A 57671-nucleotide genomic window follows, 5' to 3' on the forward strand; every position below is an offset into this window, starting at 1 on the left:
TGCGGTCGCCGACCTGACCCGGGGCGGGCTCCCCGGGGTCTCCTGGCCCGCCGCGGTCGGCCTGGCCGTTGTGGCGGCGCTCCTCCTTGTCGCCGCCGACCGCGGCCTCGGCCGCCTGGACGCGGGCTCGCTGCGGGCCTCCGGAGCCGCGGCCTCCTTCGCGTCGGCGTCGGTGTTCTCCCTGGACACCCGAGACCTCGGGCGGGCGCTGTCGGCCGGACCGCGCCGGCCTCGAGGCCGCGGGCGCAGGCTCGCCCTCGTCCGACGGCCGTGGCAGGCCGTGGCGGCGGCCGACCTCCTGCTGCTGGCCCGCAGTCCGTGGCAGTGCGGCCAGCTCGTCGTCGCCACGGCGGTACCCGTCCTGGCCGCCCGCACCGACGGGCTCGACCGGCTTCCCGCCGCGGCCACCGTCGGCCTGCTACTCGGCTGGCTGGCCGCCGCCGTCACGGTCGGGCACCCCAGCCGCTTCGCGCACGCCGCCCCCGCCATCGACCGCCTCCTGCCGCTGTCGTCGGGGCAGGTCGTCGCCGCGCGCTGCGTGGCGCCCGTCCTCGTGCTGACCGGCGTGTGCGGGCTCAGCGGGCTGCTCGTCGGGCTCGGCAGCCCCGATCCCCTCGCCTGGGCAGCGCTCGCCCTGGGCGCCGTACCGGCGTGGACGGCGGCAGCCCTCCGCGGCGCCTACCGACCCGAGCTGGACTGGTCGGGTCCGGTCGTCGCCACACCCATGGGCGTCCTCCCGGCCGGAATCGTCGCCACGCTCGTGCAGGGCGCCGACATCGGCCTCGTGGGCACGGTCCCGATCGTCGTGGTGCTGCTCACCGGCGTCGACCCGTCACCGGTGGCCATCGCCGTCCAGTTCGCCTGGGCGCTGGCTCTCGCAGCCGCCGCGCTGACCCACCTCGGGCGGCGACGGTCCAGGTGACCTCCGTTTGACACCCTGACATCGGACGGTGTCACATGGGCGGGTGCCGGTCTCCTTCGATGTCACGGCCACCGACGGCCTGAAGGTCCTCGGGACCCTCGGCTTCTTCGTACCGGCCGCGATCCTCATCGCGCTGGTCGTCTTCGCGGTGGTCCGCGACCGCCGGCTCAATGCCCGCGAGGAGGCGGAGGAGGCGCAGCGCGCCGCGATGGAGCGGGAGGAGATCCCTACTCCTCCCCCAGCCGACTGAGCACCGACTCGATCGCCTGCTCGACCGCCGAGGCCATCTCCGTCCGGAAGGCCGCCAGCAGTGCCTGCGCCGCGGCCGGCTGGAGCCGGGAGACGGTGTCCTGGACCCGTTGCAGCTGATCGGGCGGGGCACCGGCGTCGACGAACGCCTGCAGACCGCTCCCGAGGAACATCCGCACGTAGGTCTGGGCGATCTCGCGCACGTGCTCGTTGACCCGCGTCTGGGCGTCGATCAGGTCGTCCGGCGGCACGCCCAACGCCACGACCTGCAGCCCGGCGGTGAGCAGTGCGGGATCCAGGACACGCAACTCCCCTTCGCCGAGGCGCTCGACCAGGCCGAGGCCGACGAGCCGGTCGACCAGGTCGGGGTCCTCCGGGACACCCGCGCGGGCGGCGAGCTCCGCGCCGGTCAGGTCCTCCGGCTCCGGCGGCAGCCAGGGCGCCAGCAGGGCCCGGTGCAGGGCGAGTGTCGCCGAACTGGCCGTCGGCGGCGCCGAAGCGAGCGTGCGCTCGATCATCGCCAGCGAGTACCCCTCGGCGAGCATCTCGCGGACCAGGAGCAGCCGGGCGACGTGCTCCCGGCCGTAGTAGCCGGTCCGGCCCACCATGCGCGGCGCAGGCAGCAGCCCCCGCGCCGAGTAGGCGCGCACATTGCGCACGGTCACCCCGACCCGGGCGGCGAGTTCGTCGACCGTCAGCTCGCGATCGGCGTCCTCGCCGGGTAGCTCAGGCTCGGCCGACGTGGTCACCACCACTCCCTAGGCATCGTGACCCCACGGTAAACCGCTCGTTCTATGTGTCAGTTGGCGATGTCACGGTGATGGGTGTTCCATGTCCGGCATGGCCAGAGGGGGTTCCGTGCTGCTCGCTGCTGACACACGTCCTGCCGGAGGCGCCGCGATCGGCGAGGTGATCCTGGCGTCCGCGATCGGCCTCGGCCTGACCGCGGTGCTGCTGGGCCTCGTCTTCCTGCACCGCACCCGCCGGTCCCAGCTCCTGACGCGGGTCGGCACCCGGCTCGGCAAGGCCACCGGGGTGCCGCCCTGGGTCGCGCTCCCCACGGTGCTGACGACGCTCTCGCTGCTCGTCGCCCTGCTCGGGATGCTCTGGGACATCTCGCTGCACATCGGTGTCGGCCGGGACGAGGGGCCGCTGGCCAATCCCGCGCACTACCTGATCCTCTTCGGCCTCTTCGGGGTCTTCGCCGGCGGGATCTTCGCCTGCGCCATGCCGCTGGACGAGAAGCCCGGCCCGGCCGCGATCCACTTCATCCGCGGCTGGGACGTGCCCGTCGGCGGCGTCCTGCTCACCGGCGCCGGCTTCTACGCACTGCTGGGCTTCCCGCTCGACGACGTCTGGCACCGGCTCTTCGGCCAGGACGTCACCCTCTGGGGCCCGACGCACCTGATGCTCATCACCGGCGCCGGGCTGTCGATCATCGGCCTGCTGATCCTCGAGCAGGAAGGCCACGGCGGGCTGTCCACCGACGACGGAGACCGCAAGGTCGGCAGCATCACGCGCTTCGTCCGGCAGGCGTCGGCCATGGGCGGCCTGCTGCTCGGGCTGTCGGTGTTCCAGGGCGAGTACGACTTCGACGTCCCGCAGTTCCGGCTGGTCCTCGAGCCGTTCATGATCGCTGCGGCCGCGGGCATGGCGCTGGTGGCTGCCCGGCTGTTCATCGGCCGCGGGGGCGCACTCGCCGCGACCGCATTCTTCCTGGTCATCCGCGGTGGCATCGCGCTGATCGTCGGCCCCGGCTTCGGTGAGATCGTGCCGATGTTCCCGCTCTATCTCGGCTCCGCGATCGTCGTGGAAGCGCTCGCGCTGGTGCTGCCGCTGGCACGTCGGCCGCTGGTGTTCGGGGCGGTCGCCGGGGTGGCGATCGGCACGGTCGGGCACGCGACCGAGTGGGGCTGGACGCATCTCACGCAGACCCTGTCGTGGGGCAGCGACATCCTGGTCGAGGGCACGCTCATGGCGATCGCGGGCGGCGTGGCGGGCGGGCTGCTCGGCTCCCTCCTCGCCACGGGGCTGCGCCGGCGGCTGCCGCGCCCCGCCGTCGCGCGCACCGTCCTCCTCGGCGCCCTGGTCGTGCTGACCGCCTGCGTCACCAACGGCCTGCTGGCCACGGTGCCCGACGACGTCGAGGCCACCCTCGGCATCGAGGATGTCCAGGACGACCCGCGGACGGCGAACATCACCGTCCAGCTGGAGCCGGCGGACGCGCTCGACGACCCGTCCTGGGTGCAGATCACCTCCTGGCAGGGGCAGGGCCTGGTGGTCGACGCCCTCGAGCGGACGGGCGAGGGGCAGTACCGCACGACCCGGCCGATCCCGATCCACGACGACTGGAAGGCGCTGCTGCGCATCCACGACGGCCGGATGCTCAGCGCCGTCCCGATCTACCTGCCGGCCGACGAGGCCATCCCGGCGGAGGCGATGACGGCCGACGACGGCGTGACCCGCGCCGCCATCCCCGAGATCGAGATCCTGCAGCGGGAGCTGAAGTCCTCGGGCGGGGGCCTGTGGCTGCTGGCCAACCTCGTCGTCCTGGCCTGCACGCTGGCGCTGATCGCCGCGATCTCCTGGGGCGTGGCGCGCTACTCCCGGCGGGCCGCCGTCCGTGAGCCCTTCCCGGACGCGCCGGCCGACGAGCCGGACACGACCCGAGCGGACAGTGGGCTCGGCGCCCGCTGACCCCGCACGCCCTCATCCCTGGAGTTCCCTCCCGTGACCGTTCGTCCCTCCCGGTTCCCTGCTGCCCTAGGCCTCGCTCTGGCTGTCGCGCTGACGGGCTGCGCCGGTACCGCCGCGCCGGACGAGGTCGGCAGTTCGTCGTCGGCGGCGGCGAGCACGTCCGCAGCGGCGTCGGCGTCCACCGCGGCCGCGACCCCGGCGGGGCAGCGGATCGAGGTGCAGGTGAGCGGCGGTGGGGCCAGCGGGGACACCGGCCGCGTGCCGGTCGCGGTGGGCGAGCACGTCACCCTGGTCATCACCAGCGACGCCGCCGACGAGGTGCACGTGCACGGCTACGACCTGGAGGCCGAGCTGTCTCCCGGGCAGCCGGCCGAGCTCGCGTTCGACGCGACCATCCGCGGGGTCTTCGAGGTGGAGCTGCACGAGGCGGGCACGCTGCTGCTCTCCCTCCAGGTCGGGTAGGTGGAGCTCCTCGCCCACGGGGTCGGGTCCCGCACGGACCTCCCCATCCCGCTCGGGCTGGCGCTCTACGGCGCCGGTGCCGCGATCCTGCTCAGCTTCGTGGTGCTGCTGCTCTTCTGGCGGCAACCCAAGCTGGACCGGCCCTCGTCGGGGCTCCCCGTCCCGGCCGCGATGCAGCGGCTCCTGGACAGCACCGCGGTGCGCCGGGGTCTGCAGGCGGCCGCGCTGGCGGTCACCGTCCTCCTCACCGCCGTGGCCGTCGCCGGACCGGCCGAGACGGCCCGCAATCTCGCGCCGTGGGTGCTGTACGTGACGTTCTGGGTGGGCCTGGTGCCGGCCAGCCTGCTGCTCGGGCCGGTCTGGCGGGTGATCAATCCCCTGCGGTTGGTGCACCGCGGGCTACGCGTCGTGCTCCCGGCCGCACCGGGCGCGGGGCGCCTCCCGGAACTCGGGCTCTGGCCCGCGACGGCGTCCCTGCTGGTCTTCCTGTGGCTCGAGCTCGTCTACCCCGACCGCGCCGAGCCCAGCACGGTCGCGGTCTTCCTCATCGGCTACGCCGTCGTGCACGTGGGGCTGGCCCTGTGGTTCGGCGAGGACTGGTTCGCCGCCGGAGACGGGTTCGAGGTCTACTCCACGGTGATCGCCCGGCTCTCGCCGTGGGGACGGCGGGACGACGGGCGCCTGGTGCTGCGCAACCCGCTGGTCAACGCGACGCTGGCCCCGGTCGACCGCGGACTGGCTGCCGTCGTCGTCGTCCTGCTCGGCTCGACGGCCTTCGACGGACTCTCCCGGACCGTGTTCTGGCAGACCGGGCCCGGGGCGGCGAACGACAGCCTGTCCGGCACCGTGGGCCTGTTGGTGATGATCGGGGTGGTGGCCGGGCTCTACGTGCTCGGCGCCCGGCTGTCGGGGCGGCTGGCCGGTCAACCCGAGGGCATCCAGCCCCGGCGCTATGCGGGCACGGTCATCCCGATCGCGCTCGGCTACACCGTCGCGCACTACTTCAGCCTGTTCCTGCTCGACGGGCAGACCACCTGGATCCTGGCGAGCAACCCGTTCGGCCTGGTCGCCGTCGACCTGTTCGGCACCTACGGCAACGTCGTCGACCTGACGGCGGTCGGCTCCGACGCGATCGCGCTCGTGCAGGTCGGCGCGATCGTCACCGGCCACGTCGTGGGCGTCACCCTCGCGCACGAGCGCGCGCTGCTGTCGGCCCGGCGTGCCCGCGCCTCCGACCAGCTGCCGCTGGTGATCGTCATGGTGCTGTTCACCGTCGGCGGGCTCGGTCTGCTCTTCGGTTTCTGACCGCTCACCTGCGCAGATCTCCCCCCGCACGGGTGACGCGCCCCGCATTCGGCTACAGGTCGGGACGCCGGAGGCCGATGGGGAGGGAGCCCTCACCGGCGCCATCGGGGTCCGCTACCCCGCCCGAGCGGAAGGACCGCTCCCATGATCGCTGTGACCTGCCGCAACGGTGAGCACTTCACGGTCGACCCCCTGCAGATCGAGCGGGTGGAGACCGATCCCGACACCGTCGTCCACCTCGTCGACGGCACCAAGTACGTGGTCGACCAGACCTTCGACGACCTGCTGCGCACCATCTCCGACCACCGGGCGACCGTGCTCGTCGCGCAGAAGCAGCTCGCCGGCGGGACAGCGGAGATCGCCGACCACGCCGCTCGTGCCGCGCTCTTCGTCGAACGACGGGCACGCAGCCGCGACACCGAGTCCTCCCCCGTCCCGGCCACCGCGGGCGACGACGAGGACTGACCGGTGATACCGGCAACGTTCGTCGGCATGGCCCTGGCCCTGGGGTCGCTGATCGCGATGATGCTGCTGGAGGGCTCCAGCCCCCTGGCCGTCGTCCTGCTGCCGCCGCTGGTGCTCGTCTTCGGCGCCACCTTCGGCGCCGCGGTGGCCGGATCGGCCATGGCCGACCTGCGCAAGCTGGGCTCGTGGTTCCGGATGGCCTTCGGCCCCGACGGCGGGTCGACGACCGGCTCGCTCATCGCCCAGCTCGTCGAGCTGGCAACGATGGCCCGCAAGGAGGGCATGCTCCCGCTGGAGAACCGGGCCCGCACCGTCGAGGACCCGTTCCTGCGCCGCGGTCTGCAGCTGGCGATCGACGCCGTCCCCATGGAGCAGGTCCGGCACGTGCTGGAACGCGAGATCGAGGCCACCCGGTCCGATGACCTCGTGGCGGCACGCTTCTTCGCCAAGATGGGCGGCTACGCGCCGACCATCGGCATCATCGGGACCGTCGTGGGCCTGGTGCAGGTGCTCAAGAGCCTCCAGGACCCGACCGTGCTCGGCCCGCTCGTCGCCAGCGCCTTCGTCGCGACCCTGTGGGGCGTGCTGTCGGCCAACTTCATCTGGCTGCCGATCAGCGTGAAGATCCGCCGGAACGCCGATCTCCGCGCGGCCGAGATGGAGCTCGTGCTCGAGGGGGTCTGCGAGATCCTCGCCGGCACCAACCCGCGCGCCCTGCGGCAGAAGCTGCAGGCCATGCTGCCGCCGAGCGAGGCCCAGCTCTCCGCCGCCTGACGGATGGGTGTGCCGGCTACTCCGGCGGCTCTGCCGCGGACAGGACCCGGTCGTAGAGCAGCGCGGCAAGGATGCCGCCGAGCGTCGGCGCCACCAGGTAGAGCCAGAGCGGAGCCAGCTCACCGGCCAGGATGTTCGGACCGAACGCGCGAGCCGGGTTGACCGCGCCGCCCGTCAGTGGTCCGGCCACGAAGATCGCCGCGGACAGGGCGAAGCCGACGGCGATCGGCGCGACGCCCCCCACGGCCCGCTCGTCGGTGGCGACCGAGACGACCACGAGCACAAGCACGAACGTCACCAGGGCCTCCACGACGAACGCCTGCGCCATGGAGACACCGGGCGCGGGGTGGGTGGCGCCGAGCGCCCCCTCGCTCCGCGCCCTCCCGCCGTAGCTGACCCAGGTGGCCAGCGCACCGACCAGCCCACCGGCCAGCTGGGCCCCGACGTAGATCGCCGCCGCGGACCAGGGGAACCGGCGGGTCACGGCCAGGCCGATGGTCACGGCAGGGTTGAGATGGCAGCCCGACACGTGTCCGAAGGCGGCCACCAGCGCGACGAGCGCCAGGCCGAAGGCCAGCACGATGGCGAGCGTGTCGTAGACCGTCTCGCCTCGGACGGCGCCGGCGACGGCCGCGCTGGTGCCGACGTAGACGAGCACCGCGGTGCCGACCAGTTCGGCGACCGCCGCGCGGACCGGACGCCGCCCGACCTGGCTGCCGTACAGCCCCGCGGATGTGGAACCCCTGACCGAGCCGCGTGCATCCATCCCGTACAGCCCCCCGTGACCGCGCCGCGGGGCCCGTGACCCACGTGCGCCCGCCCATACCCAGGGGACGGCCGGCCACTCCGACTCTTCGTCGGACGGATTCAGTCGTCCTCGTCGTCCTTGTTGTTGCCGTTGCCGTTCCCGTTGTTGCCGTTGCCGTTGCCGTTGCCGTTGTTGCCGTTGCCGTTGTTGCCGTTGCCCCCGGTGCCGGCGCCCGTGCCGGTGTCCACCGGGGCCGGGATCACGACGGGCGGGACGGCGTAGGACACGGTGACGACGGTCCCCGGCGCGAGCTCCCCCTCGGGGCCGACGGCCGTGACCAGTCCGGCGGCGACGTCGCCCGTGTCCACCGGCGCGAGCTGGACCTGCAGGCCCCGGCCGACGAGCTCGGCCTGCACCTCCGCGACCGGCCGTCCGATGAAGCCGCCCGCCGCCACCGGGATCGTGGGCGGCGGCGCCGGGGCCGACGTCGTCGTCCCGGGAGCTGTCGTGCCCGACGGCGATCCGGCCTCCGACGGCGTCCTGGATCCCGTCTGCAGGAGGGCGACGACCACCGCCAGCACCACCAGGGCGGCGAGAGCCCCGAGCAGCACCGGCGACGGCCGGCGGAACCGCCGAGCCGGGGACGACGCCGGCGTGCGCCCGAGCGGCACCGGCGGGAGCGGCAGGACCGCGGTGCCGTGCGTGCCGGTCCGGCCGATCGGTGCGGTGCCACCGGTGAGGGTCACGGCGTCCGCCGCCGCCCGGAGGGCGGCGCCGTCGGGATAGCGCGCGGCCGGGTCCTTGGCCATGGCCCGGTGGACCAGTTCGCGCATCGCCGCGGGGACGCCCGACGGCAACGGCTCGGGTTCCTCACGGATCTGCTTGAGCGCGATCTGGACGGAGTTCTCGCCCTCGAAGGCCCGCCGTCCGGCCAGGCACTCGTAGGCCACCGTCCCGAGGGCATACACGTCGCTGGCCGGGGTCGCCTTGCCGCCCTCGGCCTGCTCCGGGGACAGGTAGTGCGCGGTGCCGATCACTTGACCGGTTCCGGTCAGCGGCACGCTGGACGCCGACCAGGCGATCCCGAAGTCGGTGATCTTGACGACGCCGTCGGTGCCCATGAGCACGTTGCCCGGCTTGACGTCGCGGTGGACCACACCGGCGGCGTGTGCGGCGCCCAGGGCGGCGGAGGTCTGCCGCACGATGTCGAGCGTCCGCGCGGCGTCGAGCGCCCCCACGCGCTCCAGCAGGGCGGAGAGCGCTTCGCCCTCGACCAGCTCCATGACGAGGTAGGCGAGCTGCTCGCCGTCCTCCACGAGCTCGCCGTAGTCGAAGACCGAGGCGATGTTGGGATGGTGCAGCGCGGCGGTGTGCTGGGCCTCGGCGCGGAACCGGGCCCGGAACGTGGCGTCGCCGGTGAACTCGCTGCGCAGGACCTTCACCGCGACCGGACGCTCGAGCAGCGTGTCGCGGGCGCGCCAGACGCGGCCCATCCCCCCGCTGGCCAGCACGACGAGCAGCTCGTACCGGTTGCCGAGCAGGCCACCTCGCGCTTCCACCCGGCCCCCCATCAGCAACAGCTGCCCTCGCCCGTGCGGGGCCGACCTGTCCAGGTTGCCAGGTCGGGACGGTCGTAACCCCCGATGGCCGTCCGGCAGCCCCGTTCGGGTGAGTGGCGCTAGACGACGACCGAGAGCGCCAGGACCGACAATAGGCCGACGACGGAGATGATCGTCTCCATCACCGACCAGCTCTTGATCGTCTGGCCGACGGTCATCCCGAAGTACTCCTTGACCAGCCAGAAACCGGCGTCGTTCACGTGGGAGAAGAACAGCGACCCGGAGCCGATGGCCAGGGCGAGCAGCGCGACGGTGTTCGCGTCGAGACCGCCCGCGAGCGGCGCCACGATGCCCGCGGCCGTGATGGTGGCGACGGTGGCCGACCCGGTGGCCAGCCGGATGCCGACGGCGACCAACCAGCCCAGGACCAGCGCGTTGAGGTTGAGGTCCTCCGCGGCGCGGCCCACGAGGTCGCCGACCCCGGCGTCGATCAGCACCTGCTTGAAGCCGCCGCCGGCCGCGACGATCAGCAGGATGCCGGCGATGGCCGGCAGCGAGCCGCCGACGGTCGAGGAGATCTTCTCCCGGCCGAAGCCGACGGCCGTGCCGAGGGTGAACATCGCCAGGATGACGCCGGCCAGCAGCGCGATCACCGGGGTGCCGATCAGGTCGAGCGTGGACCGCAGCCCGCTGTCCTCGTCGAGAGTCAGCTCGCCGATGGCGCGCAGCAGCATCAGCAGGACCGGCAGCAGGATCGTGAAGATCGTCGCGCCGAGGTTCGGGAGCCGACGCGGGGGCGCCTCGACGGAGGTGGCGGTGGCGGTCGCCGAGGCGCGCTGCTCGGTCTCGGTGGGGGTGCCGAGATCGGTGCCGGTGCGCGCCGTCCCGCCGTCCGGGCCGTCGGCCGGGCCGGCTCCCCCCAGGCGTGCGGGGATCGGCAGGTCCAGCCGGCGGCTGATCCAGGAGCCGAACACCGGTCCGGCGAGGACGACGCACGGGATCGCGGCGATCAGGCCGAAGAGGAGGGTGCGGCCCAGGTCCGCGCCCAGGGCGTCGATGGCGACCAGCGGACCGGGATGCGGCGGCACGAGACCGTGCAGGACCGACAGGCCGGCCAGTGCGGGGATGCCGACGGCGAGCACCGGCAGTTGCGTGCGCCGGGCGACGAGCAGGACGATCGGGACGAGCAGGACGACGCCCACCTCGAAGAACAGCGGGATGCCGATCAGGGCGGCGACCCCGGCCATCGCCCACGGGAGCCGCCGGGTCGACACGTGGTCGACGAAGGCGGTGACCACCCGGTCCGCGCCGCCGGACTCGGCCAGCAGGCCACCGATCATGGCGCCGAGCGCGATCAGCAGCCCCACGCTGCCGACGGTCGCGCCGACCCCGGTGGTGAAGCTGGTGATCGTGTCCGACACCCCCAGGCCGGCGACGGCACCCAGCAACAGCGAGCCGAGGATGAGCGCCAGGAACGGGTGCACCTTCAGCCACGTGATCAGCAGGACGACGGCGGCGATGCCCAGCACCGCGGCGAGCACCAGCCGGAAGTCGCTGGCCCCCTCGGCGGCGGCGAGAACGGTCATGACGAGGCCTCCTGGGCACTGAGGTGGAGGCCGCGTTCGTCGTCGAGCGCGGCGAGGAGTTCGGTGGCCACGGACGGCGGTGACCCGGCGCCGGAGATCGCCGCCCCCGGTTCGTCGTCCGCCAGTGGCTCGAGGGTGGCCAGCTGGCTGTCGAGCAGCGACGGCGGCATGTAGTGCCCGGTGCGGTGCTCGACCCGCTCGCGGATCAGCTCCGGATCGGCCGTCACGTGCGCGAACCACACCGACGGGTGGCCGTCGCGGAGCAGGTCGCGGTAGCTGCGCTTGAGCGCCGAGCAGGTGACGACGACGGAGCGGCCCGCGCGCTCGTGCGACCCGATCCAGTCGGCCAGGCTCCGGAGCCACGGCCAGCGGTCCTCGTCGTCCAGCGGGTGCCCGGCCCGCATCTTCTCGACGTTGGCGGGCGGGTGGAAGTCGTCGCCCTCGGCGAACTCCCAGCCGAGGCGGTCGACGAGGGTCGCAGCGACGGTCGACTTGCCCGAGCCGGAGACCCCCATGACGACGATGGTCGTGGTCGGAGGGCCGTCGGCAGCCATGCGTCGGACCGTACGTCCGGCCGCTGACCGGCACAAACCGGTGCGGCTGCCTGCGATCTGCGCAACAACCGGGGCGAAGCGTGTCCACGCCGGGGGGATGGGCCCCACAATGGCGGACAAGACCCGGCACACCCACGAGGAGTTGCCATGTCCGAGAGCCAGTCCGCCGCCGACGGCGCCCCTGCGGGCTCGCTCGGGGAGCCCACCGTCGGCTCCCTGATGCGAGCCCCCACGACGACGGTGGAACCGGACTCCCACGTCGCCTCGGCCGCCTACCTGATGAAGCGCTCGCACGACAGCGCGCTGGTGGTCACCGCCGATCTCGACGGGCGACTCCCGATCGCCGTCATCACCGATGCCGATGTCAGCCAGGCGGTGGCCGACGGACGCGACCTGAACGACACCCGCATCAACCAGCTGCACCTGGGCCGCCCGACCGTCATCCACCCGGGCATGTCGGTGGCCGAGGCAGCCGAACGGATGCTGGAGCAGTCGGTCATGCACCTACCGGTCGTCGACGACGGGCGGCTGGTCGGCCTCGTCGACATGGCGGCGGTCTGCCGGGCCCTGCTCAGGAAGGACTGGGCGGCCTAGTCCCGCGGGGCGCGCGCCCGTCCTGGTGGTCTCTTGCGCGATTGCACACCCTCGTGCGCCGATGCAACAGCGCGAGAGCAGGGGAAACAGCGCAAGAGCGGAGGGCTCAACCGTTCACCGGTGCCGGGGCAGGACGACGCGCGCACGCGTGACGCCGTCCTCGGAGGTGAGCGTGAGGCTGCCCTTGTGCCGCTGGGCGACCACCGCGAGCGACGTCGCGAGGCCGAGGCCCGTGCCCTGACCGATCGGTTTCGTCGTGTAGAAGGCGTCGAACGCCTTCGCCAGCACCTCGGGGGGCACCGTCGGGCCGGTGTTCTCGACGTCCACCGTGACGGCGTCGGGCTCGCCCCGGGTCCGCACGGTGACCTCGCCGTCGGAACCGGCTGCGGCCAGCGCGTTGTCCAGCAGGTTGGTCCAGACCATGGCCAGGTCCGCGGGCCAGCCCTCGACGACCTGTGGCCGGGGGTCGAAGTCGCGGACGACCCGCACGCCGGGCGGCACCTTGTGCCGCACCAGGACGAGCGCCTGCTCGAGGCCGGCATGGACGTCGACGGCGCTCAGCGACTGGTCGGCGGCGTAGGCGAGCGGGCGGACCCCGGACACGATCTTCGACAGGTAGTCCGCGCCGGCGGACACCTCCTCCAGGAGCGCCCGGATCTCCTGGGAGCGGACCAGGTCGCGCACGACCTGGCCGGGCTCACCGGCGTACAGGCCGGCCAGCGTCCGGACCAGGTCGTCGGGATCGACGCCGAGACGGACGAGCCCGGGCGCCACGCTCCAGCCGCCGTCGACGCCGGCGTCGGCCAGCGCCCGCGCGACGGCGGCTTCGGCGTCCGCCCGGGCGAGCGGGTCGTCCGGTACCGGCACCTGTCCCACCAGCGGCTGGAGCGGGCTGACCGGGCCGTCGTCCTCGGCGAGCAGGACTCGCAGCCGCGCGGCGCCACGCTGCACGGCCGACGCCGGGTTGTTCACCTCGTGCAGCAGGCCGGCGGCGAGCGCACCCAGGGCGGCCATCCGCTCCTGCTGGCGGAGCAGGCCCTCCTCCCGGTCCAGCCGGCGGGACGTCGCGGTGAGCAGTGCCCGCGCCGACGGGGGGTGGGCGAGCAGCCGGTCCAGGGCCTCCGCCCCGATGCGCTGCACCCGGGCCGGGCCGCGGGCCCGCACGGTGGCCGACCGCGGGCGGCCGTGGGCGACGCCGAGCTCACCGATCAGGTCACCGGGGCCGCACACGTTGAGCAGCAGGTCGGCGCCGACGGCGTGCCGGCTGATCTCCAGCTCGCCCTCGGTGACGACGTACATGGCGTCCGGCGGCGAACCCTCGCTCATCAGCACCTCGCCCGGCGCGAGTGCCACGCTTCTGCTGTGGGCGGCGAGCGCGGCGACGTCGGCTTGAGGGAGTTCGGCGAACAGCCGCGACCCGCGCAGCGCGGCTGCGACATCCAGGTCCGGCGCCGCCGTCACCGACCAGCCAGCCGCTCGTGGGCGAAGCGCACCGCCATCGCGCCCTCCCCCACGGCGGACGCGATGCGCTTCACCGAACCGTGCCGGACGTCGCCCGCGGCGAACACACCGGGCACGGAGGTCTCCAGCGGCAGCGGCGGCACCGTCAGCGGCCAGTCCGGCGGCGGCAGGCCGAGGTCGCCGCCGGTCAGGACGAAGCCCTTGTCGTCACGGCGGACGACGCCCTCGAGCCAGCTCGTGCGGGGCGCCTGCCCGACGAACACGAACAGCGCGTCGGCGGCGACCTCCTGCTCGTCGGTGCCGTTCGAGCGCAGCCGCAGGCCCTCCAGCCGACGGGCACCGAGGGCGCCGGCGACCTCGGTCCGGTACTCGACGGAGATCTTCTCCGAGGCCTCGATCCGGTCGATCAGGTAGCTCGACATGGTGCTCGTCAGGTCGGGTCCGCGGACCAGCACCGTCACCGACGCGGCGAACTGCGACATGAAGATGGCGGCCTGTCCGGCCGAGTTGCCGCCGCCGACGACGAAGACCCGGCCGCCGGCGTGGTCGACACCCTCCGCGCGGCTGGCCGCGTAGTAGACCCCCATCCCGGTGAGCGGGGCGGCCCCGGGCACGTCGAGCGTCCGGTAGTTGACGCCCGAGGCGATCAGCAGCGTCGAGGCGCTCACCTCGCTGCCATCGGACAGCCGGATCACCGTGTACGGGTCCTCCCGGCGCAGTCCCGCCACCTCCGTCGGCACGAGGATCTCCGCCCCGAACCGGATCGCCTGCTCGCGGGCCCGCAGCGTCAGGTCCGCGCCGGAGAGCCCGACCGGGAAGCCGAGGTAGTTCTCGATCTTGCTCGTCGTGCCCGCCTGCCCGCCTGGTGCGTTGCACTCCAGGACCAGGGTGGCCAGGCCCTCCGAGGCCCCGTAGACCCCGGCCGCCAGGCCCGCCGGGCCGGCACCGACCACCACCAGGTCGTAGGCCGACCGCACGGCGCGCACCTGCAGCCCGATCCGCTCCGCGACCGTGTGCAGGTCGGGGTCGACGAGCACCTCGCCGTCGTCGGTCACCAGGACCGGCAGGGTCCCGGCGTCGGTCCCGGCGGCATCGAGCAGGACGCGGGCCTGCGGATCGGCCTCGACGTCGAGCCACTTGTAGGGCACCAGGTTGCGGGCCAGGAACTCGCGGACCGCGTGGCTGCTGGGCGACCAGCGGTCGCCGACGACGCGGAGGTTCGCCGTTGGCGCGGGACGCCGCCAGGTCTCGAGCAGGTCGTCGAGCACCGGGTAGAGCCGCTCGTCCGGCGGGTCCCAGGGCTTGAGCAGGTAGTGATGGACGTCGGCGTCGTTGATCGCCCGGATCGCGGCGTCGGTGTCGGCGTAGGCGGTCAGCAGCACCCGCTTGGCGTCGGGATACAGCTCACGGGAGGCCGCCAGGAACTCGGTGCCGCTCATGCCGGGCATCCGCTGGTCGACCAGCAGGAGGGCGACGGTGTCCTCGCGCAGCCGCAGCCGGCGGAGGAGGTCGAGCGCCTGGTCCCCCGAGGACGCGGTGATGACCTGGTAGTGCTCGGCGTATCGATCCCGCAGATCGCGCTCCACGGCGGCCAGCACCGGTGCGTCGTCGTCCACGGCCATCAGGACCGGTCGGCTCATCGCTCTCCCCAGGATGCCGTCGCCGGCGGAAACGAGACAGGCCGGAACGTACTGCGTGGAGGCCGACCCGAGTAGCCGCCCGGGTGCCCCCCGCGGTGGTCAGCCATGCCGCGAGATGACGGCGCGGGCGTCCTGCCGCGCTTCCAGGGCCGACCGGAGGACCGCCCTGGCCAGGGACGCGGCGGCCGGGCCGTCGGCCGACGCGGTCTGCAGCAGGGCGAGGATCGCGGCGTCCCGGGGGACCTTCCCCCCGGGCTGCACCGCCTCGACGATGTCGGCGACGGCGGTGAGCGCCTCGGCCAGGGGCTCGGACGGCTCCGGCAGCCCGAGGTCCCGCCGCCACGGGGTGCCCGGGCGGGCGTCGTCGACCAGCGCGTCCACCTGTTCGGGCGCGTGCTCCAGGGCTTCGGCGACCGCGTCCGACCACGCGGTCACGATCGTCAGGTCCGGCGCATCCAGGGCCGCGCCGGTCACCGTGCGCTCGCCGCCGGCGTGCGGCACCACCTCCTGCGCGGGCGCGACGGGGAAGACCCCGGCGACCATCAGTCCCGTCGCGTTGTCGACCGGCGTCCGCCCGTCGGCGACCCGACGCCGCGCCCGGGTGGCCGCGAGGCTGATGAGAACGCCGGTGGCCCCCGGCTCCAGGGAGATCTCGCGCAGGCCGCGCGTCGGGTCCTTCCACAGGGCCACGACGGTGGACGGCGGCATCCCCGTGGGCCGGCTGCGCTCGACCATCCCGTGTGCCGTGAGGGTCAACACGGCCGTGCCCGGGTCGTCGGCGAGGACGCCGGCGTACCGCGCCGTCCAGCGGGTGGCGAGCTGTGGCCCGTCGAGCAGGACGGTCACGACGAGGGTCGGGCCGACGTCCCGGATCAGTTCGGCGACCTCGTCCATGCGGGCCAGGTCCTCGCAGACGACGGTCACGAGGGTCAGCCCCTCGCTGAGCTCCAGGAATTGCAGCGAGCGGCGGGGCACCTCCATGGCCTCCCACCAGCGCACGGACGGGTGCAGCGCACCGGCCAGGTGGTACTGGTTGATCTGGCTCTCGTCGAGGAACCAGCGGTGGTGCTTGTTCTGCCGGTAGTGCGCCCAGCAGCCGCCGACGTGCACGCCTTGGTGCAGCCAGTTCGCGGGCAGCCGCCCGGGGGTGGTGGTGGTCTCGCGCGCGCCGGCCAGCAGCACCGTGACCCCGTAGTGGGCCAGCAGCGCCTCCAGTGGCTCGATGTCGCCGACGGGCACGCAGCTCTCCGGGAAGATCACCGCGTCCACACCGTCGACCTCGTCGAGCGCTCCCCGCAGCGTGCGCTCCACGAGGTCGAGGTCGAAGCCCTCGGTCGGGGCGAACTCGAAGACCCCGAACGGCTCGTTCTCGGCGCGGTGGACCGATCCGGGCAGTGGCCGGAAGTCACGCTGGCGGACCCGCAACGGCCACGGCATCAGGAGGACGTTGGCCTGTTGCTGGCCCAGCCCCGAGCGTCGCGCGGGCACCTTGTGCCAGGCGACGTCCACGGAGGGACCGCGGATGCACAGGTACCGCGACAGCGACCTGAAGGAGATGCCGCCGGGCGGCGTGCGCACCTTGGGCAGCACTCGGAGCCGGTGCGTGGGGAGCAGGGACAGCGAACCGGTCCGCGACAGCAGCTCGTCGGCGCGGGCGCGGAACCGGTAGCCGGACTCCCGCACGGGGTCGAGCGCGGCGGCAACCCCCGCGCACGTCTCGTCGCTCGCGGCGAGCAGGGTCAGGAGCGCCTCGCAGACCGCCCAGTTCCTGCCGTCGGCGATGTCGTCCAGCGTGGCCGACGCCCCGTCGCGCAGGACGGCCCAGGCATCGGCCACCAGGGCCGGCGGCGGGCCCTCGGGGGCTTCGGCCCACGCCGCCCAGCTCTCCGCCGCGCCGCAGACGGTGCTGTTCCAGCTGGCGGCACCGCCCGGGGGCCAGTGCAGGCCCGCCGGCGGGGACACCGCGAACCGGTAGGCGTGCGTGCGCCCGAGCACGCTGCCGACCAGCGCGAAGACGTCGGCCGGCCACTCCAGGGTGGCGTCGGTCATCTCGTCGCCGCTCACCTCGGCCCAGAGCGAGGCGATCGTCGGCGGCGGGCTCACGGTCCGCGTCGGCCGCGGGACGACGTCCATCAGCGGCTCCCCCTCGTCGTCGACACGTCCGGCGCGGGGACGCTCCAGCTCCTGCGCCGGAGGGTAGCGACGACGCGGCGCTCCGTGGAGGGAAATCTGCGCAGCTCGTCCACCTTCCCGGTCAGGCCCCGACAGACGTCGCGATCTTCGCGAGCCGCAGGTTCACCGGCGCGGCCAGGAACCGGGCGCGGAGGTCCTCGTCGTGGATCTGCTCGGCCTGCTCGCGCAGATAGTCCGCCGCCCGCCGCGCGACGTCGTCCGCCCGGGGGTCCCCGGCGGCGACCAGGACCCGGTGGACGTCGGCCAGGACCCGCCCGGGCTGGACCATGCCCGGCGTCGCCCCCCGCTCGAGCGCGGGCAGGATCACCTCGACGACCTCCATCGCGCCGGCGTCGTCCCCGGCGTCCTCCAGGGCGAGGGCCAGCACGGACAGGCTCTCCAGGTGGTCGGCCTCCATCCCGAGCTCGGCGTGCCGCCGCACGGCCGCCCGCAGCGGCTCGACCGCCGAGGCGTCGCCGGCGTCCTGCAGGGCCATCCCGGCCAGCAGGTCGGCGCGCGCCTGCGCGTGCGGGACGTCGTCGGCCGACGCTGCGGCCTGCGCCTCGGCCGCGTGGGTGACGGCCTCGGCGAGACGGCCGTCGGCGAGGTCGACCGCGGCCAGCGAGGCGTACAGGAGGGAGGTGAAGTACGGCAGCTCGTGCCGCCGCCCCTCGTCCAGCCCCCGCTCCAGGTGTTCCCGAGCGAGCTGGTGGTTGCCGGCGAGCCGGTGTCCGTCGCCCAGACTGTGCAGCGAGGCCACCACACCCTCGGCGTCGTCGATCTCCTCGGTCAGGTGCAGCGCCCGCCGCCCGCCGTCCAGGGCGGCGTCCAGGCGGCCCTGCTCCATGGCGATCCGGGCGAGGTTGGTGAGCATCACGCCCTCGCGGTAGCGGTGCCCGGTCTCCACGAAGACCTCGAGCGCCTCCTCCGAGGCAATCCGGGCCTCCTCCAGGCGGCCCACCTGCATCAGCAGCGCGCCGCGCTGGCCGGTGACCATCGCCCCGCCCTCGCGGTCGTTGATCTGCCGGTGCTCCTCGCCGGCGGCGTCCAGGAGAGTCAGGCCCTCGTCGTTCCAGCCGCGGTTGGTGGCGACGACGGCGAGCAGGCGGAGCACCTCCCCCGCCCGCTTGTGGTCACCGAGCTCCTGGGCGGTCGTGAGCGAGCGGTTCAGCAGCACCCGCGCCGCGTCGTGCTCGTTCAGGTAGGCCAGGCTCCGGCCGCCCTGCATCAGCGCGTCGGACTCCAGGTCCGCCCGGTTCGCCCGCCGGGCCAGGTCGGCGGCCTCCTCGGCGACCGGGGGCACGGCCGGGTACTCGCCGCGGAAGAACAGCCAGCGGCCCTCGGCGAGCCGGGCCAGGGCGCGCCGTCCGGGATCGAGCTTGTCCGCGGTGGCCAGCTCGTCCAGCGTGGCCCGCTGGTCCTCGCGCCGTCCCATGCGGTCGAGCACCGCCTCCTGGGCGAGCAGCACGTCGGCCCACAGCTCCTGCTCGCCCTTCGGGACGAGGGCCCGCGCGCGGGCGAACAACCGCAGGGCCTCCTCGACCGCGAAGCTGCGCGCCGCGTGCTGGCCGGCGCGCAGGTACCAGCGGGCGGCGGCCGCCTTGTGCCCCGCCTCCTCGTGGTGGTGCGCCACCGCCGCCGCGTGCTCGTCGGGGCGCTGGCTCAGGTCGACGGCCTCCTCCAGCCACTGGGCGGCCAGGGCGTGGTGCGCCCGGCGCACCGATCGCAGCACGCCCTCGTAGGCGACGTCGCGCATGAGCGCGTGCCGGAAGGAGAACTCGCGGCTCCCGGAGACGGTCGACTTGGACCGCCGGAAGATCACCTCGCGTTCGGTGAGCCCCTCGAGCGCGCCCGCCCGGGTCGGCTCGGGGAGCGCCGTGGCCAGCCGGGCCACGGCCTGGTCCCAGAAGATCCGGCCGACGACCGCCGCCCCGCCGATGACCGTGCGCTCGGCTACCGCGAGGGAGTCCAGGCGGGCCTGCAGCAGGCCGCGCAGGGTGGTGGGCACGCGCACCGTGCGGACCGCCCGCGCGGCCACGCGCCAGCGGTCGGCGCTGGTGTCGACGACCCCCTCCTCGACGAGCCACTTGACCAGTTCCTCGACGTAGTACGGATTGCCGTCGGCGGTGCGGACGACGAGGTCCACCAGGGACGGCGGCACGTCGTCGGCCCGTTGCAGGATCTCCGCGACGAGCCCCCGGGCGTCGTCCTCGGTCAGTGGGTCGAGCTGCAGCCGGGTGTGCACGTTGCCGGTCCGTCCCCACGTCGGACGCTGTTCCAGCAGCGTGGGCCGGGTCGTCGCGAGCACCAGCAGCGGACCGCCGCCCGGCGCCTGGGCCAGGCCCTCCAGCGACTCCAGGCTCGCGGAGTCGGCCCAGTGCAGGTCCTCGAGCAGCACGAACACCGGGGCGCGCTCGGCGAGCCGGTCGAGCAGCCGCAGTGCCAGCGCGCTGCCCCGCCGCCGCAGTGACTCCGGATCGGTCGTGCCGATGGCCGCCAGGCCCTCGGCGCCGATGGCGAACCCGAGCCACGCAGCGACCGTCTCGGGAGCGCCGTCGGTGGGCGCCTCCGTGCCGAGCAGGTGGGCCCAGCCCTCGGTCCAGCGACTGCGCACCTTGTCGGGAGAGTCGGTGGACCGGATGCCGAGCCGCTCGGCGAACACGCTGCGCAACAGCGCGTTCGGCACGTTCTCGGTGGACGGCGACGCGCGCCCGCGCAGCACCCAGACCTCCGTCGGCAGTCGCGCCAGCCACGTGTCGACGTCGTGCACCAGCCTGGACTTGCCAACGCCGGCCTCCCCCACGACGGTGACGACCCGCCGGGCACGCTCGCTCTGGACGGCGGCGAAGGCGTCCTGGAGCTGGCGGAGCTCCGGCCCGCGGCCGATCGTGCGGGTGACGACGCCCTCCACGCCGCGGGTCTCGGGCCAGAAACCCTCCCGGTCGCCGGCGACCACGACGTAGGCGTCGACCGGGCCGTCGATGCCCTTGAGTTGCAGCCCGCGGATCCGGCGCAGCCCGAACTCGCCCCGGACCTGTCGCGTCGTGTCCGCCGACAGCAGGACCGTGCCCGGGGCGGCGGCCGTCTGCAGGCGGGCGGCGCGGTTGGCGGTCTCGCCGACCACGAGGAACTCCCCGGAGGCCCGCTCGGCCATCCCGGTCACGACCATCTCGCCGGTGTCGATGCCGACCCGCATCTGCAGGCGCACCCCGTTGGAGGCCTCGAGCTGGACGTTGAGCTGTTCCAGCGCCGCGAGCATGGCCAGCCCGGCCCGCACCGCGCGGGCGGCGTCGTCCTCCCGTGCGCGGTAGAGCCCGAAGACCGCCATCGCCGCATCGCCGATGAACTTCTCGACGGACCCGCCCTCGGCCTCGACCGCCGCGCGCACCGCCGCGAAGTAGCGGCTCATGACCTGCTGCAGGTCCTCCGCGTCCAGCCGTTGCGCCAGGGGCGTGGAGTCGACGAGGTCGGCGAAGAGCACCGTGACCAGCTTGCGCTGCTCCCCGACCGAGGCGGCGAGCAGACGGTCCCGCTTGTCGACCAGCGGCGCCAGCGCCGTCTCGACCACCTGGTCGCCCAGGACGGCGCGCTGTCCCTCCAGCGCGGCGATGGCCTGCTCGAGGGCCGTCAGCTCACCTGTCGGGGCGGCGAGATCGCTCATCGCCCCAGCTGACCGGTCCGGTCGACCATCGCCCGCCCTCTCTCACGTCCGACAGTCGGACGTTACCGCCGCCGCCCCGGTAAGAGGAGCCCGTCAGGGGCGGCCGTTGCAGGGCCGGACCCCGCTCTGGTGGAGTCCCGAGGGTGACCACCATGCCCAGCGCCTACCCCGACCGGCGGATCGCCGACCTCTCGACGCCGCCGATCGGGTTCGGGGTGATGCGCCTGGCGATGGAGGGCCGGCCCGACGAGGCGGAGGCCCTGCGCACGGTGCACGCCGCCCTCGGCGCCGGGGTGCGGCTGCTCGACACCGCGGTGAACTACGGCTCCGACGCGGCCGAGCTCGGCTACAGCGAGGCGCTCGTCGCGCGGGCGCTCGCGTCGTGGAACGGCGATGCGGACGACGTGCTGGTGGTCTGCAAGGGCGGCAACCTGCGGACGGACGAGCTGACCTTCGTGCAGGACGCCAGCCCGGAGAACCTGCGGTGGTCGTGCGAGACCAGCCTGCGGGCGCTGGGGGTGGACTCGATCGGCCTCTACCTGCTGCACGCCGTCGACCCGAAGGTCCCGCTGACCGAGTCGATGGGTGCCCTGGCCGACCTGCGGGACGAGGGCAAGATCCAGCGCGTGGGCATCAGCAACGCTGGGCGTCGCCAGCTCGCCGAGGCGCAGACCGTCGTCGACGTCGTCGCGGTGGAGAACCAGCTCTCGCCGTGGTCGCTCGGCGCCCTGCCGGTGCTGCAGCAGTGCGAGGCACAGGGGATCGCGTTCCTCTCCTGGAGCCCCCTGGGTGGCAGCGCACGGGCCGCCGACCTCGGCCGGGAACTCCCGGAGTTCGCTGCGGTCGCGCGCGAGCGCGGGGTCTCGCCGCAGCAGGTCGCCCTCGCGTGGGCCCTGGACCTCTCGCCGGTCGTGCTGCCCATCCCCGCGGCCCGCCGTCCCGAGACGATCCTCGACAGCCTCGACGCCGCCCGGCTCCAGCTCACCGACGACGAGCGACGCCGGCTGCGAGGCGCCGTCTCCTGAGGGTGCCTCAGGCCAGGTTGCGGCCACAGGTCGGCCAGGCGCCGCGGCCCTGGACGGCCAGGACCTTCTCCGCGACGGCGATCTGCTGGGCCCGCGCAGCCAGGTCGGCCCGCGGTGCGTAGGCGCCGCCGCCGAAGGCGTTCCAGGTGGACTGGCTGAACTGGAGCCCGCCGTAGTAGCCGTTCCCGGTGTTGATGCTCCAGTTGCCGCCGGACTCGCACTGGGCGACCGCGTTCCAGTCACGCGTGGGAGGCGCCGGGCCACCGACGGAGTTGGTCGGCGCCGATGGGCGGGGCGCGGGCTGCTGGGGAGCGGTCCGCTGGGCCTGCAGGGTCACGAGCGTGGTCCGCGCCTGCTGGAGCCGGCCCTGCATCGCGGCCTGCTGCGACTGGACCGTCGCGGCGGTCTGGCGCGCCGCCGTCTCCACCTCGTCGGCCGTGGCCAGCGCGACGGCAGCCTGCTCCTCGAGCGCGGTGGCCTGCGCCAGCGTGGTCTGCGCGACGGCCGCGGTGTCGGCGGCCTGCTGCTGCACGACGACGACCTGGTCCAGGACGTCGGACCGGCCCTGGCCGGCGGCGTCGAGGAGCGCGGCCCGCTCGAACAGCTGCGCGGGGCCGGTGGCCGTCAGCAGCGCCTGCACGTGCGGGGAGGTGCTCCCCAGCATGTAGGTGCTGCGGGCGAAGGCGGCGACGCCGGCTCGCGCGATGGCCAGGTCGTCCTGAGCGTGTGCGGCCGCCACGGAGGCGCGGTCCGCGGCCACCCGGGCGATCTCGGAGTTCGACCGCGTCTCCTCGTACCGGGCGCGCGCGAGTGCGGCGTCGGCGTGCGCGGAGTCCACCGCCGCCTGTGCGGTGCCGAGTTCGGCCAGCACCTGGCCGACCTGCGCGGCGGCCTCGTTCGCGGCCTGCTGCGCAGCGCTCAGCTGTGCGTCGGCGGGGGCGGCCGAGGCCGTTCCGGGCACGAGGGTCAGTCCGATCGCGGCGATGCCGACGAGGGCCAGCCGGCCTCCCGACCGGCGAGCTGCGAGCCGCTCCGCGCCCACGAACCCTCCCTCGCCATCGATTCCGCCTGCCCGGTGTCCCTCCGTGCCTGACCCCAGGATCGACCGGAAGCGGGGACTCCTTGAGAACACGGGAAGAGCCCTCCTCCCCGCCGGGGTGAGATGCGGCCCGGTTCGACTCGCGCGTACTCAAGCAGGGCCGCCTCCGTGCCGATGGATCGAAGGAGTCGTGGACCTCGCCGCGGAAGGAGCATCAGGTGATCGTGAGCTGCAGGACGTCCAGGCCCGCCCCGGACCTGGAGGTCGCCGCCGAGGTCTCGCACGTCCTGGAGCGCCGCGGCGCCATGAAGCACCCGCCGGTGAGCATCGCCGTGTCCGACTCGGTCGCCCTCGGGATCGCCGGCATCTTCCGCAGCGAGACCATCTCCGGCCGCGTGCTGGGCCGCTTCTTCCGGAACGGCTCCATCGACAGCGCCGAACTCCTCGAGGCGGCACGCACCGAGCAGGGGTTCGCCTCCGCCGAGGGGCATGCCGCCCTGTACTGCCTCATCGGGTGGATCCACAGCCGCGTCCACCACACGCGGGAGCAGTAGCCGACTCAGGCCTCAGGTGGCCTCGTCGTCGTGAGGTGACCGCTGTCCGTCGGCGACCCGTGCTCGTCCGGCCGCCAGGTGGGCGACGGTTCCCGTGTCCCGACCGGATGGGTCGTCGTCCTCGTCGATCAGGGCACGGCGGAGCATCGACCTCGGGTGGTACTGACGCAGGTCGACGTCCTTGAGGTGGTCGAAGTCCGGGCCGAGGACGTCGTGCAACTGACCGCGGGCACCGGTCATCGCGCCTCGGGCGCGCTTGAGCCCGGCCGCGGCGTCCCTGGCGAGATGCGGGAGCCGCTCGGGACCGAAGATGAACAGGGCCGCCAGCCCGAGGACGACGATCTCGCCCCAGCCGATCGAGCTGAACACCGTTCCCTCACCTCCTGCTCTGCGCCGTTGGCCGGGCAGACCGGTGCCGATCCCTGGCGAGGGACCGGCACCGGAACGCTCGAGACGTCAGCGGCCGTGGCCGCCGTCGCCGTTGCCGTGGCCGTTGCCGTGGCCGTTGCCGTTGCCGTTGCCGTTGCCGTTGCCGTTGCCGGGCCGACCCCAGGGGCCGGTGATCGCGAACACCCGACCGGGCTCGGACTGGACGCAGGCGAACAGCGTCTTGCCGTCCGGGCTGAACACCGGACCGGTGAACTCGCTGCCGTTCGCATCGTTGCGGGCCATCGTGTAGGCCTTGCCCTGATCGGTGACGCCCACGAGGTGCTGTACGCCCTCGCCGTCCTCGGCCAGGATGACGCCGCCGTAGGGGCTGACCGTGATGTTGTCGGGGCCGTCGTAGTTGTCGGCGTCGACGTCGGGGTTCGGGTTCACGCCGAAGATGGTCGTGAGGGTGACCGTCTCCTTGCGCGGGTCGTAGAACCAGACCTGCCCGTCGTGCTCGTTGACGCTGCCGTCGGAGAGCCGGGCGAAGCTCGCCACGAAGTACACCCCGTCGTCGGCCCACCACTGGCCCTCGAGCTTGCGGGAGCGGGTCACCTGGTCGTTGGTGAACTGCTTGCGCACCGAGAGCGGGATGCCGTCCCGGTCGGGAACGTCCACCCAGGTGACCTTGTACTGGGTACCTGGCTGGGTGGCCTCGGCGAGGTCGGCGATGTGCCGGTTGCCCCGCGAGCAGCTCATCGCCTGGAGCGACCCGGCGGTGTCGCCGCCGGGCGAGCGAGCCAGATCGACCAGCGAGTGCAGCTTCCCCGTGAAGCCACGCGGCGGCACCCAGCGGAAGTAGAGGCCGTTCGGAGCACCGGCGTCCTCGGTCTCGTAGATGATGTTGGTCTTCGGGTCGACCGCGACGGCCTCGTGGGCGAAGCGGCCGAGGAACTTCAGCGGGACGTTGGCCTGTCCGGGGTTCTGTCCCTGCACCGGGGAGACCTCGAACACGTATCCGTGGTCCTTGTCGCGGGTCGCGCCCGCGAGCGTCTCGGTCTCCTCGCAGGTCAGCCAGGTGCCCCACGGGGTCACCCCGCCGGCGCAGTTGTTCTCGGTGCCGGCGACGCTGACGTACTCCCGGATGCGGCTGCCCCCGCGGTCGAGGTCGATCGTCGTCGTCCCGCCCCGGGACTTGGGGTCGTACGTGAGCCCGGCGACGGGCGGGACGGGCGGCGCCTCGGTGCCGCTGATCTCGTGGTTGTAGATGATCGTGGTCCCGGCGTCGCGGCGGAACGCACCCATGCCGTCCATGTCGGTCGGCGTCAGGGTGCCGTCCTCCATCACGGTCTTCCCGGCCTCCGCGACGATCCGGTAGGAGAAGCCCTGGGGCAGGGAGAGGATCTTGGCCGGGTCGGGGACGAGCGGTCCGTAGCCGGACCCGCTCCGGGTGGCTGCGTTGGCCGCGGTACCGGCGATGGCGTCGATGCTGCCGGCGAAGGCGATGCCGAGTCCGACCGCGGCGCCGCGGCCGAGGAAGCCGCGGCGGGAATGCGTGGATGTCACAGTGGAACTCCCTGTCTCGGGGTGGGGGCCCGCTCACCCGACGCCGACGAGGAGAAGCAGCAGCGCCTCGGCGCTGACGACCGGATGAACGGTGGTGGAACAGCACCGCCCGGCTAGCGGGGCCGGACCTCGGGCAGCTCGGACGGCGACGCGTCCAGCGGTGAGGCCTCACCGTCAGCGATGTCGTGGAACGACTCGATCGCGGCCCGGCGTGCGCGCCGGCGGTCGACGATGCGCGCGATCTGGATCGCTCCCTCGAACAGCACGACCATGGGTCCGGCCATCGCCAGCATGGTGAACGGGTCCTGCGTCGGCGTCACGAACGCGGCGAAGACGATGGTGAGGAAGAAGATCCACCGGCGGGCCTGGGACAGCGCCGCGTAGGAGAGCACCCCGACCAGGTTCAGGACGACGGCGATCAGCGGCAGCTCGAAGGAGACGCCGAAGGCCAGGAGCAGGGAGATGACGAAGCCGATGTAGTCCTGCGCGGTGAGCGCGACGATGACGCCGTCGCCGGCGAGCCCCAGCAGCAGACGGAGACCCGCCGCCAGCGAGACGTAGGCGAGCGCGGCGCCCAGGGCGAAGAGTGCCGAGGACGCCGCGACGAACAGCAGCCCGTTGCGCTTCTCGTTGGCCTTCAGGCCCGGCGTGATGAACCGCCACAGCTGGAAGAGCCAGCAGGGTGCCGAGAGGACGACCCCGGCGATGAAGCTGATCTTCAGGCGGATGAGCGCGCCCCCGAAGACGTCGGTGATCAGCAGCCCGCAGTCTCCCTCTGCGTCGTTGTAGCGCAGGTCGGCCGGCAGGTCGCAGTACGGCGCGCGGATGAACTCCCCGAGCCCGTGCTCGTACCACCAGAACGCGACGGCGGTGCCGACGAGGACGAAGAGCAGCGCGATCGCTACCCGTCGGCGCAGCTCGACGAGATGGGCGATGAGCGTCATCGTCGCCGTGCTGTCCCGCGGAGCACGGCGACGGCGGAGACGCCGTCCACGGCCCTCGGTCGTCACGGCGGGTCCGGACGCCGTCAGCGGGCGCTGTTGGGCGCTGGGTCCTCACCGCCCCGGAGCGCGGCGGCCCGCGCCTCACGGTCGAGGACCGTGGACGGCGGCAGGATCTGCGCCGGCACCTGAGGGGTCGCGTCGTCGTCCTTCATGCCCTTCATCTCGCCTTTGAAGATGCGCAGCGAGCGTCCCAGCGAGCGGGAGGCGTCGGGGAGCTTCTTGTATCCGAAGAGCAGCAGGATGGCCAGGAGAATGAGGCCGATCTCCAGCGGTCCGAGGTTCATCGGGTCCCCTTCATCGTGTTTGCGTCCTGCGGAGCCAACGCGGGGTGCGGGACCAACTTGTGACCGCGATGTGGAGACCGGGCATCACAGCAGTGAACGCTCGGGTGCCTCGGGATGCTCGACTGAGCGGCGAACGGAAGAACCGCCGACCGCTGCCCGGTCAGGGTCCTGGAGAGGGCGGTGGAGTTGAGGGAGTCGAACCCTGATCCCCCACTGCCAGGCCGCCATGATCGCGTTCAGGGCCTTCCGCTGCATTCCGTGGGTTCCCGAGCAGCCCCACTGCCCAAGGCGTTAGGCGCAGATCTGACGCCTGCCCGCCGTTACGATCGCCGGCCATGACGACTCTTCCCGGAAGTGACCTCAGCGTTGATCTCCAAGCCGGAGAGCGCGTCCTGTCCTCCGTGCCGGCGGATGGGTACTTCGCGAGCCAGCACGCCGCATCTGCGCCAAAGCCGCACGTCGTCATCACCGGCCGGCGATTTATCGTCCTTACGCGTCGCGGCATGATGAAGCAACGTCTCGACGAGGTCGCCAGTTGGCCGCTGAGCAGCTTCACCGAGCGCATCAACACGAGTGAGGGTTCGGCGCTCGGCTCGTTCATGCATGTGCTGACGCTATTCGCGAATGACGGCGAGACCGTTTCAACGGGTTTCACATCGCAGCGAGCATGCGACGAGTTCAAGCACGAGGTCGTCGACGCACTGGGGCCGATCCTCGGCTAGCCGGTCGAACCCTGAGCAACTGGGCGGGGCTGCCTCCCGTCGCCTACACGACGGCCACCCCGCAGCTCAGGCGTCACGTTGACAGGACCGCCCTCGCTCGGCGTCCGGGGCCAGCTCATGACCCGGACGTGGACCGATCACTCCGGCTTGCACGTGCTCGGGCTGCACCGAGGACTCAGCGCGCGTCGCGGTTCAGCCGCAGCCACGTGCACAACCAGCCGCCGCTGGGATACGTCAGCGACGGCCGAGGAGGTTGTCTGCGACGTTGTCCAGGTGGGTGCGCATGGTCTTTTCGGCCCCGTCGGGGTCGCGGTCGCACAGCGCTTCGACGATCGCGGTGTGTTCGGCGTGGTAGCAGCGGCGCCGTTCAGGGGTGGACGTGCGGCGCTTGAGGCTGCCCCAGACCGGCAGTGACCGGGCGGTGTTCATGACGTCGAACATGTTCATCAGCAGGCCGTTGTGGGCCGCCTCGGCGATCGCCCGGTGCAGCTTCGCGTCCCAGGACTCGAACGCCTCGAACTCGTCGCTAGCGCCGCCGCTGTCGAGGCAGATGGTGATCCGATCAAGGTCCGCCTGGGTGGCGACGCGGGCGGCGAGTGCGGCCACCGGCGGCTCGATCACCAACCGGACCTGCATGATCTCGGCGGGGCTGGTGTCGGCCGGCGCGTCGGCCCGTCGTTGCGCCAGTTCGCTGAGAAACGTGCCCCGCCCGACCTGGCGGATGACCAGCCCCTCCTCCTCCAACACGTCGAGCGCGCGACGGATCGCGCTGCGCGGCGCGGACAGCCGCTGCACGAGCTCCCGTTCGGTTGGCAGCTTCGCGCCGGGGACGAGGGAACCCTTCGCCGTCCCCTCGTCGAGGAGGGCGCGTAGTGACTGCTCGGCGTTCAGCATGCAGCCACCCTACCGCACATGAACCAATCGAGACCAATGTAGTGACCGAAAATAGGCGCAAATCACCCCTCGACATGGCGTGCGTCACCCCGTAGCGTCCCTTTCAGCCGAACATTGGTCACAATGGTTCAGATTGGTTCATACATGAAGCTCGTGACGTACTCCACCGGTACGGACCAGCGGGTGGGCGTCGTGGCCGTCGAGCGCGGCGTGGTCCACGACGTCACCACCGTCCTCCCCGACGGCACCGGCATCCTGCAGCTGATCGAGGGATGGGCCGAGTTCGGCCCGCGCCTGCAGCAGCAGGCCGCCGGGCAGCCGGAGCACTCGCTGGACGCGGTGCGCCTGCTGGCGCCGATCCCGGCGCCGCGGCGGAGCATCTTCTGCGTCGGCAAGAACTACCGGGACCACGTCCTGGAGTTCGGGCGCAGCGGCTACGACAGCCCGGACCGCTCGCAGGAGATGCCCGAGGCGCCCGTGGTGTTCTCGAAGGCGACCACCTCGGTCACTGGTCCCTTCGATGACATCGACCCGCACCACGGGGTCACCGGCGAGTTGGACTACGAGGCCGAGCTCGGCGTCATCATCGGCCGCGGCGGACGCGGGATCAGCCGAGAGCAGGCCTTCGATCACGTGTGGGGCTACACGATCATCGACGACTTCACCGCCCGCGATCTGCAGCGCACACACAAGCAGTGGCTGATCGGGAAGTCGCTGGACACGCACTGCCCGATGGGCCCCTACGCCGTCTCCGCCGACGAGGTTCCCGACGTGACCGCGTTGGTGGTGGAGAGCTCCGTGAACGGCGAGCTCCGCCAGAACGCGTCGGTCAAGGACCTCATCTTCGACATCCCGGAGCTCATCGCCACCATCTCCGCCGGCATCACGCTGCTGCCCGGCGACATCATCGCCACCGGCACCCCGGCCGGGGTCGGCATCGGCTTCGACCCGCCCAAGTTCATGACCAGCGGCGACGTCATCGAAATCTCGATCACCGGGCTCGGCGCGCAGCGCAACCGGATCGCCTGAGCCGGCCGGAGGGAGGGACGACGTGAACATCAACGGCAAGGAACTCGCGGTCGAGATCGACGGCCGGGGCCCGGCGGTGCTGCTGGTGCACGGCCTGGGCGGCACGACCAACTTCTATCAGGTGCAGGCCGACGCCCTGGCCGACCGGTTCCAGGTGATCCGGGTCGACTCGGCCGGCGCCGGCCGATCCCCGGTCGCCGACGGGATCAGCATCGCCTCGCACGCCGACGACCTCGCGGCCTTGCTCGAGGAGCTCGGGGTCGCCGGCGCCGCCGTCGTCGGCCACTCGATGGGCACCCTGGTCGTACGGGATCTCGCGGCCCGCTACCCGGACAAGGTGTCCGCGCTGGCGCTGCTGGGTGCCGTCCGGGAGCCGGCCGAGGCGGGCCGGCAGGCCCAACGCGACCGGGCCGCCCTGCTGCGCGAGAAGGGCACCGCCGCGGTCGCCCCGGCCGTGGTCGCCAACGCCTTGTCGGAGACCACCCGGCGGGACAAGCCCGAGGTCGCCGCCTTCGTCCGGGAGCTGATCATGCGCCAGGACCCGGAGGGCTACGCCCGCAACTGTGAGGCACTCGCCGCCGCGACCGATCCCGGACCCATCGATCCGAGCCTGCCGCTGCTGCTGGTCACCGGCAGCGACGACAAGGTCGGCCCGCCCGAGGCCAGCCAGGAACTCGCCGCCGCCCACGGCAGCGCCACGGTCGAGATCCTTCCCGGAGTCGGCCACTGGACCGCCCTCGAGGCCGCACGCCCGGTCGCCGACCAGCTGCTGAAGTTCCTCTGAACCGCCGCTCCACTCCAGCAGTACCGCACCCCAGCACCGTTGATTGGCGCCCGTCGGGCGCGCCCAAGGGCGCCGGCGAACCGTTCGGCGTTCCCCTCACGCAAAGGAGATGCAACCGTGCCCGTCCCCATCGACAAGACGCTGTTCCGCAACGTCAGCATCCTCGACTCCACCGGCGCCGACCCCTACCCCGGCGATGTCCTGGTCGAGAACGACCGCATCGCCGTCGTCGGCACCGTCGAAGCCTCCCGCGCCGAAGGTGCCCGCGTGATCCAGGGCCGCGGCCGCACCCTGATGTCCGGGCTGTGCGACGCGCACACCCACTTCACCTGGAACAACAGCGCCGACCTCGACGGCCTGGGCACCATGCCGGTCGAGGAGCACCTGCTGTTCGCCCTGGAGTCCGCCCGCACCTACATCGACTCCGGCTACACCATGTGCCTGGGTGCGGCGTCGGCGAAGGACCGCCTGGACGTCGTCTGCCGCGACGCCATCAACGCCGGACGCTTCCCCGGACCCCGCTACCTGGCCAACGGCCCGGAAATCGCGGTCACCGGCGGCGCGCTGATCAAGAGCATCACCAAGTTCGCCGACGGCCCCGAGGGCATGCGCAAGGCCGTCCGCGAACTCATCGAACTCGGCGTCGACCAGATCAAGCTGTCCATGACCGGCGAGGAGATCACCGGCACCCAGCGCGCCGAGGACACGTACTTCTCCGACGAGGAGACCGCCGCCGCCGTCACCGAAGCCCACCGCCGCGGCAAGCGGGTCTGCGCCCACGCCCGCAGCGCCGAGAGCGTGAAAATGTGCGTCCGGAACAAGGTCGACATCATCTATCACGCCAGCTTCACCGATGCCGAGGGCATGGACATGCTCGAGGCCAACAAGGACTGGGTGTTCGTCGCCCCCGGCCTGAACTGGCTCATCGCGACCCTCTACGAGGCCGAGGCGTTCGGCTTCCCGCAGGAGGCTGCTGAGGCCGTCGGCTACAAGAAGGAGCTGGACACGGCCGTCAAGGGGCTGCGCGAAATGCACCAGCGTGGGATCCGGGTCCTGCCCGGCGGCGACTACGGCTTCGCCTGGACCCCGCACGGCACCTACGCCCGCGACCTGGAGCACTTCGTCGAACTGCTCGGCTTCACCCCCATGGAGGCGATCATCTCGGCCACCGCGTGGGGCGGCGAGATCATGCTGCGCCCCGACGAGCTCGGCAAGGTCCAGCCCGGCTACCTCGCCGACCTGATCCTGGTCGACGGCGACCCGCTGGCCGACATCACCGTTCTGCAGGACCACTCGAAGATCAACTACGTCATGAAGGACGGCCGGTTCCACAAGGAGCACGCCGGAGACGACCACACCCCGGCGCCGCCGCGGCCGACCGACCTGGTGCACGACATGGCCGAGTCCGTCGTGACGCACCGGCCCTGATGTCGATCGAGGTGCCGGCGACCAGCTCACCCTGATCGCCGGCACCCCTCTAACCGGAGCCCGCCGATGACCCTGCTGATCTGCCGCACCTGCCCCCGCTACGACCCCCGCGCCACTGGCGAGTTCGGCCGCCGGCTGACTGCCGCGATTGCCCGGGTCGCCGACAACGAGCCCGAAACCACCGTCGCCGTCCGCAACGTCCAATGCTTGGGCGGCTGCCCGGACGAGGGCGTGGTCGCCGTCGACGGACCGCAGAAGGCCCGCGTCCGCTTCACCGGGCTCGACGAGTCCGACGCGAAAGCGGTCTTCGCCGCCGCGGTGGCCCACGAAGCCTGCCTCACCGGCGCACCCGAGGACTGGGAGATCCCCGCCGAGCTCGCCGACCGGATCAGCTCGGTCACCCTCAAGCGGTCCGCTCCCTCGCCGGCCGGTCACAGCCGCGGGCCTCTGCCGCACCCGCTGCCCGGACAGGCAGCCAGACGGTGGGACCTCGAGCCGCATCGGCGATGAACCGGCGCCTCCCGGCTTCAGCTACCCGGCGTCGGCAGACGCAGAGTCGCGGCATTGGTGGTGGCACGGGGCACTTGTTGGCCAGCGCTCTGGCCCGCGAGAGGCGGACCGCATGAGCGCTCTCCTGCTGGCAAGTAAGGGCGGGCAAACTGCAACCACGCAGTTGGTTGAACGCCGGCGAAACAACGAATGCCCTGCTCAGATGGGTGGAGCTGAGGGGACTCGAACCCCTGACCCCCACACTGCCAGCTCGGCTGGTGGGGGTCCGGGAACGTTCGTCGAAGTACATCCTCGCAAGTCAGAGACGGGCATGGCCATCAGCAGATTTCGACGAACGACCATGAAGGCTGGCCCGTGGCCACCGTCCTGGCACCATCCTGTGGCCGCCTAACCGCGTCGACCCGGACGCGCGCGCCTACCCCAGCTTTCCCGTTGGGCCGATCTTGCCGACGTCGGGCCAGCCCTTTTCGTCGCGGAACCGCCCGCCTCCGGCCTTCCAGCCCGAGGTGCCACCACGAGTCCTTCCCGACCGCGCTGGGCGAGGGCCGCCCAGACTCGCGCTCCCCGGATTCAGCCCCGCCCGATGCGGTCGATCACGAGTGGCGCAGGTCGGGCGCGGTCCTCGACGCGGCCGCCCCGATGGCACGCACCGCTCGCTAGCGGAGGTCGAACCGCGCTCGTAGCTCGTCGCCGTCGCGGAAGCGCAGCACCAGGTCGTGGCACCCCGACGCCCGCCGAGGGGTGGCCCACAGCAGCAGGTACTGACCGCGGCCGACGGGGATCGGTGCGAGCACCGACGCACCGACCGCGACCGGCGTGCCGGCGCAGGTGATCAGCTTCGGGTAACCCGCGGCCAGCACGTCGGAGCCGCGGGCGCCCGAGAGGCCGAAGCGCACGGGCACGATCGATCCCGGCTTGACCCGGTTGGGCTGCGGATAGGCCCGCAGCGGAGCGAACGGCCCCGATGCCGTGTACTCCAGCCGGCCGACCTCCCAGGTGGAGAACCGGCTCGTCCGCACGGTGAGGACGGCGTCGCCGTCGGCGGTGACGCTGCGGTTGGAGACGCAGGGGTCGGGAGTCGCCCCCGTCCCCGTGCAGTCGGCCACCGCCGCCCCGTTCCGGAACACCTGCACGTCCTGCGGGGCGATGCCGTCCAGCAGTGTCGCGTCGACGGCGAAGGTCATGACGTACGGGTCGGCGGTGGTCGCGTTCGGGCCCTCGATCGCCAGTGCTGAGTCGACACCGTCCGCCGCGAACAGGGCGTAGCCGGCGGGCGCCGGACCGCCGCTCGGCTGCCGCGTGGCGCTCACGTGCCCTGTCATCCCGTCCGGCGGGTCGATGGTCAGCACCACGGGCAGGTCGGGGGTCGCCTCGTCGCCCGTGCTGAACGGCGCACCCGAGCCGTCGAGCTCGACGTCGACGCTGCCCACTGCAATCGGAGTCGTGGTCAGGGCGCGATAGAAGAGCTCGAAGAATTCACCCGCCACAAAGGGTCCCACGGAGGAATCCTGCACGTGCTGCTGGTTGACCTGCATGAAGGAGTCGCCGGTGACCTGCGACTTTCCACCAGGCCCGGTAATGGTCGCGTCGTACGCCACGTAGGCCAGCGCCAGGTTGAGGGTTCCGCTGGCACCGGTGACCTGGCTCAGCGTGTGATCAGCGAAACTACTGCATGCCCCGGAATTGATCGGCCCGCCCGACGTGGAGAAATCGGCTGGTACGTCGGCCTTCAGGGTCGTGGTGCCCCTGATGGTCCCCGCCGGCGAGTCGATGCTGAAGGTCTCGTCGAAAGACAGCAATGGCCCGACGGCCAATTCGTTGGATGAGCTGCCGCCCGGCATGACCTGCGGGCCGATCTGATACGAGCCGGACGCGGTGAAAGGACCCGAGTAGGTCCCCGTAGCGGTTCCCGAGGCAGTGAAGGACACGGTCGAGATTCCACCGGGGTCACAGAGCTCGTCGGTGTCGACCGAATCGGTGTCGATCATGATTTGCGTCGAGATGCTTGGGGGTGCGGCCGCGGACGCGACATGGACGCCGGACAGCACAGTCATGACGACCGGGATCACTGTGCCGAGACGCGCCGTCAGACGATGGTGTTTCCGTTGGATGCGGCGTGGCCTGGCGCGGCCGCCGCCATCACCGCGCATCCCTCCCGGCCGGGCACTTCCATCAGAACGCGTGGCATCAGGCACCGGGAACCCCCGTGAAACTTCCGGCCAGAGGAGCCGGTAGGTAGACCTGCTGCAAAGTAGGCCTGCTGCGACGACCGCGTCAACGGCGGCCGACGAAGAGGTCGTCATCGTGCAGGGCGGCCGGCTCACGGTCACCGCCAACGGCCAGGAGTACGTGCTCAGGAGGGCGACTCGCTCCTCCTGGAGCCACGCTTGCCGCACAAATACCGGAACGGCGGCGACGTCCCGGCCCGCTCGCTGTGGGTCATGAGCCCGCCGATGGACTGAGGTGGCGGTCCCAGCTCACGCGGAGCTCTCTGCTGTGCCAGAGACGCCTCGGGCAGCCCCCTCGAAGGAGAACGGCGTGATCGTAGCGGTGGAGCTGAGGGGACTAGAACCCCTGACCCCCACACTGCCAGGCCGACCTGACGGCGTTCGCCGATGCCCGCCGAAGTCCGAAAAGGCCTGGTGAGCAGGCGGTTCGGCGCTTCGCCGGACGACGGCGAACGAGCGTGAACCAAGATCGAAGTGGGCCAACTGCAACCAGAACTGCAACCAAGAATGCCTCTTGTTAACTTGGCTCATTAGCGCTCGGCAGGACAGGCGCCCATCGCGGCTCCCCGGGTGGAAGCACCGGCCGGGCTAGTGCTGGACGTGCTCCTGGCGGCCGGCAAAGCGATGTCTCTGGACAGTCCGGCGCCCCGGCTCGTGTCGGCGGGGAGCAGCGACCAGCCGGTGACGGCGTCGGACGCCGGGTGCTGTTCTTGGACGAAAAGCCTGCCTTCGAGCTGAGCTGGTGGTGCTGCACCTGCCAGTTCTTCTTCCGGCGCCTTGAGGGCCGCCAACGACACCTCTCGATCCCTGGCCTGCGCCAACCCCTCACCGGTCGACTCGGTGGCCTGGAGCGGGTCATCAGCCGCTTCGCCGCCCTCCTCCCCCGCGGCAGCTACCTCCCGCTTGCTGCTGAGCATCACGCCGCGGGTGATCCACCCGGTTCGGGACGCCGACAACTTCACCGAGGAGCAGGTCGCCGTCCGGGGCGTCGACTCGTTCTGGGGCCTGCCGGAGCACCCGCGCACTGCCTGCTACCGCAGCTTCAACTCCCCGGTAGACCACAACAGCCACGGCCACGGCCACCCCACCCGCCCCGACCTCGGCCGACGGCGAGCGGCGGAGAGCGGCGGAGAGCGGGAGAGGTCCAGCCGCAGCGCCGCCAACGATGCCCCCGCCAACCAGTAGTCTCCATCTTTGGCAATAGTCTTAGTCATCGGTGCCGCAAAACAGGAACATCGCGCAGGAATGAGAAAGCCTTGAGAGCCAGTCGAGCCGAAAGAACTGGGGCAGTCGGGGTCAGTGACGTTCAGGGCAACCTTCAGCGCATCGGCTGGGGCCCAGTTGAGAACCCGAACCATGACCTCGGTACCGATCTTTTTGTTCAGATTCGGGACGAACGACGATTTGATCTAGGAACCCTCATCGGTGTTCAGGTTAAATCTGGCCCGAGCTGGTTCGAACAACCCACGTACGACCAGAATGGCGACATCGACGGTTGGTGGTTCTACGAAGAGACACCCCGACATTTCGACTATTGGACGGAGCACAGCCTCCCCCACATCCTCGCCCTGAACGACGAGGTTACCCGCACAACATATTGGGCACAGGTCACAGCGGAAGCCCTGGTGCCAACAGGCCAAGGCGCTAAGGTACGTGTGCCTCGAACTCAGGTGATTGAACCGTCTCAACTTCCCGCTCTACTGGCAGTTGCAACCCCGGCTGTAGGCAACGATTATCAGGGATCAGTATGGTCCGGCAGTGCCCGAACTATTGGCTTGGACAGGCGACTCCGGTATGCGCTGCTGGCGCCACGCCTGATCGCCCCGCATCGCAACGCCGGGCTCAGCATCGAACTGGAGCCCGAGGAGGCCCTAGCGCTTGTTATGCAGGGTCGTCTCCGCGATCTGAATTCGATCAGCCAGCAAGTGGAACGCGTACCAGCGCCCGAGGAGGCCCTGACTCACAGGACGTGGCGATGGAGACTAGTAGGCGCGGCCTGGCGTGCAGCTACAGGAGAAGATGATGCCATCCCCCTCCTAAGGGTCATGCATGATTCTGCACGCCCCGGGAGTACCGACTCGGCGGCAGCATGCGCGCTTCTTATCTGCGCGTATCTGAACGAGGAACGTTGGCAAGACGCCCTCCAGCTTGCGCGCTCAATGTTCGAGTCCGACAACTTGGAGCCTGCTGACCACGCCTGGATAACAGCACATAGGATATCACTCGAGAGCGAGGTCGGAGACTATGCCGAAGCAATAAAGGCTGCGACCGAACTCCTGCAAGGAATACGAACATCCCATGCAGACTTGACCACCATTGCAATGCAGTCCGTAGCCGCCTGGGCCGTATTCCACAATGCCAACGCCGGGCTCCGAGGCCCGGAGCTGGGGGTGCTCTTGTCGGCATCAGACAACTACCTCTCCTGGTGGCGGCAGAACTCTGCCAGCTACGGCCTCGCAGAGGCGCAAGTCGCTTCGTTTCGGGCGCAGTTCAGAGACACTACGACGCGATGGTCATTTGAGGATGTAGCCGCATCCAGAATATGGAGTGCTGCGACCACCGCACAATTGTGCGGGGACTACGCAACGTGCCGCAGCCACCTTCGACAGCTTGCAATGTACGAATTGACACAGAGCACCCTCGAGGGCAAACCCCAACATGTCACCAAAGCGCTGGACACGTTGCGTCAATCTACCGACACGGACCTACTTAAGATAGTCACTCAGTATCTAGAGCGGAACGGCCCATTGTCCGCTCTTGCAGCGACGGGCCCTGCGACCATACCCGCACGGTGGGCGCATTCGACAAGCAGAAGCACACTTGAGGTATGGACTCGTTGCGGGGATTTCATCGCCGAAGAGCTGGCGGATCAGGCGGTAAAGGACCTGTTGCGCATCCTCAGGGATCCGTCGCAATTTCTCGAGGACGTGAGACCCTCGTTTTCTGTCCGCGAGCACGTTGTCGACGCGTTGCGTGGCCTGACCCGGGCATGCTCGAAGGAGGTTCGCGCAGAGATTGTCCTGGCTCTGGTCTCTCTGCAGGACGTTGGAGATTCCGTCCTTGCAGCAAACTGGAGCAGTCTCGTTGCGCGGCTGCTGCCGTACGTCGAGGCGGAGAGGGATGACTGGCCCGAGGGCCTGGCTGACGCTGGAAGACGACAGTCCGATACGGGCCTTTCAGCGGCACTTCTTGAACTCGCCGCCGACAGCGAGTTGCGCGAAGAACTCGAAAGTCGAGCGGCTACGGGGGATGATGACGCCTTAGGGGCGCTCGGAGATGTGCGGCAGCTCGCCCCAGAAGTCGTGTCGGCTCTCATCGGCAAGCATGTTGACGCTCTTGCAAACATCAGACAGTCCGCAGCGGGAAGCAGCTGGGGCTTTGGTGGGCACGACTCAGCTCACATTGTCGCGTTGCTCAGCCTCCACTGGCCGTCGCTCGCAAGATGGGACGAGTTGCTCGCGCTACTACTAGACCCAAGGGTGGGGGCGCACGACAAGAACGAGTCATGCCGCCTCCTAGCGGAGGAGTTTGAGTCTCTACCGCCAGATGTGCAGGAGGAAATCCGAGCCGAAGCGCACACGTTGGTCTCGATGCCAGAGCTCACGGGCGACTTCGGCCGACCAATTCCTAGCGGCACAATGCGTCTGGCGATGGCGAGCGGCGGGCTCGCGCAAGATGAAGTAGCAGCGGTGATCTCTACAGCTCTACTGAACCCCGTCAACCGAGCAGAAGCGGCCCGCCTTTTGCACTTCTCCCGCCTTGCGGGGTCGGCCATTGGCTGGCTTGTGCTGCTTACGGACCCAGACCCTGCGATACGCAGCGGCGCAGCCGCATGCCTGATCGAACGCCTTGATCAAGATCCAATCGACCAAATCGCAGAGGAGGGAGTCCGCCGAGCACTTCAAGACGGCGGGATCATCGTGCCGCTCACGTTAGCAATTCGTCTGCACGCCTACGAGGCCGACGGGAAGACTTGGGCTAAGCCGTTCCTTGCTCAACTATTGACACACGCGTCGGCGGCCGTGCGCTTGGCGGCGAGCGTTGGACGAACGGTCTGACACGCGTGGCGCCTCTTTGGATGGCGACGGCCTGGCCCGATCGTCGCGCCTCAGTCGAGGACAGCAACCTCGTCGATCGAGTCGTTGAAGGCGTCTGGGCGAACCTGACGAGCGATCTCCTCGGCGATCTCTTCGACGGTGTACTCCGCGGTGTTGCGGGCGATCTTCTCGGCCCACGACGCACTCTGGGCCATCACCTCGGCCTTGGTGAGCTTGTGCCAGAAGGGTAGGAGGCTCTGCTCGCCGGCGACGGCGCGGGTCACGATGCCGTCGAGTTCGTACTGAGTCCAGCCCTTGGCGAAGAGGGAGCTGGACAGCACGACGACGCCGAAACTGCTGTGGGCCGGCCGTAGTCGATCTTGCGACGCAATCTGTCGCCGATTCCCAGCTCGAAGGCGTCGAACCAACCTTGACCACGCTGACGATCATGAGCTGAGTGTCGAACTTGTCCGTTAGCATAGTGGGCCCCGTTCAGGGACAGCGCGGCGGCCCTAAGGTCCAGCACTGGACCGGGCCAGGAACGTCGGAGGCACGCAATACCTTCCCTGCCATGCGCTTCCACATCACCGCCGAGTTCGACCTCGAGGTCAAGGACTGGGCCGCCGCCCGCGAGTTGGCCGACGCGTACTTCCTGGAACAGGGCAGGAGGATGCAGGTCAACGTGGCCGGCACGGAGGACGTCCCTGCCGACGAGCACGCGGCCCGCGCCCAGAACACCAACGTGGCCGGCACGCTCGCCAGTTGGGTCCTGGCCGCCGGAGCCGTCACGCGGCCCGACGTGGTCGAGTTGTACGACGGGCACATCTCGGTCCGGGACAACGGGTAGGCGCGGCCGGCCTTCCACCGGCTGCTGTCGGTTCGGCCGGTCAGACGCTGGCTGCCCAGCTACCCCCGGACTGAGGCTTCGGTCGGGTGAGCCAGTAGACGCCGGTCCGAGCGCGGTTGTCGGACATGTCCGCGCTCACCAGCCGCCAGCCCTGCTCGCCGAGCTGGTTCAGCAGCGCAACGGTGGTGTCGTAGTTCGGTGCGACCATGGTCGCGAGGTTGGGCTGCGACGGAAGCAGCACGAACTGCGGGTTGTGGCCGGCCTCGGCGCGGACGAGCAGGGTCTCCCAGGGCTCCATGTTCTGACCGTAGGGATTGCTGCCCCGCCCACGGAAGTGGGCGCCCGGTGAAGTGGCGCGTCGGAGCTGGCGAAGCTCGAGGTCGCTACCTCGCGCCACGCTCATGCGATGTGACAGATCAGCGACTCCCTCGGCGGCAGCCCTACCGGACGGACTATCACGCTGCGTAAGAAGTTGTGAAACTTGTGAATACTGAGCGTTACGACACGGCGGTTCATCGCATTGAGGGATTACAAGGGACGTACACACCATTAGCGTTGTAGATGCGAGGCGGCCAGGAGGCCGCGGGGATCACGCCAGGTCTGCTGCCAGACCCTTCCGGCTCAAGCCGGTTGAGGCGCCCCGGGCTTCCTGGCCGCCTCGCGTCGTCTAAAGGCCACCGGCCGGCCACCACGGGTACGACTGCAGGGTGGCCGGTCCCACCATGGCCTTGAAGCCAAAACCCTCGCACTTCCCCTGCGGGTTCCGTCGGATTCGGTGACGGATGGCTAGCAGGTGGTGCTCCTCATAGCCGCCGTACGGATCGGCCACCATCGCGGCACTCAGCATGCCGGCGTACTGATCCGCCGCCTGCAACCCGTCGAGGCTTCCCATACCGAGGAACTTGGGCTGCCCGTGAAGACGAGCCCACGGAACCCAAGCGGGATCCTGCTGCTCCTTGAGGTTGAAGTACTTCTGTGTCTCCTGGTGGTTGAAGCCTCGAACATGACCAAAGTTCACGATGACGTCTCGTGGGCCACCGGCCCAGTACTTGGCAGTGAGCAAGATCCTCTCCATGAGCATCCCAGCCGCGTAGTTGTAGAAGCGACTCTGGTCGGTCAACAGAACCGCCCCCGTCGGTATCGACGCCTTCTCGAAGATGACGATGTTCACGAGCGCCGGAACAGGGACCAGCAACGACGTCATGGCCTGACGTCGGGCGAACGTCTTCACGTGATCCGCCCAGTGCAGAGGCTTCGTGGAGGGAACTCCGAACAGTTGCCGAGCAGTCTGGACGGCGCTCCGGAGGAGGTGGTCATCTTCATCGGCGATGGTCACTCCGACCATCGCGAAGAAGCGAGAACTCTTCCCGGAGCGCCCCCGGTCCCCCGTCTCGTCGACGTATGTCCGGAGCAGGGGAGGCGTACTGCTGGTCACTCGGGGACCGTAACCCCGCGAGATGCGACACTTTGAGTGGTTAAGCTGCGTGTCGATCTGCACAGAACCTGCGTGACCTGCGCCTGAAGCGCCGAGGTCGCCGCGAGGGGCCTCTCGGTGGTGACCTGTGCACTGCTGGCCTCTACCGTCGCTGTTCGCTTGCCTGAACATCGGGCTAGCCAGGGGCAATGCCGATGACGAACTGCAGGCCTGCGGCCCAACGTGCACCGGAGTTCTCTGCGACGAGGAACGTCCAGTCTGGTGGATGGCCGGGCGTCGCCGTCACTACGACAGGACCAACTGCATCAGGAACGCCTCGACGGTCACCAACAGCATCTGGGCCTGCATCACCGTCGCCGCGCCGGGGGTGTGCTTGATCCCCTGGGCCTGGTCGAGCATCCGACCCACCAGGCTGCCGAGGGCCTGCTCCTGGCTCTGGACGAGGCGTCGGTCCCCGGTCCGGTCGCGCAACACGTAGGCCACCTTCGCGGGCCGGGTGGGGTTGCCTTTCTGGTCCAGCTCCGCCTTCGTGGGCTTCCGTCCGTCCCTATGCAGCCAAGCGTGCACCGCCTCGTGCGGGGCGAGGGCTCGCAGAGTGTGGTCGACGGCCTCCACGACGCAGTGCGCGATCTTCGACGGCGCGGCCGAGCCGCTCCGCTGTACGTCGTCCCAACCGCCTTCGATGAAGGCAACGATGTTCGCGTCGATGGCGCGCAGGGCCGCGAAGAGCTCGACGCGAGCACCGGCCGGGCCGGTCTGCCAGGGCTCGACGAGCCGCTGCTCGACCTCCTCGGCCACCTCCTCCACGTCGACGTCGTCTGGTCGCAGCAGCAGGTCGCCACCGATGAGGCCGCCGACCGTCGTCCCAGCGACGGTGGACATCTGCAACCGGTGCGCGGTCGGGTTCAGCGCGATGTACCGGCCCCACGCGCGCGTGGTGGTGGTCGTCGCCGCCGTCAGGGCCCCCGCCGGCGCCACGGTGGCCAGCCGCTCAGCAAGGTTCGCGGCCAGGCTGGTGCGGGCGCCGAGCTGTTCGAGCAGTCCCGGGACACTCTCTGGCAGCCGCACACCCGCGAGGCGCGCGGCGTCGGCTTCGGCGAGCAGGGACAGCCGCCAGGTCTCCAGCCCGGAGTTCGGGAATGCACTGCGGGCCAGTTCCGCTGTCGCGGCGAGCTCCATCCGTTGCAGGGGCGACGGGGTGAGTTCGTCGACCACCTTCAGTTGCTCGGCGAACAGCCGGGTCGTGTCCGGCATTGCGCTGCGGGACAGCTCGGCGGCCCACTCGCTCACCCGGCTGAACTCCGTGGTCAACGACGCGGCTGGGAGATTGTCGACCAGGTCAGCGAACAGTCGCGGCATCTCCGGCATCGCGCTTCGCGACAGCTCCGCGGCAAGCCCACCGATTCGGCTGAACTCGGCAATCCAGGGCGGCTCGGGGAGCTTCGTTCGTGTCAGCTCCGCGGCCAGCTCACCGATCCGACTCATCTCGGCGGACCACGGCGGCTCGGGCAGCTGCCTCCGCGTCAGCTCCGCGGCCAGGTCACCGATCCGACTGAACTCAGCATGGAGCGGATGAGGCGGCAGATCGGGGAACAGCTTTGGCATCTTCGGCATCGCGCTGCGCGGCAGTTCGGCGAACTGCTCGCTGAGTGTGGTCGCCTCCGCAGCCACTGAGGTCGTGGGGAAGGCGCCGGCAACAGCGGCGAGCGTCCGGTCGAGTTCTCCGGCCAGCTGGAAGCCCCGGCCCTGACCGGCAGCCGCCTGCGTGTCCTCGGCCGAGTCCCTGGCGTCGCCGACGGCGTCCGGATCCGCCTCACTCAGGTGCTCGGAAGCAGCCTCCGGGTTCGGCTCGTCCGCGCCGGTGTCGTCGCCGATGCTCACCAGGTCCAGCTTGCTGAACAGCCGCACTTGCCTCCGAACACTTGACCTCCGCCGCTCCGGACCCGATCTGCCGCACAACCGTAGGCGGTGACACTGACACGGGAACTACCAAGCGGCTCTACTCAAGCCTTCAAGATCACGGGCCATCACAGACCCGTGAATAGGTGGGTTGCAGGCGCGCGTCAGCGCGGGCGGGCGAAGCCCGTCCTCCAGTTCCTCTGCAGTTGGGTCAGGCGGCCGGGTCGAGGACCACGGTGTGGCCGAGGCGTTCGAGTTGGGCGACCAGCCGGCGAGCGTGGGCCTCGTCGTTGCGGCGGGCCAGCCAGTCCGCGCCGAGGTCTCGGTAGGGCTCGTCGCGGGTGAGCATCCAGTAGGCCGAGACGAGGATGGAGTGGGCGACTGCGACCTGGGCGCGGCCCATCCCGCGGCGAGCGGTCAAGCGGGCGTGCTGGGCGGAGAGGTAGTTCTTGCCCTTCATGCGCCCGGCTGAGCCGGCGGCCTCGACCAGCATCGAGGTGAGCCATTTGTTGCCGTGCTGGGCCTCGGGCTGGTGGCGCTTACCGGCGGACTCGAAGATGCCCGGCGCCAGACCGGCCCAGGAGGCCAGGTGCGCCGCGGAGGGGAAGCGGGACATGTCCCCACCGGTCTCGGCGAGGATCACCTGGGCCACCTTCGGCCCGACTCCGGGAATGGTCTTGCAGCAGCTCGAGCTGGTGCGCCCAGGGCCGGCACGCCTCGGCGATCACCGCGTCGAGCTCGGCGAGGGCATGCTCGACCAGCTCGAGGCGGTGCAGCATGGTGCGCGCCAGCTGCGCGTGCTGGGCGTTGAAGTGCCCGGTCAGCGCCTCGACCAGCTGCGGGATCTTGATCCGCATCTTGCCCTTGGCCATCTCCGCCAGCACCTGCGGATCGCGCTCCCCGGCGATCATCGCGGTCAGCATCGCCCGGGCCGAGACGCTGGTCAGGCTGGCCGCCACCGAGGACAGCTTGATGCTGGCGTCCTCCAGCATCAGCTCCAGCCGGGTCACCTCCCGGGTGCGGTCGCCCATCAGCTGCACCCGGTAGCGGGTCAGCATCCGCAGCCGGCGGATCTCCGGCGGAGGCACGAACGACGGGCGGATCAGCCCGTGCTCGAGCAGCTGGGCGATCCACTCGGCGTCCTTGACGTCGGTCTTGGGTCGCTGCACCGCCTTGATGTGCGCGGCGTTGCACAACCAGACCTCCAGCACCTCCTCCAGGCAGTAGAACGCCGGCTTCCAGTACGTCGAGGTCGACTCCATCGCCGCGATCGTCACGCCGCGCTCCAGCAGCCAGTCGCGCATGACCTCCAGCGCTCGGGTGGTCGTGGGAAACGTCCGCGTCTCACTGCTGCGCCGGCCTCGCGGGCCCGGCGTCCGCACGCACACGGTCAGCGTCGCCTTGCCGATATCCAGCCCGGCGACCCGCTCATGCATGACCTCCATCGGATTCCTCCTTCGCATCGACACCGATGGGGTGTCGTCCGGAGGGCCCTCTGCCAGGACACAGACCCACGCGCTCACGGCAGCAATCAAGGGGCACCCGAGGGCCCCGCGCCATACACATCTACGGGCTCACCCGCACCACTGTGCAACGACGTCGCCGGACCCCGACAGCATTCTCATCCGCAAGGGCAGCGATCAAGATCGCAACCGTTACACGTCTTGCATCTGAGGTAGAGGGACTCGTTGTGACGGATCGGCAAGCAACCGCTGCAACCAGTTCACGCCGCACCTCGTCCGCTCCTCCCCCGTCGCCGCGCTCCTGTCCAGCAAGCTGCCGGCGACCGTGACGCCGAGATCGCCATGGCCATCGTCGCAATGCTTAGCGCGGCCACGAGTCACCCACCGACGAACTGGAACCCTTGAGTGACAGCTGTAGGACGCGATAGGGCACGTACGACAAGAGGACCTCCACTGAGCGAATAGGCGACTGACCAGTAAAGTCGAATTGACCGATCCGACCTTCCAAGCTGGCCATGCCGGTTCGATCCCGGTCACCCGCTCCACGTAAAACCGCAGGTCAAATGGCCTGTTAGGCATACCGGAGGAGTCCCGCAGGACCCTCTGAAGGCCCCCGATTTGACCCTTAGAGACCCCTGTTTCCGATGGATAGGTCATGAATACGTCACGCCGCGAGCCCGGATACGCACAGGTCAAGGCGGCTGAACGTCTCGCTGCAGGGGCCACCGTGCCCACGGATAGGTCACGCTGACGCCTCACCGGGCTGGTCACCGCAGTCCGGCGTCGTCCGAAGAATCAAGGTGATGCCGCGCGGCGATCCGCCGGCCGATCTTCTAAAGCGGAACGCCGAGGAGTTCGGCTGCTGCCCGGCTGCGGACGAAGCCGGCGTGCGCGGCGTACGGCCACGACGGTGTCTGCCAGCCGCCGTCCGTGAGGAGATCGGGGGGCAGGCCTCGTGGGGGCGGCGGAGTAGAGGGCGTACTGGCTGTTCCGGCGCTGAACCCTGCGTGGAACGGCGCGTCAGGCAGGCCGTGCCCCCGGTGTCCTTATTACTCGAGCGGCTCGGCACCTGAAGGACAAGCAGGAACCAGGCCCATGACGACGACCCCCAGCAGTGCGACCTGCTGCAAGAACTGCCCCAACAACTTGGCCGGGACCTTAGGGCCGCGTCGGGTAAGCCCAACAAGTTGCGGCCAGCGCTCGCCGCGTCCATCAGGCCTGCGGCCCCCCGGCCATATACATGGCGCACCGCATGGCAATAGGGTTGGGCATGCCGTACTACGAGAGCGGACACGTTCGCCTTGAGTATCGAACCCTTGGGCCGGATCATGCGGAAATCGTCGTTCATCTTCACGGGTTCCCGCAGCCTTCTGACGTCTGGATGCCAATCGCCGACCGATTGCAACAGGAGGGGTTTCGCAGCCTCATCCTTAATCAGCGGGGTTACCCTGACACTCAAGTACCCAGGGGGGTAAGGAATTACCGATTGCGCCTATTGGTGGACGATGTGATCGGGTTGCTAGAATCGATTGGGAGCACGTCGGCACATATTGTTGGACACGACTGGGGCGGGTCGGTGGCCTGGTCGTTAGCCCATAGGCGACCGGATTTAGTGAAATCCTTAACGGTAATCTCGATGCCACACCCTCAGGCGCTAGCGCGATCCCTTCTTGTCAGTTCTCAAGCACTGCGAAGCTGGTACGTGATTCCCCTCATGATTCCCAGCCTCGTGGAGCAGGTCGCAAGATTCTTCCCGCGCCTGGCGCAGGCATGGCTAGCCAGCACAGGGTTGGACGACAAGACTGCCGAAGCACACCTTGAGCGAATGCAAGAAGGTCCACACGGATTGACCGGTCCACTCAACTGGTACAGGGCAATTCCGCTAAACATAATGCAAGAGCCTTGGAATCTCCCAATCACACCAAGAACGCTGTACATATGGTCCCGGGGGGATCAAGTCGTCACGGTCGCGGCGGCGAAGCTAACCCGGCGGTACGTGGCTGGACCATTTGACTTCGAGGAGATTGACGGCTCTCACTGGCTTCCAGAGGAGCATTCGACTGCCTTGGTAGAACTACTCTTGCAGCATTTCCGCGGAGGCCGCGCTCGAATCGCTCCATGAGCCTCATCGGTTCCCCAAGGAGCTCTGACGCGATGTGATCGACGTTTCGGATCATCGCTCCCGTTTCAGAATCAAGGACCGGTAAGAACACGTCAGCCCACGCGCGCTTGCCCAAAAGGTCCACTCCGGGCGGGCGCCACGTCCGTCGGGACACAGCTCGGACAAAGGCCTTGGTCTCGGGGAATGACTCGAAGACGGCTATAGCGCCCTGCCGGTAGAACCGCATGTGGCGACCCTCTTGCGCCGCAATACGTTTCAATACGGGCTCGATGACCTGAGGAGTTCGCGGGTCTCGGGCGATTGCGTTGTAGGCGCTCAGCGCCACATGCTCCTGAAGCGTGCCCAGGCACAGATACGCTGCAAGCATGCCAGCCTTATATACAGAGCCGGCCCGCAGCGCACCAGCCGCGATGACCGCCCTCCGGTCGCGATGAAGCGTCGCGTGAGACGGTAAGTCAACATTAAAGCCGAGCCGGCTAGCCATTGCCATGAACGCCCGGGAATGCTCCGCTTCCTCCGCCAGCCAGACAACATTGAAGTCTTGTATCACAGTAGAGCGGTCGGCTCCCGACCAATGTAGCTTTACCCGCATATGACGCGAGTCGTCTTCCACCCCAGCCAGAGCCCAGAATAGTCGGCCGAGACGGGGATCCGACTCATCCTTCATCGCCGAGACCTCATCCCGCCACGTGATCGGTCCCCAATTCTTGAGAAATCGATCGAGATTCGCCTCGAGTTGAGAGGTAACGCGAGACCACGGCCCCATTGTCAGGTCCTTCCAGAGGCGTTGGATAGCAGGATGTACACGGCCGATAGATCGGCAATGAGACTGATCGAGAAGACAAGGACGTCGCGCGGGCGGCGGAACGGAAGTGACGGGATGGAGCGGATTTGAGCGATTCGACCTGCGAAGAGGTTCTCTATCTCAATAACCCGCGCTGCCCCCTGGCCGAGCATCTCGGTAGCCATGCTCGCTTCTAAGCGGGCTTGTTCCACCTTCTTGTATGCGGAGATTCTACGGCGTGCGAATATGAACGGGAACCCCAGATAGATCGGCAGGGTGATCGCCCATTGTCCAGCGACGAAGAGGAATGGTCCAAGTATGATGGCCGAGGGAAGCGAGATGGCGACGGCCGCAAGTGCCACACCATGAATGGCGATTTCGATATACGTCGCAGTCAGCACGCGCCTTACCGGTAGCCAACCATAGAACTCGTCCCGATTTACCGGGTCCGCCCCGAATGAAACGTGGTGTCTCGATGCCAAGTAGGCCCAGATGACATTGAGGCCCACAAGATTCTGCAAAGTGATGATGTAGACGCCGTAGGACCCCAGGAGAAGATAGCCCGAGAATCCAAAGAAGTTGACTCGCGGATTCGCCCACAAGCTTTGATGTGCAGCTTCAAGCCACGCGCCGCGTGCCGGTCCGTCGGGCGCGAGCGCCTCATAGGGGCCGTCAGACGTCTGCGTGTTGAGCGTCCAGACTACAATCAAGGCGAAGAGGAATATCAGCCAGCTAACCTTTGCAATTACGCGAAAGTTGCGATTGGCAGCGTCGATCCTGGCGTCGAATACGGCTGCAGAGGCGGGTGTTCGGAACGTCAGCGCGCCGCAATTTGTCATTTGCCCATGGAGATCGCGGTAGCCGCGCCACTGATGGTTGATCAGGGCAGGCGTGATCGCCAGGATGACGAGCGTCCCGATAGAGAGGAGGTCGCGGGATAGCGGAAAGAACGGGCGGACAAGCTGGTCGGTGCAATAGTTTGGCAGCGGCACAAATGGAATGGCATGACTGAGTAATGTGCAGCTCTCCTGCCACCATACACTTGCAGGACCAGGCTCCCGAGCCAGAAACTCGACTGCAATGAAAAGGAGTGTGAGGACCAGGGGGATAGCTAGGATCGCCTGCGGTCGTGAGGAACCGAATGCCCGGCGCAATAGGGTGGGTTCTGCGCACTCTGGTTCAAACTTGTTCAAGTAATGTCCGAATAGCGTCGCCGCAATTGACAAGCGCGTTCGCGCACCGCAAATGTTGCCTTCTCTGCGCACACGAGAGCGTCGGCCAATCTCCCCGCCAACCCGCTTTGACGTGCGGACACTAGCGGCCGGGTTGGGGGGCGAGCAAGAGGAAACGGCCCACAGTCCCTCTCCGCCTAGACGCCCCCCAGCGACTCCGCGCCATAGGCGTCCCCTGTACGTCCCGCCGGCCGAACTGGACGCCTCCCGCTCGGCACGCTCGATTTCTGGTGCACCCGGGTCCAGCGCTAGGAACGGCGAACTCCTGTTCCGGTCCCATCTTCCGCGGCCCCAACGGGCCGGTCACACGCACCGTCCTCACATGTTGAGGTGGCATGCCCTGCGCATGCGTCAGCCCCCGGCCTGGCCGTAGGCCTTTTGGGCCTCCTGAAGCTCCTGCCAGTGTGCCTCGAGGCCGGCGAGCGTCGGGCTCACGTTCTGCGAAGCGAGTGGCTGCGAGTGTCCGTCGATGTACCGACACGCGTCCTCGAAGATTCGCGTGACGGTTTCGATGGCGACCGGCAGAGCGGCTGCCTTGATTTGCGACAGGGTGGTCATGCGCACGTTGGGCTGATAGCGCTGGGTCACGCCTTGGAGCAGCGCACTTTCGGTGAACACCTCACACCACGACCGGATCCAGCCGTAGCCCGTCCGAACCAATGCCGCCCGAGCCTCACCACTCTCCTTCTGAGCCGCCTGGATCGTCTCGTTAATCTTCCTCTTCATGTTTCCGACCGTGTCCCAGCGGGGCCCGGTCGCGCGTGCAACCTCACCCTTCCCCGCTTCGTCGGTGATCTGGTAGTAGGTGCAGCGCTTGGACTTCTCGAACAAGCCCAGCAGGGTCGAGGCGAAAAAGATGTCGTGCGTGAAGACGATGACCTGGTTGTCTTCGGCAAGCATCGCGATTCGCGTGGCCACCTCGCGGATGCGGCGGTGATCAAGACTCGAGACCGGGTCATCGAAAACGACCGGCGCGTCGATGCCGGCCAGCCGAGCCTCTGCGAGGAAGTCCGCCATCGCTAAGACCTTCTGCTCGCCCTCGGACAGCACCTTCGACGGCTTCACCTTGCCGCCAATCATCTTCCGCCGCTGAGCCTTCCCCTGCCGCCCGAGGAACTCGATCCGTAGCTCCGGCGCTCGCAGTGCGGCGCACTCCTCCTGGAACAACGTGTCGAAGCTCTGGTTGATCAACTGATCGCTGGCGGTCTTAGCCAAGGCCGTCAAGCTGCGGCTCAGGCCTGGCAGAGGCTTGCTCAGGATGCCTAGGCGGTCGGCTTCCTTCGCGTTGCGGACGTGCGAGTCGATCATGGGCCACGACTTGGCCAGCTCCGCGGCGGCAATCAGCTCGTCGCGCTCCTTCTTCTTCTGCGCCAGCGCTGTTGTGCGGTTGTCGGCCTGAGTCCGCAGCGAGACCAGCAGGGCTTCGGCGGCCGCATGCGCTTCGGCGAGGGTCTCCGAGAGTGGCGCGACCGTCGCGTGGAGGTCGGCCTCGGTTGCGGAGCCGACCGCCGTCATCTTCTGGACGCTCGTCAGGGTCGAGTGCAACTCCCTGAGCGCCGGATAGAAGGGCGGGGTCTCGCCGGCGTCCGCGTACTCGGCGACGAACGAGGCAATGTCGGTTGAGTCGATGCCGAGCACCGGGGCAACCGTGGCCTTTATGCTGGCATCGGTGGCGGCGATATCGTTGCTGATCTTGTCCGCCAAATAGTCGGCGTACTTGGCGAGGAGTTCTCGAGCTGGGTCGGCCAGTGGCTGCCGGCAGTACAGGCAGCGGGCGACATCATGTGAACCAATCTCTTCCAGGTGCCGCCGGTATCGCTCGCCGGCGGCAACGAACTCTCCCCAGGACTCCTCCGGTCCAGCAGGGAGGTCTGCGGCGCTGAACAGTTCGTCGCGAAACTTCTTGTAGTCCGCGTCCAGTGCAACTCGAGTAGCGAGAAGCGACCGATAGCCGAAGCTATCGAACGCGGTCAGGGTGGCCGCGACGGTGGTCGCCTGGGAGAGAACCCGCTCCACGCGGGTCAAGGTGATGATCTGCGTGCCGATGGTGTTCGCCTCGAGTGCTGCGACTGCTTGACGCAGGACGTCGATGCGTTCCTCGATGTTCGGGTCGGGATCGGACTTCGCCTTGAGCGCTTCGAGGTCGGTGGAGGCCCCGAGCGTCTCGATCAGCGGATGAACCGTGGCCTCCTTGGGAAACCGGCTCAGCAGGGTGGTCGCGCCCGAGGTGAGATGCTTGGCGGCGTCATCGATCTTCGCCTGGATCAATTTCAGGCCGGCGACGACGTGGTTAAACAGCGCCAACGCCGCCGGTACGTATGTGTACTCAAGGTCGTCGTCAACGTGGAAGTTCACCGAGGGACTGTCGAAGATCGACATGCGGATGAACGGCGAGACACCGCGCTCCCCGGTCCATGCAAGTGTCCTGGTGTCGCTGCCGAGCTTGTAGACGATGGTGGCCGACTGCGGGTCGTTGGAGGCGGCGGCGAGATTGCCGAGGATGACGTCCGCCGTCCGGCTCGCGGCGAGTGCCTTGAAGATTCGCGAGTATCCGGTCTTGCCCGTGCCGTTCTCCCCGAAGAGGATCGTGAGTCCCTCGTGGGGTTCGATGACAGCGCCGGCGACAAGCGCATTGACGCCGCTCACGTCGCACAACTTCTTAATGGTTAGGGGCTCGTCGGCCTCGTCAGCGCTGGCGGGGGTCGTTAGCGCTGGGACCTCCGGGGCGGTGCGTTTGTCGAACGCTTTCTCCTGCCGGAAGAGCTGGTACGCGTCCTCAGCGTCTTCAAGCGACAGAGGCCGGCCGGTGTCGAGGACTTGCCGGACTACGAATCGGACCCACTCGTCGCTGTCGTTTGCCCAAGCAGCCAGGATCGCCCGCGGATCGGTTCCAGGCACAGCCGCGGCCGCGTCAGGCGCGGCAGCAGCCGCGCTTCCAGGGGAGACGGGGGCCTCGTCGCCAGCGTCCATGTCGGCCACGACCTTCGCCCCCTGTTCCGATTTGCCGAAGCCTGGCGGCCGGCACGACGCCTCAGGCTGAAGACCTGCGATGTGGACACTTTGCTAGACCAAGGCGACACACCGCTACACCATTACGCAGAACGCTCACATCACATTTGGGAGGTCGGCGCCCATGGCTCATCTGCGCCTTGGTGGAGTTGTCCTGTCCCGGCGCGGGTGGGTCGCCTCCCCGGGCGCGCGACAGTCCGCCATTGCCACGGTCGACCCCCGGCAGGTACCGCCAGCACAGACCTCGACCTTCGCACGCAGACGGTCCACGACTCCTGCGCCGACATCGAGCCATGCCGGGCAGCAGTTCAAGATCCTTACCGTCACACTCATGCACCTCAGGGTCTGCCGATTCGTGCTGACGGATTTCTGGAGACTCATCCGGAGCCTTGGCGGCATGGGAACCAGAGGTAGCCCGAGTATCGAGCCCGACGGCGAGAGCGCGAGCGGCAACAGCGTCAGGACGCCCGGTTGACGACCCCGAAGGCCACCTCGGGCCCAGCCGCTTCGGACGTGCACGGTCCGGAGCGGCGAGCCGCCGCGACGACCTGTGGGTGGTGCGGTGGGCCGATGACACCCGGGAGCCGGGGGTCGATCCCCAAGTGGTGTTCAGCCACGTGCCGGCACCGCGCCTGGGAGCAGGCCCGGGCGGCGGCCTCCGGTCTGTCCGCGGTGGAGGTCATCGAGCGGCGCGTCGAAGTCCAGGTACCTCTAGTGCCCACCCGCCGCGACTGGCCCAGACTGCTCAGCGACCTCGCAGCGCGGCTGAACGACGGGCGGGTCTACGACCGCGACTTGCCCGCCCTGGCGCGGGCTCTGGAACCCGTACTGGAGAACTACCGGCGACGTGCGCACCTCACCGGCGCTCCCGACCTGGACTGAACCCGAGCTCCAGTACTTCTGCAGTAGTAGGAAGCAGCGGCTCCGGTCTCCGAGTCGGCGACGGTCACCATGGGGATGGCCTGACTGGTGAGGCACTGGAGATGTTCGGCAGGCCACTCCCCCACCGTCGTGCGCAAGCCTCCACGTAGCACGCGACTGATCCGGGAGATGTCGATATGGATGATCCGCAGCCGCTTCGGGAAGTCATGGCCGCCGACCGTCTCCTCCTCACGCCCGAAGAGGCCGCGGAGGTCCTACGCATCGGTCGCACGACGGTGTACGCGCTCATGAAGAGCGGGGAGCTGCGCTCGGTACACATCGGCCGCAGCTGCCGAATATCCCAGGCAGAGGTCGAGCGCTACGTGCGCCGGCTCCAGGCTCTCCCATCTCGTCCACAGCCTTCGCCGGACGCCGCGTGAATCCACAGCGAGCCTGCCCTTTACCTCAGCGCTCCAGGACACTCAGCCTCCAAGAGAGCTTCAAGGGGTAGCGGATGGCGGGACGCGCGTCGAACGGAGAGTCGACGATCTACAAGGGCGCCGACGGGCGCTGGCACGGCTACGTCTCCGTCGGGTTCACGCTCGACGGCAAGCTCGACCGCCGGCACGTCAGCAGCAAGAGCCGCGGCGTCGTGGTCGCGAAGGTCCGAGAGCTCGAACGCCGGCGCGACACCGGGACGGTCAGCGAGACGTCGACCCCGACCGTCGGCGGGTGGCTCGAGCACTGGCTGACCACCATCGCGCCGCGCCGGGTGCGCCAGCGGACGCTGGAAAGCTACGAGTCCGCCGTCCGCAAGCACCTGATCCCTGGCATCGGCCGCCACCGCCTCGACCGGCTGCGGCCCGAGCACCTCGACCAGCTCTACACCGCCCTGCTCGACGCCGGCTATTCCCCCGCTTCCGTTCTGCGGCACCACCGCATCCTGTCCCGGGCCCTGACCGTCGCGGTCCAGCGCGGCCACGTCCCGCGCAACGTCGCCTCGCTCGTCGACCCGCCGGCGCAGCGGCCGAGCGACCTGGCCACCGCCCTTGATCTCGACGAGGCCCGCGCCGTCCTGGAAGCGGCCGCCACCGTGCGCAACTCGGCCCGATGGACGGTCGCGCTGGCCCTGGGCCTGCGGCAGTCCGAGGCCCTCGCCCTCCAGTGGAAGGACATCGACCTGCTGGCCAACACCGTCACCGTCCGGCGCAGCATCCACCGCGTCCGCGGCGGCGGGCTGATCTACGAGGAGCCCAAGAGCAAGCGCAGCCAGCGCACCCTGGCGCTTCCGCTACCGCTCGTCGCCGAACTCCACCGGCACAAGGCCGCCCAGCTCGGCGAGCGGATGCTGGCCGGCTCCGAGTGGCACGACGAGGACCTGGTCTTTGCCCAGCCCAACGGCCGGCCGATCGACAAGAAGACCGACTACGACGACTGGACCCGACTGCTCCAGCAGGCCGGCGTCCGCCACGTCCGGCTGCACGACGGCCGGCACACGGCCGCCACCCTGCTGCTGTCCGAGAACGTGCACCCGCGCGTGGTCATGGAGCTGCTCGGCCACAGCCAGATGCGCACGACGATGGACATCTACAGCCACGTCATGCCCGCGCTGGCCCGCGAGGCGGCGGACCGGATGGGCGCCCTGCTGCTGACAGGTAAGGGCAGGCAAACTGCAACCAGAACTGCAACCACGGAGTTGGTTGAAAGCGGGCAGGACGAAGAAAGCCCTGCTCAGATGGGTGGAGCTGAGGGGACTCGAACCCCTGACCCCCACACTGCCAGTGTGGTGCGCTACCAGCTGCGCCACAGCCCCTTGCCGACCCGGTCTGGTGTGTCCGAGCCGGTGGCAACAGTACAGGGCGCGACGCTCGATCCCGCGCAGGGGTGGCGACGCCCGTGGCGGCCGCCGCCACCCGCAGACCAGGTCAGCCCAGCTTCATCTGCGCGATGCGGATGTGGTTGCCGAAGGGGTCGCGGAGCCCGAAGTCGATGCCGTACGGCTGGTCGACCGGCTCCTCGGTGATCTCCACGCCCTTCGCCTTGAGCTCGGCGTGGGTCTTGTAGGCGTCGTCGCACCGGAAGAACAGATGGCCGCCGGCGGCGCCCTTGGTGATCAGCTCGCGCACCTGGGCGGCGGTCTCCTCGCTCATGGACGGCGGCCCCGGCTTCTCCAGCAGGAGAGCCCGGTCGGGCTGCCCCGGCAGGGCGACGGTCAGCCAGCGCATCGGGCCGAACTGCATGTCGTTGGTGACCTCGAAACCGAGCTTGCCGACGTAGAAGTCCAGCGCCTGGTCCTGGTCGGGCACGTAGATCTGGGTGATGGTGATCGCGTTCAACATGCAAGGAACGCTAGGGGCCGTCACTCCCCCGCTGCTTCTCCGAAACTGCTCGGTCGAAGCCACGCCATCGCGAAGCAGGACGGCACGGGCGGCAGCGGCCCACGACGGCGGTAGGCGCTCGGCGGCTCCCCCACGATGTCGCGGAACACCCGGCTGAACGTCCCCAACGACGAGAAGCCGACGTCCATGCAGATGTCAGTGACGCTGCGCTCGCCCGTCCGCAGCAGGAACATCGCCCGCTCGACCCGCCGCCGCTGCAGGTAGCGGTTGGGGGTCTCCCCGAACGTGGCGCGGAACGTGCGGATGAAGTGCGCCTCAGAGACGTGCGCGATCCGCGCCAGGCCCGGGACGTCGAGCGGCTCGGCGTAGCGGCGGTCCATCGCGTCCCGTGCCCGCAGCAGCCGACGATTCGACTCCTCGACCGCGCGGCTCACCTGGCGATCAGATCACGCGGTCAGACGGCCGCGTCGGTGTCCACACCCCGCTCGCGAAGCCAGACCATGGGGTCGATCCGCTTGCCCTCCATGCCGCCCGACTGAATCTCGAAGTGCAGGTGCGGCCCGGTGGACTGGCCGCGGTTGCCGACGAGGGCCACTGTGTCGCCCGCGTCGACGTACTGGCCGGCTTCGACCGTGATTTTCTCCATGTGGCCGTAGACCATCACGTCGCCGTTGTCGGTGAGGATGTAGACGGCCAGCCCGAAACCGCTCGCCGAGCCAGCGCGGAGCACCACGCCGTCGACGGCGGCGTACTCCGGAGTGAGCATGGGTGCCGCGAGGTCGATACCCGTGTGCATCGTTCCCCAACGCGGTCCAAAGGTGCTGGTCAACCGGGCGCCATCAATGGGGAAGACGGCTCTCGGCCGGGCCGCCTCGACCGCGGCAGCCTCGGCCTCGGCGCGCGCGGCCCGCGAGGCAGCGACCTCCTGGAGGCGGGCCTGGGCCTCCGCGACGGTGATCGAGGCCTGCGGCAGCACCTCGGCACCCTCGTCGCCGGCCAGCAGCGCCTGCTGGGCGGCGAGGACGGAGGTCCCGTCGGCAGACGCCACCGTCGCGCCGTTCACACCGAAGACGGCAGCGGCGACGCCGCCGGCGAGGAGCGCGCTCAGCAGCAGGGCAGGACGGCGAGGGGCGGGACGACGGGGCCGGCCGGCGGCACCGTGGCGACGGGCGGACGAACCGCAGTCAGGAGCTCTGTCGAGGCCTCCTGGCCCATACGTGCGTCCATGCACCTGCCCGTCTGATGGAGGAGATCACCGGTTTGGCTGCGCGCTATACAAACATTCCGTGACGCTTCCGTGACCGGGCGTGCGGCGCGTCGTCCGGGACACGCCGTGCGACGTGCCTCACAGACCTCCCCAGTCCCACGCGTTACTCTCATCGATGTCATTCGCACACGGCCGCGGGAGAGCGATCTGCCGGGGCTGTGAGGCCGCCCACGGTCGCCCGCACGGACGAGGGGCCGTGCACCCGGTCGAGTGGCCGAATTGTTTCGCGCGCCCCGCGCCGGGGCATGCTCTACCTCCGGCGTGAAACCACCGCGCCCCTTCCGTGCCTATCGATCGCACAACGGACGGGCGCCACGGCGCCGGAACCATTGCGCGGAACCGCGCGACACACGTGTACTGCTGGTGAGCGTCGGCCCGGAACTGGGACGACCGCGATGAGCCGTGCCCACAGACGTTAGAGACGGAGGGATGCGTTGACCCAGGCAGACATCTTCCGCCCCCTCCCCCTGGGCTCCGGACTCCCCAGCGCGGGAGCCATTCCCCCCGAGATCGGGCTGCCCGAGCTGCCGAACGTCGCCGCCTCCCACACCGGCATCCGCCCGCTCCGGGACGAGACGCTGGAGCACCACGGCCAGCAGTTGCTCGTACCGACCTACGACCGGGCCGCGCTCACTCCGGCCGTCGTCCACTTCAGCGTGGGCGGCTTCCACCGCTCCCACCAGCTCCTGTACTTCGACGAGCTCGCCGAGCGACGGCTCAGCACCGGCTGGGGAGTCGTCGGCGTGGGGCTGCACAGCCGCACCATGAAGGACGCCCTCGCCCCCCAGGACCACCTCTACACCGTCGTCGAGCGCAGCCCCGACGGCGAACGGGCGCGCGTCGTGGGCGTGATGGTCGACTACCACTACGCACCCGATGAGCCCTCGACCGTGCTCAACGTCCTCACCGACGAGCGCACCCGCATGGTCTCGCTGACCATCACCGGCGGCGGGTACCGGCTGGACCCGCAGACCGACGCGTTCGACGCCGACGACATCGACGTCCGCTGGGACCTCGCGCACCCGCACTCCCCGCGGACCGTCTTCGGCTTCGTCGTCGAGGCCCTGGACCGACGCCGCCGCGCCGGGCTGCCCGCCTTCACGGTCGTGTCCTGCGACAACATGCATCGCAACGGCGACGCGGCGAGGGCCGCGATCGTGGGCTTCGCCCGGCTGCGCGACGAGGTGCTGGCCCGCTGGATCGCCGACCGCGTGGCCTTCCCGAGCAGCATGGTCGACCGGATCACGCCGCACACGACGCCCGACCAGCGCGAGGCCGTGGCACAGCGGTACGGCGTCGACGACCGGTGGCCGGTCATCACCGAGCCCTTCTCCCAGTGGTTCATCGAGGACACCTTCTGCAACGGGCGCCCGCCGTTGGAGCACGTCGGTGTGCGCTTCGTGGACGACGTCGCCCGGTACGAGCTGATGAAGACCCGGCTGCTCAACGCCAGCCACTGCGCGCTGGGGTACCTCGGCTCCCTCGCCGGCTACGCCAGCATCGACCGCGTCATGGCCGACCCGGACCTGGCCGAGTACGTCACCCAGCTGATGGACGTCGAGGTGACGCCGCTGCTGCCGCCGCCGGACGGCATCGACCTCGTCGAGTACAAGCGAACCCTGCTCCAGCGGTTCGCCAACCCGGCCATCGCCGACCACCTCTCGCGGCTCTGCCGGCGCGGCTCGACCAAGATGCCCCACCACCTGCTGCCGTCGTTGCGGCAGGCGGTGGCCGAGGGCCGGCCGCACGGACTGCTCACGCTGGCCGTCGCCGCCTGGTTCCGCTACCTCCAGAGCACCGACGCCGCAGGTCGGCCGATTCCCGTCGACGACCCGCGCGCCGACGCCCTGCAGGCCCTGGCCCGATCCGGACGAACCGACCCGAGGCCGCTGCTCGCCGAGCGGTCGATCTTCGGCGACCTCGGCGACTGCCTCGGCTTCGTGGCCGAACTCCGCTCGGCGCTCGAGGGGCTGGAACGCGACGGCCTCCGGGAAACGCTCGCGGCAGCCGTCCTGCGCACCCGGAGACTGCGCCAGGAGCCGACGCCGTGACCGACCCCGCACCGAGAGGAGCCCGACCCGTGCCGACCGA

At 69.9% G+C, this 57671-nt stretch carries 50 protein-coding genes and 1 tRNA gene (1 of these 51 running past the window's edge); 21 read left to right on the forward strand and 30 right to left on the reverse strand.

Features of this window, described 5'->3' with window-relative positions:
- Positions 1-922, forward strand: a 922-nt coding sequence (locus E4P38_RS22800; protein WP_209308934.1) for a DUF6297 family protein, incomplete at its 5' end; no start/stop codon positions are given.
- A 43-nt stretch (positions 923-965) separates the two neighbouring features.
- The gene (locus E4P38_RS04790) at positions 966-1172 is read left to right on the forward strand and encodes a hypothetical protein (RefSeq protein ID WP_135130646.1); all 207 of its coding nucleotides are present in this window, start codon (positions 966-968) and stop codon (positions 1170-1172) included.
- Here the strand turns inward: E4P38_RS04790 and E4P38_RS04795 are convergent.
- On the reverse strand, positions 1150-1920 hold the full coding sequence (locus E4P38_RS04795; RefSeq protein ID WP_167760446.1) for a MerR family transcriptional regulator: 771 nt from the start codon (positions 1918-1920) through the stop codon (positions 1150-1152). The genes E4P38_RS04790 and E4P38_RS04795 overlap by 23 nt on opposite strands.
- Before the next feature lie 91 nt (positions 1921-2011).
- On the opposite strand from E4P38_RS04795, the gene E4P38_RS04800 reads away from it, so the two are divergent.
- The 5 genes from E4P38_RS04800 (at position 2012) to E4P38_RS04820 (ending at position 6874) form a co-directional block, all read left to right on the forward strand.
- Positions 2012-3868 carry a hypothetical protein gene (locus tag E4P38_RS04800; protein WP_245160793.1) on the forward strand — a complete coding sequence of 619 codons (1857 nt, stop codon included), beginning with the start codon at positions 2012-2014 and terminating at the stop codon, positions 3866-3868.
- A gap of 33 nt (positions 3869-3901) precedes the next feature.
- Positions 3902-4330 (forward strand): hypothetical protein, encoded by a 429-nt coding sequence (locus E4P38_RS04805; protein ID WP_135130649.1) that lies wholly within the window; start codon positions 3902-3904, stop codon positions 4328-4330.
- Entirely contained in the window at positions 4331-5635 is a 1305-nt protein-coding gene (locus tag E4P38_RS04810; protein WP_135130650.1) for a hypothetical protein, read from the forward strand.
- Between the two features lie 144 nt (positions 5636-5779).
- Entirely contained in the window at positions 5780-6100 is a 321-nt protein-coding gene (locus tag E4P38_RS04815) for a flagellar FlbD family protein (RefSeq protein WP_135130651.1), read from the forward strand.
- Positions 6101-6103: 3 nt separating this feature from the next.
- Positions 6104-6874 carry a MotA/TolQ/ExbB proton channel family protein gene (locus tag E4P38_RS04820; RefSeq protein ID WP_245160794.1) on the forward strand — a complete coding sequence of 257 codons (771 nt, stop codon included), beginning with the start codon at positions 6104-6106 and terminating at the stop codon, positions 6872-6874.
- Between the two features lie 16 nt (positions 6875-6890).
- Here E4P38_RS04820 and E4P38_RS04825 read toward each other — a convergent pair whose 3' ends face one another.
- The 4 genes from E4P38_RS04825 to E4P38_RS04840 all read right to left on the reverse strand — a co-directional run bounded on the left by E4P38_RS04825 (position 6891) and on the right by E4P38_RS04840 (position 11321).
- Positions 6891-7640: an aquaporin gene (locus E4P38_RS04825; RefSeq protein ID WP_135130652.1), complete on the reverse strand. Its 750-nt coding sequence runs from the start codon at positions 7638-7640 to the stop codon at positions 6891-6893.
- A gap of 101 nt (positions 7641-7741) precedes the next feature.
- Entirely contained in the window at positions 7742-9181 is a 1440-nt protein-coding gene (locus tag E4P38_RS04830; protein ID WP_245160795.1) for a protein kinase, read from the reverse strand.
- A gap of 119 nt (positions 9182-9300) precedes the next feature.
- Positions 9301-10767, reverse strand: a complete 1467-nt coding sequence (locus tag E4P38_RS04835) for an SLC13 family permease (protein WP_135130654.1) — start codon at positions 10765-10767, stop codon at positions 9301-9303.
- On the reverse strand, positions 10764-11321 hold the full coding sequence (locus tag E4P38_RS04840) for a gluconokinase (protein ID WP_135130655.1): 558 nt from the start codon (positions 11319-11321) through the stop codon (positions 10764-10766). The genes E4P38_RS04835 and E4P38_RS04840 overlap by 4 nt, the downstream gene beginning before the upstream one ends.
- 147 nt (positions 11322-11468) lie before the next feature.
- On the opposite strand from E4P38_RS04840, the gene E4P38_RS04845 reads away from it, so the two are divergent.
- Positions 11469-11915 (forward strand): CBS domain-containing protein, encoded by a 447-nt coding sequence (locus E4P38_RS04845; RefSeq protein ID WP_135130656.1) that lies wholly within the window; start codon positions 11469-11471, stop codon positions 11913-11915.
- 114 nt (positions 11916-12029) lie between these two features.
- Here the strand turns inward: E4P38_RS04845 and E4P38_RS04850 are convergent, their stop codons facing one another.
- The 4 genes from E4P38_RS04850 to E4P38_RS04865 form a co-directional block, all read right to left on the reverse strand.
- The gene (locus tag E4P38_RS04850) at positions 12030-13376 is read right to left on the reverse strand and encodes an ATP-binding protein (RefSeq protein WP_135130657.1); all 1347 of its coding nucleotides are present in this window, start codon (positions 13374-13376) and stop codon (positions 12030-12032) included.
- A complete protein-coding gene (locus tag E4P38_RS04855; protein ID WP_135130658.1) occupies positions 13373-15016 on the reverse strand; it encodes an FAD-dependent oxidoreductase in 1644 nt (547 codons plus the stop codon). The genes E4P38_RS04850 and E4P38_RS04855 overlap by 4 nt, the downstream gene beginning before the upstream one ends.
- A 99-nt stretch (positions 15017-15115) precedes the next feature.
- Positions 15116-17149: a hypothetical protein gene (locus tag E4P38_RS04860; RefSeq protein ID WP_135130659.1), complete on the reverse strand. Its 2034-nt coding sequence runs from the start codon at positions 17147-17149 to the stop codon at positions 15116-15118.
- Positions 17150-17270: 121 nt separating this feature from the next.
- The gene (locus E4P38_RS04865) at positions 17271-20849 is read right to left on the reverse strand and encodes an adenylate/guanylate cyclase domain-containing protein (protein ID WP_135130660.1); all 3579 of its coding nucleotides are present in this window, start codon (positions 20847-20849) and stop codon (positions 17271-17273) included.
- A 152-nt stretch (positions 20850-21001) separates the two neighbouring features.
- Between E4P38_RS04865 and E4P38_RS04870 the strand changes: the two genes are divergently transcribed.
- The gene (locus tag E4P38_RS04870) at positions 21002-21874 is read left to right on the forward strand and encodes an aldo/keto reductase (protein WP_135130916.1); all 873 of its coding nucleotides are present in this window, start codon (positions 21002-21004) and stop codon (positions 21872-21874) included.
- Between the two features lie 7 nt (positions 21875-21881).
- Here E4P38_RS04870 and E4P38_RS23765 read toward each other — a convergent pair whose 3' ends face one another.
- The gene (locus E4P38_RS23765; RefSeq protein WP_280791044.1) at positions 21882-22916 is read right to left on the reverse strand and encodes a transglycosylase family protein; all 1035 of its coding nucleotides are present in this window, start codon (positions 22914-22916) and stop codon (positions 21882-21884) included.
- A gap of 221 nt (positions 22917-23137) precedes the next feature.
- On the opposite strand from E4P38_RS23765, the gene E4P38_RS04880 reads away from it, so the two are divergent.
- Positions 23138-23467, forward strand: a complete 330-nt coding sequence (locus E4P38_RS04880; protein WP_245160796.1) for a hypothetical protein — start codon at positions 23138-23140, stop codon at positions 23465-23467.
- Positions 23468-23479: 12 nt separating this feature from the next.
- Here E4P38_RS04880 and E4P38_RS04885 read toward each other — a convergent pair whose 3' ends face one another.
- The 4 genes from E4P38_RS04885 to tatA all read right to left on the reverse strand — a co-directional run bounded on the left by E4P38_RS04885 (position 23480) and on the right by tatA (position 26690).
- Positions 23480-23836, reverse strand: a complete 357-nt coding sequence (locus tag E4P38_RS04885; RefSeq protein ID WP_135130662.1) for a twin-arginine translocase TatA/TatE family subunit — start codon at positions 23834-23836, stop codon at positions 23480-23482.
- Positions 23837-23923: 87 nt separating this feature from the next.
- The gene (locus E4P38_RS04890) at positions 23924-25402 is read right to left on the reverse strand and encodes an alkaline phosphatase PhoX (RefSeq protein WP_135130663.1); all 1479 of its coding nucleotides are present in this window, start codon (positions 25400-25402) and stop codon (positions 23924-23926) included.
- Between the two features lie 113 nt (positions 25403-25515).
- The gene (gene tatC, locus E4P38_RS04895; protein ID WP_135130664.1) at positions 25516-26346 is read right to left on the reverse strand and encodes a twin-arginine translocase subunit TatC; all 831 of its coding nucleotides are present in this window, start codon (positions 26344-26346) and stop codon (positions 25516-25518) included.
- 83 nt (positions 26347-26429) lie between these two features.
- Positions 26430-26690, reverse strand: coding sequence for a Sec-independent protein translocase subunit TatA (tatA, locus tag E4P38_RS04900; protein WP_135130665.1), 261 nt, complete (start codon positions 26688-26690; stop codon positions 26430-26432).
- Between the two features lie 335 nt (positions 26691-27025).
- Here tatA and E4P38_RS04905 point away from each other — a divergent pair, with 335 nt between their 5' ends.
- Positions 27026-27412: a hypothetical protein gene (locus E4P38_RS04905; RefSeq protein ID WP_135130666.1), complete on the forward strand. Its 387-nt coding sequence runs from the start codon at positions 27026-27028 to the stop codon at positions 27410-27412.
- A gap of 234 nt (positions 27413-27646) precedes the next feature.
- On the opposite strand, the gene E4P38_RS04910 is transcribed toward E4P38_RS04905, so the two are convergent.
- Entirely contained in the window at positions 27647-28306 is a 660-nt protein-coding gene (locus tag E4P38_RS04910) for an FCD domain-containing protein (RefSeq protein WP_135130667.1), read from the reverse strand.
- A 144-nt stretch (positions 28307-28450) separates the two neighbouring features.
- On the opposite strand from E4P38_RS04910, the gene E4P38_RS04915 reads away from it, so the two are divergent.
- The 4 genes from E4P38_RS04915 to E4P38_RS04930 all read left to right on the forward strand — a co-directional run bounded on the left by E4P38_RS04915 (position 28451) and on the right by E4P38_RS04930 (position 32057).
- Positions 28451-29335 (forward strand): fumarylacetoacetate hydrolase family protein, encoded by an 885-nt coding sequence (locus tag E4P38_RS04915; protein WP_135130668.1) that lies wholly within the window; start codon positions 28451-28453, stop codon positions 29333-29335.
- 22 nt (positions 29336-29357) lie between these two features.
- Positions 29358-30119, forward strand: coding sequence for an alpha/beta hydrolase (locus tag E4P38_RS04920; protein WP_135130669.1), 762 nt, complete (start codon positions 29358-29360; stop codon positions 30117-30119).
- A gap of 117 nt (positions 30120-30236) precedes the next feature.
- Complete coding sequence (locus E4P38_RS04925; protein WP_209308935.1) at positions 30237-31547, forward strand: amidohydrolase family protein; 1311 nt, start codon at positions 30237-30239, stop codon at positions 31545-31547.
- A 66-nt stretch (positions 31548-31613) separates the two neighbouring features.
- The gene (locus E4P38_RS04930) at positions 31614-32057 is read left to right on the forward strand and encodes a DUF1636 family protein (protein WP_135130670.1); all 444 of its coding nucleotides are present in this window, start codon (positions 31614-31616) and stop codon (positions 32055-32057) included.
- Positions 32058-32713: 656 nt separating this feature from the next.
- Here E4P38_RS04930 and E4P38_RS04935 read toward each other — a convergent pair.
- A complete protein-coding gene (locus E4P38_RS04935; RefSeq protein ID WP_245160834.1) occupies positions 32714-34387 on the reverse strand; it encodes a PxKF domain-containing protein in 1674 nt (557 codons plus the stop codon).
- Between the two features lie 825 nt (positions 34388-35212).
- On the opposite strand from E4P38_RS04935, the gene E4P38_RS22805 reads away from it, so the two are divergent.
- Together E4P38_RS22805 and E4P38_RS04940 are read left to right on the forward strand one after the other, a co-directional pair.
- Entirely contained in the window at positions 35213-35470 is a 258-nt protein-coding gene (locus E4P38_RS22805) for a hypothetical protein (RefSeq protein ID WP_167760447.1), read from the forward strand.
- A gap of 974 nt (positions 35471-36444) precedes the next feature.
- Positions 36445-38343 carry a hypothetical protein gene (locus tag E4P38_RS04940; RefSeq protein ID WP_245160797.1) on the forward strand — a complete coding sequence of 633 codons (1899 nt, stop codon included), beginning with the start codon at positions 36445-36447 and terminating at the stop codon, positions 38341-38343.
- A gap of 50 nt (positions 38344-38393) precedes the next feature.
- Here the strand turns inward: E4P38_RS04940 and E4P38_RS04945 are convergent, their stop codons facing one another.
- Complete coding sequence (locus E4P38_RS04945; RefSeq protein ID WP_135130673.1) at positions 38394-38663, reverse strand: hypothetical protein; 270 nt, start codon at positions 38661-38663, stop codon at positions 38394-38396.
- Between the two features lie 230 nt (positions 38664-38893).
- Here E4P38_RS04945 and E4P38_RS04950 point away from each other — a divergent pair, with 230 nt between their 5' ends.
- Entirely contained in the window at positions 38894-39169 is a 276-nt protein-coding gene (locus tag E4P38_RS04950; RefSeq protein WP_135130674.1) for a hypothetical protein, read from the forward strand.
- Positions 39170-39209: 40 nt separating this feature from the next.
- On the opposite strand, the gene E4P38_RS04955 is transcribed toward E4P38_RS04950, so the two are convergent.
- From E4P38_RS04955 to E4P38_RS04985, 7 genes are all read right to left on the reverse strand, one after another.
- The gene (locus tag E4P38_RS04955; RefSeq protein ID WP_135130675.1) at positions 39210-39467 is read right to left on the reverse strand and encodes a hypothetical protein; all 258 of its coding nucleotides are present in this window, start codon (positions 39465-39467) and stop codon (positions 39210-39212) included.
- 369 nt (positions 39468-39836) lie between these two features.
- Positions 39837-40604, reverse strand: a complete 768-nt coding sequence (locus E4P38_RS04960) for a DUF3800 domain-containing protein (RefSeq protein ID WP_167760449.1) — start codon at positions 40602-40604, stop codon at positions 39837-39839.
- Between the two features lie 285 nt (positions 40605-40889).
- On the reverse strand, positions 40890-42512 hold the full coding sequence (locus E4P38_RS04965; protein WP_135130677.1) for a hypothetical protein: 1623 nt from the start codon (positions 42510-42512) through the stop codon (positions 40890-40892).
- 202 nt (positions 42513-42714) lie between these two features.
- On the reverse strand, positions 42715-43155 hold the full coding sequence (locus tag E4P38_RS23140) for a transposase (RefSeq protein WP_348633779.1): 441 nt from the start codon (positions 43153-43155) through the stop codon (positions 42715-42717).
- Positions 43043-43948 carry an IS110 family transposase gene (locus tag E4P38_RS04970; protein WP_209308937.1) on the reverse strand — a complete coding sequence of 302 codons (906 nt, stop codon included), beginning with the start codon at positions 43946-43948 and terminating at the stop codon, positions 43043-43045. The genes E4P38_RS23140 and E4P38_RS04970 overlap by 113 nt, the downstream gene beginning before the upstream one ends.
- 2908 nt (positions 43949-46856) lie before the next feature.
- Positions 46857-47864 (reverse strand): hypothetical protein, encoded by a 1008-nt coding sequence (locus E4P38_RS04980; RefSeq protein ID WP_135130679.1) that lies wholly within the window; start codon positions 47862-47864, stop codon positions 46857-46859.
- Between the two features lie 591 nt (positions 47865-48455).
- The gene (locus tag E4P38_RS04985) at positions 48456-51074 is read right to left on the reverse strand and encodes an AAA family ATPase (RefSeq protein WP_135130918.1); all 2619 of its coding nucleotides are present in this window, start codon (positions 51072-51074) and stop codon (positions 48456-48458) included.
- Between the two features lie 753 nt (positions 51075-51827).
- On the opposite strand from E4P38_RS04985, the gene E4P38_RS04990 reads away from it, so the two are divergent.
- Entirely contained in the window at positions 51828-51995 is a 168-nt protein-coding gene (locus tag E4P38_RS04990) for a hypothetical protein (protein WP_245160798.1), read from the forward strand.
- A gap of 439 nt (positions 51996-52434) precedes the next feature.
- Here E4P38_RS04990 and E4P38_RS23385 read toward each other — a convergent pair whose 3' ends face one another.
- From E4P38_RS23385 to E4P38_RS05025, 6 genes are all read right to left on the reverse strand, one after another.
- Positions 52435-52956 carry a hypothetical protein gene (locus E4P38_RS23385; RefSeq protein ID WP_245160799.1) on the reverse strand — a complete coding sequence of 174 codons (522 nt, stop codon included), beginning with the start codon at positions 52954-52956 and terminating at the stop codon, positions 52435-52437.
- A gap of 309 nt (positions 52957-53265) precedes the next feature.
- A complete protein-coding gene (locus E4P38_RS05005) occupies positions 53266-53535 on the reverse strand; it encodes a hypothetical protein (RefSeq protein WP_135130681.1) in 270 nt (89 codons plus the stop codon).
- A 179-nt stretch (positions 53536-53714) separates the two neighbouring features.
- Positions 53715-53787 (reverse strand) — tRNA-Ala (locus E4P38_RS05010).
- 112 nt (positions 53788-53899) lie between these two features.
- Positions 53900-54313 carry a VOC family protein gene (locus tag E4P38_RS05015; protein WP_135130682.1) on the reverse strand — a complete coding sequence of 138 codons (414 nt, stop codon included), beginning with the start codon at positions 54311-54313 and terminating at the stop codon, positions 53900-53902.
- Between the two features lie 20 nt (positions 54314-54333).
- Positions 54334-54747 carry an AraC family transcriptional regulator gene (locus E4P38_RS05020; RefSeq protein ID WP_135130683.1) on the reverse strand — a complete coding sequence of 138 codons (414 nt, stop codon included), beginning with the start codon at positions 54745-54747 and terminating at the stop codon, positions 54334-54336.
- Positions 54748-54767: 20 nt separating this feature from the next.
- Positions 54768-55376, reverse strand: a complete 609-nt coding sequence (locus tag E4P38_RS05025) for a M23 family metallopeptidase (RefSeq protein WP_245160800.1) — start codon at positions 55374-55376, stop codon at positions 54768-54770.
- A gap of 638 nt (positions 55377-56014) precedes the next feature.
- Between E4P38_RS05025 and E4P38_RS05030 the strand changes: the two genes are divergently transcribed.
- Positions 56015-57631: a mannitol dehydrogenase family protein gene (locus E4P38_RS05030; RefSeq protein ID WP_245160801.1), complete on the forward strand. Its 1617-nt coding sequence runs from the start codon at positions 56015-56017 to the stop codon at positions 57629-57631.
- Positions 57632-57660: 29 nt separating this feature from the next.
- Positions 57661-57671 carry the 5' end (the start) of an HAD family phosphatase gene (locus tag E4P38_RS05035; RefSeq protein WP_135130685.1) on the forward strand. 775 nt of this gene lie beyond the right edge of the window, so 11 of the gene's 786 nt are visible here — the first part of the coding sequence; it begins with the start codon at positions 57661-57663; its stop codon lies off the right edge, out of view.

Source organism: Blastococcus sp. CT_GayMR16 (assembly GCF_004570875.1).
Lineage (GTDB): Bacteria > Actinomycetota > Actinomycetes > Mycobacteriales > Geodermatophilaceae > Blastococcus_B.

Bases quoted from the DNA above. Each gene is read 5' to 3' on its own strand.
- E4P38_RS04800 (WP_245160793.1), top strand. From the start codon at position 2,012: ATGGCCAGAGGGGGTTCCGTGCTGCTCGCTGCTGACACACGTCCTGCC.
- E4P38_RS04815 (WP_135130651.1), top strand. From the start codon at position 5,780: ATGATCGCTGTGACCTGCCGCAACGGTGAGCACTTCACGGTCGACCCC.
- E4P38_RS04825 (WP_135130652.1), bottom strand. From the start codon at position 7,640: ATGGATGCACGCGGCTCGGTCAGGGGTTCCACATCCGCGGGGCTGTAC.
- E4P38_RS04835 (WP_135130654.1), bottom strand. From the start codon at position 10,767: ATGACCGTTCTCGCCGCCGCCGAGGGGGCCAGCGACTTCCGGCTGGTG.
- E4P38_RS04840 (WP_135130655.1), bottom strand. From the start codon at position 11,321: ATGGCTGCCGACGGCCCTCCGACCACGACCATCGTCGTCATGGGGGTC.
- E4P38_RS04845 (WP_135130656.1), top strand. From the start codon at position 11,469: ATGTCCGAGAGCCAGTCCGCCGCCGACGGCGCCCCTGCGGGCTCGCTC.
- E4P38_RS04855 (WP_135130658.1), bottom strand. From the start codon at position 15,016: ATGAGCCGACCGGTCCTGATGGCCGTGGACGACGACGCACCGGTGCTG.
- E4P38_RS04860 (WP_135130659.1), bottom strand. From the start codon at position 17,149: ATGGACGTCGTCCCGCGGCCGACGCGGACCGTGAGCCCGCCGCCGACG.
- E4P38_RS04865 (WP_135130660.1), bottom strand. From the start codon at position 20,849: ATGAGCGATCTCGCCGCCCCGACAGGTGAGCTGACGGCCCTCGAGCAG.
- E4P38_RS04870 (WP_135130916.1), top strand. From the start codon at position 21,002: ATGCCCAGCGCCTACCCCGACCGGCGGATCGCCGACCTCTCGACGCCG.
- tatC (WP_135130664.1), bottom strand. From the start codon at position 26,346: ATGACGCTCATCGCCCATCTCGTCGAGCTGCGCCGACGGGTAGCGATC.
- tatA (WP_135130665.1), bottom strand. From the start codon at position 26,690: ATGAACCTCGGACCGCTGGAGATCGGCCTCATTCTCCTGGCCATCCTG.
- E4P38_RS04905 (WP_135130666.1), top strand. From the start codon at position 27,026: ATGACGACTCTTCCCGGAAGTGACCTCAGCGTTGATCTCCAAGCCGGA.
- E4P38_RS04910 (WP_135130667.1), bottom strand. From the start codon at position 28,306: ATGCTGAACGCCGAGCAGTCACTACGCGCCCTCCTCGACGAGGGGACG.
- E4P38_RS04915 (WP_135130668.1), top strand. From the start codon at position 28,451: ATGAAGCTCGTGACGTACTCCACCGGTACGGACCAGCGGGTGGGCGTC.
- E4P38_RS04930 (WP_135130670.1), top strand. From the start codon at position 31,614: ATGACCCTGCTGATCTGCCGCACCTGCCCCCGCTACGACCCCCGCGCC.
- E4P38_RS04940 (WP_245160797.1), top strand. From the start codon at position 36,445: ATGTTCGAGTCCGACAACTTGGAGCCTGCTGACCACGCCTGGATAACA.
- E4P38_RS04950 (WP_135130674.1), top strand. From the start codon at position 38,894: ATGCGCTTCCACATCACCGCCGAGTTCGACCTCGAGGTCAAGGACTGG.
- E4P38_RS04955 (WP_135130675.1), bottom strand. From the start codon at position 39,467: ATGGAGCCCTGGGAGACCCTGCTCGTCCGCGCCGAGGCCGGCCACAAC.
- E4P38_RS04970 (WP_209308937.1), bottom strand. From the start codon at position 43,948: ATGGAGGTCATGCATGAGCGGGTCGCCGGGCTGGATATCGGCAAGGCG.
- E4P38_RS04985 (WP_135130918.1), bottom strand. From the start codon at position 51,074: ATGGACGCTGGCGACGAGGCCCCCGTCTCCCCTGGAAGCGCGGCTGCT.
- E4P38_RS05015 (WP_135130682.1), bottom strand. From the start codon at position 54,313: ATGTTGAACGCGATCACCATCACCCAGATCTACGTGCCCGACCAGGAC.